This window comes from Leifsonia sp. Leaf336, from assembly GCF_001423695.1.
GTDB lineage: Bacteria > Actinomycetota > Actinomycetes > Actinomycetales > Microbacteriaceae > Leifsonia.
On the sequence record NZ_LMOZ01000002.1, the window covers coordinates 1,128,732 to 1,184,608 of the forward strand.

Annotated in this window: 55 protein-coding genes (2 of these 55 cut by a window edge); 29 read left to right on the forward strand and 26 right to left on the reverse strand. The window is 70.0% G+C overall.

Going from position 1 to position 55,877, the window contains the following annotated elements; genetic code table 11:
- Positions 1-491 carry the 3' portion of a hypothetical protein gene (locus ASF88_RS20695; protein WP_055919656.1) on the forward strand. It extends 661 nt beyond the left edge of the window, so 491 of the gene's 1,152 nt are visible here — the last part of the coding sequence; its start codon lies beyond the left edge, outside the window; the stop codon is at positions 489-491.
- Positions 389-1,012, forward strand: a complete 624-nt coding sequence (locus ASF88_RS20700; protein WP_055919659.1) for an FG-GAP repeat domain-containing protein — start codon at positions 389-391, stop codon at positions 1,010-1,012. Before ASF88_RS20695 ends, ASF88_RS20700 begins: the two co-directional genes overlap by 103 nt.
- Positions 1,013-1,171: 159 nt before the next feature.
- On the opposite strand, the gene ASF88_RS14235 is transcribed toward ASF88_RS20700, so the two are convergent.
- Both ASF88_RS14235 and ASF88_RS14240 read right to left on the reverse strand, forming a co-directional pair.
- Positions 1,172-1,432 (reverse strand): DUF308 domain-containing protein, encoded by a 261-nt coding sequence (locus ASF88_RS14235; RefSeq protein ID WP_055919661.1) that lies wholly within the window; start codon positions 1,430-1,432, stop codon positions 1,172-1,174.
- Between the two features lie 67 nt (positions 1,433-1,499).
- Positions 1,500-2,021 carry a VanZ family protein gene (locus ASF88_RS14240; protein WP_162242578.1) on the reverse strand — a complete coding sequence of 174 codons (522 nt, stop codon included), beginning with the start codon at positions 2,019-2,021 and terminating at the stop codon, positions 1,500-1,502.
- Between the two features lie 163 nt (positions 2,022-2,184).
- Between ASF88_RS14240 and ASF88_RS14245 the strand changes: the two genes are divergently transcribed.
- Complete coding sequence (locus ASF88_RS14245) at positions 2,185-2,601, forward strand: Rid family hydrolase (protein WP_055919668.1); 417 nt, start codon at positions 2,185-2,187, stop codon at positions 2,599-2,601.
- A gap of 111 nt (positions 2,602-2,712) precedes the next feature.
- On the opposite strand, the gene ASF88_RS14250 is transcribed toward ASF88_RS14245, so the two are convergent.
- Positions 2,713-3,162: a hypothetical protein gene (locus tag ASF88_RS14250; RefSeq protein ID WP_055919671.1), complete on the reverse strand. Its 450-nt coding sequence runs from the start codon at positions 3,160-3,162 to the stop codon at positions 2,713-2,715.
- Positions 3,163-3,205: 43 nt separating this feature from the next.
- Positions 3,206-3,550 carry a metalloregulator ArsR/SmtB family transcription factor gene (locus tag ASF88_RS14255; RefSeq protein WP_055919674.1) on the reverse strand — a complete coding sequence of 115 codons (345 nt, stop codon included), beginning with the start codon at positions 3,548-3,550 and terminating at the stop codon, positions 3,206-3,208.
- A gap of 67 nt (positions 3,551-3,617) precedes the next feature.
- Here ASF88_RS14255 and ASF88_RS14260 point away from each other — a divergent pair, with 67 nt between their 5' ends.
- Genes ASF88_RS14260 through ASF88_RS14270 form a run of 3 tightly spaced genes read left to right on the forward strand, consistent with a single transcriptional unit; the run spans position 3,618 to position 6,492 of the window.
- The gene (locus ASF88_RS14260) at positions 3,618-4,532 is read left to right on the forward strand and encodes an NAD(P)H-binding protein (protein ID WP_055919677.1); all 915 of its coding nucleotides are present in this window, start codon (positions 3,618-3,620) and stop codon (positions 4,530-4,532) included.
- Positions 4,533-4,583: 51 nt separating this feature from the next.
- Positions 4,584-5,192 carry a winged helix-turn-helix domain-containing protein gene (locus tag ASF88_RS14265; protein WP_055919680.1) on the forward strand — a complete coding sequence of 203 codons (609 nt, stop codon included), beginning with the start codon at positions 4,584-4,586 and terminating at the stop codon, positions 5,190-5,192.
- A complete protein-coding gene (locus ASF88_RS14270) occupies positions 5,122-6,492 on the forward strand; it encodes an MFS transporter (RefSeq protein WP_157498358.1) in 1,371 nt (456 codons plus the stop codon). The genes ASF88_RS14265 and ASF88_RS14270 overlap by 71 nt, the downstream gene beginning before the upstream one ends.
- A 42-nt stretch (positions 6,493-6,534) precedes the next feature.
- Here ASF88_RS14270 and ASF88_RS14275 read toward each other — a convergent pair whose 3' ends face one another.
- The gene (locus ASF88_RS14275; protein WP_055919686.1) at positions 6,535-7,296 is read right to left on the reverse strand and encodes an SDR family oxidoreductase; all 762 of its coding nucleotides are present in this window, start codon (positions 7,294-7,296) and stop codon (positions 6,535-6,537) included.
- Positions 7,297-7,500: 204 nt separating this feature from the next.
- Here ASF88_RS14275 and ASF88_RS14280 point away from each other — a divergent pair, with 204 nt between their 5' ends.
- A complete protein-coding gene (locus ASF88_RS14280; RefSeq protein WP_055919689.1) occupies positions 7,501-8,505 on the forward strand; it encodes a hypothetical protein in 1,005 nt (334 codons plus the stop codon).
- Positions 8,506-8,539: 34 nt separating this feature from the next.
- Here ASF88_RS14280 and ASF88_RS14285 read toward each other — a convergent pair whose 3' ends face one another.
- The gene (locus ASF88_RS14285; protein WP_055919692.1) at positions 8,540-9,649 is read right to left on the reverse strand and encodes an AI-2E family transporter; all 1,110 of its coding nucleotides are present in this window, start codon (positions 9,647-9,649) and stop codon (positions 8,540-8,542) included.
- A gap of 229 nt (positions 9,650-9,878) precedes the next feature.
- Here ASF88_RS14285 and ASF88_RS14290 point away from each other — a divergent pair, with 229 nt between their 5' ends.
- The 7 genes from ASF88_RS14290 (at position 9,879) to ASF88_RS14320 (ending at position 17,619) form a co-directional block, all read left to right on the forward strand.
- Positions 9,879-11,090: an ROK family transcriptional regulator gene (locus tag ASF88_RS14290; protein WP_055919695.1), complete on the forward strand. Its 1,212-nt coding sequence runs from the start codon at positions 9,879-9,881 to the stop codon at positions 11,088-11,090.
- On the forward strand, positions 11,087-12,301 hold the full coding sequence (locus ASF88_RS14295; RefSeq protein WP_082518972.1) for a Gfo/Idh/MocA family protein: 1,215 nt from the start codon (positions 11,087-11,089) through the stop codon (positions 12,299-12,301). Before ASF88_RS14290 ends, ASF88_RS14295 begins: the two co-directional genes overlap by 4 nt.
- 88 nt (positions 12,302-12,389) lie before the next feature.
- Positions 12,390-13,655 carry an ABC transporter substrate-binding protein gene (locus ASF88_RS14300; protein WP_055919698.1) on the forward strand — a complete coding sequence of 422 codons (1,266 nt, stop codon included), beginning with the start codon at positions 12,390-12,392 and terminating at the stop codon, positions 13,653-13,655.
- A gap of 2 nt (positions 13,656-13,657) precedes the next feature.
- Complete coding sequence (locus tag ASF88_RS14305; RefSeq protein WP_082518973.1) at positions 13,658-14,623, forward strand: carbohydrate ABC transporter permease; 966 nt, start codon at positions 13,658-13,660, stop codon at positions 14,621-14,623.
- On the forward strand, positions 14,616-15,485 hold the full coding sequence (locus ASF88_RS14310; protein ID WP_055919702.1) for a carbohydrate ABC transporter permease: 870 nt from the start codon (positions 14,616-14,618) through the stop codon (positions 15,483-15,485). Before ASF88_RS14305 ends, ASF88_RS14310 begins: the two co-directional genes overlap by 8 nt.
- The gene (locus ASF88_RS14315; protein WP_082518974.1) at positions 15,482-16,567 is read left to right on the forward strand and encodes a Gfo/Idh/MocA family protein; all 1,086 of its coding nucleotides are present in this window, start codon (positions 15,482-15,484) and stop codon (positions 16,565-16,567) included. The genes ASF88_RS14310 and ASF88_RS14315 overlap by 4 nt, the downstream gene beginning before the upstream one ends.
- Positions 16,568-16,593: 26 nt before the next feature.
- A complete protein-coding gene (locus ASF88_RS14320; protein WP_235493457.1) occupies positions 16,594-17,619 on the forward strand; it encodes a Gfo/Idh/MocA family protein in 1,026 nt (341 codons plus the stop codon).
- A 62-nt stretch (positions 17,620-17,681) separates the two neighbouring features.
- Here ASF88_RS14320 and ASF88_RS14325 read toward each other — a convergent pair whose 3' ends face one another.
- The 10 genes from ASF88_RS14325 to ASF88_RS14370 form a co-directional block, all read right to left on the reverse strand.
- On the reverse strand, positions 17,682-18,524 hold the full coding sequence (locus ASF88_RS14325; RefSeq protein ID WP_055919709.1) for an NAD(P)-dependent oxidoreductase: 843 nt from the start codon (positions 18,522-18,524) through the stop codon (positions 17,682-17,684).
- A gap of 67 nt (positions 18,525-18,591) precedes the next feature.
- Positions 18,592-19,833, reverse strand: a complete 1,242-nt coding sequence (locus ASF88_RS14330; RefSeq protein ID WP_055919712.1) for an RNA polymerase sigma factor — start codon at positions 19,831-19,833, stop codon at positions 18,592-18,594.
- On the reverse strand, positions 19,830-20,168 hold the full coding sequence (locus ASF88_RS14335; protein WP_055919715.1) for a YciI family protein: 339 nt from the start codon (positions 20,166-20,168) through the stop codon (positions 19,830-19,832). Before ASF88_RS14335 ends, ASF88_RS14330 begins: the two co-directional genes overlap by 4 nt.
- A 55-nt stretch (positions 20,169-20,223) precedes the next feature.
- Complete coding sequence (locus ASF88_RS14340; protein ID WP_055920527.1) at positions 20,224-21,252, reverse strand: glycoside hydrolase family 130 protein; 1,029 nt, start codon at positions 21,250-21,252, stop codon at positions 20,224-20,226.
- A gap of 56 nt (positions 21,253-21,308) precedes the next feature.
- Positions 21,309-22,325, reverse strand: a complete 1,017-nt coding sequence (locus ASF88_RS14345) for a hypothetical protein (protein ID WP_055919718.1) — start codon at positions 22,323-22,325, stop codon at positions 21,309-21,311.
- Positions 22,326-22,359: 34 nt separating this feature from the next.
- Complete coding sequence (locus tag ASF88_RS14350; protein WP_055919721.1) at positions 22,360-23,286, reverse strand: carbohydrate ABC transporter permease; 927 nt, start codon at positions 23,284-23,286, stop codon at positions 22,360-22,362.
- On the reverse strand, positions 23,286-24,242 hold the full coding sequence (locus ASF88_RS14355; RefSeq protein WP_055919723.1) for a carbohydrate ABC transporter permease: 957 nt from the start codon (positions 24,240-24,242) through the stop codon (positions 23,286-23,288). The genes ASF88_RS14350 and ASF88_RS14355 overlap by 1 nt, the downstream gene beginning before the upstream one ends.
- A 2-nt stretch (positions 24,243-24,244) precedes the next feature.
- The gene (locus ASF88_RS14360) at positions 24,245-25,552 is read right to left on the reverse strand and encodes an ABC transporter substrate-binding protein (protein ID WP_055919726.1); all 1,308 of its coding nucleotides are present in this window, start codon (positions 25,550-25,552) and stop codon (positions 24,245-24,247) included.
- Positions 25,553-25,577: 25 nt separating this feature from the next.
- On the reverse strand, positions 25,578-26,600 hold the full coding sequence (locus ASF88_RS14365) for a LacI family DNA-binding transcriptional regulator (protein WP_055919729.1): 1,023 nt from the start codon (positions 26,598-26,600) through the stop codon (positions 25,578-25,580).
- Between the two features lie 30 nt (positions 26,601-26,630).
- Entirely contained in the window at positions 26,631-28,718 is a 2,088-nt protein-coding gene (locus ASF88_RS14370) for a hypothetical protein (protein WP_055919732.1), read from the reverse strand.
- Between the two features lie 194 nt (positions 28,719-28,912).
- Between ASF88_RS14370 and ASF88_RS14375 the strand changes: the two genes are divergently transcribed.
- Positions 28,913-30,034, forward strand: a complete 1,122-nt coding sequence (locus tag ASF88_RS14375) for a baeRF8 domain-containing protein (protein WP_055919735.1) — start codon at positions 28,913-28,915, stop codon at positions 30,032-30,034.
- Between the two features lie 37 nt (positions 30,035-30,071).
- Here ASF88_RS14375 and ASF88_RS14380 read toward each other — a convergent pair whose 3' ends face one another.
- Genes ASF88_RS14380 through ASF88_RS14390 form a run of 3 tightly spaced genes read right to left on the reverse strand, consistent with a single transcriptional unit; the run spans position 30,072 to position 32,667 of the window.
- On the reverse strand, positions 30,072-30,593 hold the full coding sequence (locus ASF88_RS14380; RefSeq protein WP_055920530.1) for a DUF2017 family protein: 522 nt from the start codon (positions 30,591-30,593) through the stop codon (positions 30,072-30,074).
- Positions 30,590-30,892 carry an ATP-dependent Clp protease adapter ClpS gene (clpS, locus tag ASF88_RS14385; RefSeq protein ID WP_055919738.1) on the reverse strand — a complete coding sequence of 101 codons (303 nt, stop codon included), beginning with the start codon at positions 30,890-30,892 and terminating at the stop codon, positions 30,590-30,592. Before clpS ends, ASF88_RS14380 begins: the two co-directional genes overlap by 4 nt.
- Positions 30,889-32,667: a glycoside hydrolase family 15 protein gene (locus tag ASF88_RS14390; protein ID WP_055919741.1), complete on the reverse strand. Its 1,779-nt coding sequence runs from the start codon at positions 32,665-32,667 to the stop codon at positions 30,889-30,891. Before ASF88_RS14390 ends, clpS begins: the two co-directional genes overlap by 4 nt.
- Positions 32,668-32,696: 29 nt before the next feature.
- Here ASF88_RS14390 and ASF88_RS14395 point away from each other — a divergent pair, with 29 nt between their 5' ends.
- On the forward strand, positions 32,697-34,073 hold the full coding sequence (locus tag ASF88_RS14395) for a glucose-6-phosphate dehydrogenase (RefSeq protein WP_055920533.1): 1,377 nt from the start codon (positions 32,697-32,699) through the stop codon (positions 34,071-34,073).
- A gap of 42 nt (positions 34,074-34,115) precedes the next feature.
- Here ASF88_RS14395 and ASF88_RS14400 read toward each other — a convergent pair whose 3' ends face one another.
- Positions 34,116-34,517, reverse strand: a complete 402-nt coding sequence (locus ASF88_RS14400) for a hypothetical protein (RefSeq protein ID WP_235493458.1) — start codon at positions 34,515-34,517, stop codon at positions 34,116-34,118.
- 155 nt (positions 34,518-34,672) lie between these two features.
- Positions 34,673-34,870 (reverse strand): hypothetical protein, encoded by a 198-nt coding sequence (locus ASF88_RS14405; protein WP_055919747.1) that lies wholly within the window; start codon positions 34,868-34,870, stop codon positions 34,673-34,675.
- 62 nt (positions 34,871-34,932) lie between these two features.
- Between ASF88_RS14405 and ASF88_RS14410 the strand changes: the two genes are divergently transcribed.
- Positions 34,933-36,087 (forward strand): SLC13 family permease, encoded by a 1,155-nt coding sequence (locus ASF88_RS14410; protein ID WP_055919750.1) that lies wholly within the window; start codon positions 34,933-34,935, stop codon positions 36,085-36,087.
- Between the two features lie 6 nt (positions 36,088-36,093).
- Here ASF88_RS14410 and ASF88_RS14415 read toward each other — a convergent pair whose 3' ends face one another.
- Both ASF88_RS14415 and ASF88_RS14420 read right to left on the reverse strand, forming a co-directional pair.
- Positions 36,094-38,010: a YhgE/Pip family protein gene (locus ASF88_RS14415; RefSeq protein ID WP_235493459.1), complete on the reverse strand. Its 1,917-nt coding sequence runs from the start codon at positions 38,008-38,010 to the stop codon at positions 36,094-36,096.
- 50 nt (positions 38,011-38,060) lie between these two features.
- A complete protein-coding gene (locus ASF88_RS14420; protein ID WP_055919755.1) occupies positions 38,061-41,015 on the reverse strand; it encodes an MMPL family transporter in 2,955 nt (984 codons plus the stop codon).
- Between the two features lie 135 nt (positions 41,016-41,150).
- Between ASF88_RS14420 and ASF88_RS14425 the strand changes: the two genes are divergently transcribed.
- Both ASF88_RS14425 and ASF88_RS14430 read left to right on the forward strand, forming a co-directional pair.
- The gene (locus tag ASF88_RS14425) at positions 41,151-41,813 is read left to right on the forward strand and encodes a TetR/AcrR family transcriptional regulator (protein ID WP_235493460.1); all 663 of its coding nucleotides are present in this window, start codon (positions 41,151-41,153) and stop codon (positions 41,811-41,813) included.
- Positions 41,814-41,873: 60 nt separating this feature from the next.
- Complete coding sequence (locus ASF88_RS14430; RefSeq protein WP_055919758.1) at positions 41,874-42,746, forward strand: SGNH/GDSL hydrolase family protein; 873 nt, start codon at positions 41,874-41,876, stop codon at positions 42,744-42,746.
- Here ASF88_RS14430 and ASF88_RS14435 read toward each other — a convergent pair.
- Positions 42,658-43,566, reverse strand: coding sequence for a sugar phosphate isomerase/epimerase family protein (locus tag ASF88_RS14435; protein ID WP_327063246.1), 909 nt, complete (start codon positions 43,564-43,566; stop codon positions 42,658-42,660). The genes ASF88_RS14430 and ASF88_RS14435 overlap by 89 nt on opposite strands.
- A 183-nt stretch (positions 43,567-43,749) precedes the next feature.
- Here ASF88_RS14435 and otsA point away from each other — a divergent pair, with 183 nt between their 5' ends.
- From otsA to ilvC, 6 genes are all read left to right on the forward strand, one after another.
- Entirely contained in the window at positions 43,750-45,222 is a 1,473-nt protein-coding gene (otsA, locus tag ASF88_RS14440; protein ID WP_055920538.1) for an alpha,alpha-trehalose-phosphate synthase (UDP-forming), read from the forward strand.
- A 12-nt stretch (positions 45,223-45,234) separates the two neighbouring features.
- Positions 45,235-46,074, forward strand: a complete 840-nt coding sequence (gene otsB / locus ASF88_RS14445) for a trehalose-phosphatase (protein WP_055919760.1) — start codon at positions 45,235-45,237, stop codon at positions 46,072-46,074.
- Positions 46,075-46,160: 86 nt separating this feature from the next.
- Positions 46,161-47,855, forward strand: a complete 1,695-nt coding sequence (gene ilvD / locus ASF88_RS14450; protein ID WP_055919763.1) for a dihydroxy-acid dehydratase — start codon at positions 46,161-46,163, stop codon at positions 47,853-47,855.
- 55 nt (positions 47,856-47,910) lie between these two features.
- Entirely contained in the window at positions 47,911-49,716 is a 1,806-nt protein-coding gene (locus tag ASF88_RS14455) for an acetolactate synthase large subunit (RefSeq protein WP_055919766.1), read from the forward strand.
- A 2-nt stretch (positions 49,717-49,718) separates the two neighbouring features.
- Positions 49,719-50,228: an acetolactate synthase small subunit gene (gene ilvN, locus ASF88_RS14460; protein ID WP_055919769.1), complete on the forward strand. Its 510-nt coding sequence runs from the start codon at positions 49,719-49,721 to the stop codon at positions 50,226-50,228.
- Positions 50,229-50,276: 48 nt separating this feature from the next.
- Positions 50,277-51,305: a ketol-acid reductoisomerase gene (ilvC, locus tag ASF88_RS14465; protein ID WP_055919771.1), complete on the forward strand. Its 1,029-nt coding sequence runs from the start codon at positions 50,277-50,279 to the stop codon at positions 51,303-51,305.
- Positions 51,306-51,401: 96 nt separating this feature from the next.
- Here the strand turns inward: ilvC and ASF88_RS14470 are convergent, their stop codons facing one another.
- Positions 51,402-51,590, reverse strand: coding sequence for a DUF1918 domain-containing protein (locus ASF88_RS14470; protein ID WP_055919774.1), 189 nt, complete (start codon positions 51,588-51,590; stop codon positions 51,402-51,404).
- Between the two features lie 71 nt (positions 51,591-51,661).
- Here ASF88_RS14470 and ASF88_RS14475 point away from each other — a divergent pair, with 71 nt between their 5' ends.
- Positions 51,662-52,390 (forward strand): copper homeostasis protein CutC, encoded by a 729-nt coding sequence (locus ASF88_RS14475; RefSeq protein WP_055919778.1) that lies wholly within the window; start codon positions 51,662-51,664, stop codon positions 52,388-52,390.
- 16 nt (positions 52,391-52,406) lie between these two features.
- Here the strand turns inward: ASF88_RS14475 and ASF88_RS14480 are convergent, their stop codons facing one another.
- The gene (locus ASF88_RS14480; protein ID WP_055919781.1) at positions 52,407-52,796 is read right to left on the reverse strand and encodes a DoxX family protein; all 390 of its coding nucleotides are present in this window, start codon (positions 52,794-52,796) and stop codon (positions 52,407-52,409) included.
- A 141-nt stretch (positions 52,797-52,937) separates the two neighbouring features.
- Between ASF88_RS14480 and serA the strand changes: the two genes are divergently transcribed.
- The 3 genes from serA to ASF88_RS14495 all read left to right on the forward strand — a co-directional run.
- Positions 52,938-54,530: a phosphoglycerate dehydrogenase gene (gene serA, locus ASF88_RS14485; protein WP_055919784.1), complete on the forward strand. Its 1,593-nt coding sequence runs from the start codon at positions 52,938-52,940 to the stop codon at positions 54,528-54,530.
- A gap of 132 nt (positions 54,531-54,662) precedes the next feature.
- Positions 54,663-55,028, forward strand: a complete 366-nt coding sequence (locus tag ASF88_RS14490) for a YciI family protein (protein WP_055919786.1) — start codon at positions 54,663-54,665, stop codon at positions 55,026-55,028.
- Between the two features lie 34 nt (positions 55,029-55,062).
- Positions 55,063-55,877, forward strand: the 5' portion of a protein-coding gene (locus ASF88_RS14495) for an RNA polymerase sigma factor (protein WP_055919789.1). It continues 433 nt past the right edge of the window; the window shows 815 of its 1,248 coding nt (coding positions 1-815); its start codon is at positions 55,063-55,065; the stop codon falls past the right edge of the window.

The following is a 55,877-nucleotide window of genomic DNA, read 5'->3' on the forward strand; positions in this document are numbered from 1 at the left end:
CGACGACTGCTGCCGCCGACGGCTCCTTGCACTACCGGATGTCGGTCAAGCCGTCGTCACTCCTGACGTCGGGCACCTACACGTGGAAAGTGACGACCACGAGCCAGGCCGCAGTGCTGACCGGCGGCACCTCCCCGACAACCGACCCTTGCCCGCCGATCGTGAAAGCTCCGAAGCGTGCCGCGCTCTTGCACGACTCCGATGTCACCGGCGACGGCTACGGCGACCTGCTGGCGACGGACCTGAACGGCCGGCTCCTCCTCTACACCAATGGCATCCGCTCGAACCCGGGCGGCGTGCCGTTCAGCTCAGCCTGGGTCATCGGCACGGGCTGGGGCTTCGGCTGGGGGATGCGGCTCCTCGCGACAGGCACCTCACTGGGGACGGCGTGGCCGAGGTGGTCGCCCTCCGCTCCGACGGCACCCTGGTGGCCTATTACAACAACATCGGCAGTTCCGCGGCGAGACTGCCGTACAGTTCCGGCACGCTGATCGGCTCGGGATGGCAATCGTTCACCGCGTTCGCGCTCGGCGACGTCGACGGCGACGGCTACGCCGACATCGTTGCGGATCGATCCGATGGCACCCGTTGGCTCTACAAGAACCGGTTCGCCACCGACCCGCTGCATCGCCCGTTCAGCACGGGCGTGCGAATCGCGGGTGACGGCTTGACGACCGATCCGAGCGGGAACGGCATCGGGCTCGCAGATTTCAACGGCGACGGCTACGCCGACCTCACTCCCGCCGTGCAGGGTATCGACCTCGACCGCATCCCTGCAGGCAACTCGAACCCCTACCCGGCCCCCCTCACACTCGAGTCGCCGACGCTCATTACGGCACAGCTCGCCGAATGGTCGGTGGGCGACTACGAAGGCCGCGGCTCGTCGGGCATCGTGATCGCGAACACGCGCACCGACGGCCGCCTGATCTACATGAAGGATCCCCTGACGGCCAACTGGCAGACCACGGTCATTGGCTCCGGTTGGACCTGGGGGATGACGCTGATCCCGTGAGCCGGCCCTGGCCGCTGCGACTTCGACATCCTCCGCGGCGTCACACCGACACGATCGATGTGAGCGAACAGACCTACGACGAGGACCGCGTCGGCGACACATACGACCGATGACTACCAGCGCGCGGACACGCCGATGGTCATCGCTGACGATCGCGGGCTACTCGGGAGGTATCTCATTCGATGTCTCACCGTTGCCGTGATTTCGCGCTCGCTTACGGAACGAGAATGCGGCGACGATCGAGACGATTCCGATGACGACGAAGATGACACCGACAACGAGCTGAGCCCAAGTTCCGCGGCTTGAAGCCTTGGCGGCCAATGACACGGCATCGAGGGTCACTTGAGCGCATCCGAGGATCACAAAGAGGATGCCGAAGATGAGCTGCCATCTCCACCAGAAGATCAGGCGATCGGTCACGCAACCAAAGCTACTCTCCGTCCCGTTTGGAGGGCGCTGACTGAACGGTCGCGCAGTCTCCGCGCGATCACATCCGCAGTCTCACACCGAACACAAGAAGTCCCAGAACAGGCGCGAGCAGGAGGGACAGAACCGCTATCGCGATAGTCACGCGACTCCAACGCCGCAGGAGCCTGAGCAGGGCGGCGAAGAACAGGATGCCGATGAGGCCGCCGAGGGTGTTCAGGATGACATCGTCGATGTCCGACGCGCCCACCCCGACGATGCCTTGGACGATCTCAACTCCGACGCTCGCACAGAGGACGATGAGGAGATTGCTCCAGATGCCGGTGCTGCGACGTAGCAACGGCAAGAAGACGCCCAGCGGAATGAAGGCTGCGACATTGCCGACCAGGTTGCTGATCGCGATCCCCCGGGGCACCCCGGCGTCGCCGGAGAGATAGTTCCAGATCGTCCCGAACGGGATCAGGTTGAGCGAGTGATCCGAACCCGGCGCCCTCGAGAACAGCAGCAACTTCAGCAGAAAGAGCAGGTAAAGGGTGAAGACCGCCCAGATGATGACCGCCCCGACCTTCACGAGTGCGGTCATCGACCGCCACGTCAAGGGATCACTGAGGGCGCGGTCGGGCTTCGACTGCACAGGCACCCGGTCATCGTAGTGAGCAGAGCTATGGACCCCCTCCACACCACAGCTCTCTCGCCGCGCCGACGCCCCCTCCCTACGCTGTGGCCCGGGAGAAAGGTGGTTCCTCATGACGACACTCACTATCGGCCCGGACCGGCAGGCCATCGTGACCACGCTCTGGACGCCGTTCTACGAGAGTTCAGGAGTCCCGGCTGCGATCCGGGACGGCGACGTCCTCCGGGCGACGGGCCACACCGGCGAGGACGAGGACCTGACGTTCTCCGCCGATGCCGCTCACCAGATCAGGCGCACGTTCGTGAATCTCGGCGGCACCCTCCAGGAGGCAGGGTTCGCCTGGGCCGACGTGGTCGAGCTCCGGTCGTTCCACGTCGGTCTGCGCGACCAGGCGGAGGCCCTCCAGGCGATCGCCGACGAGTTCCTGGGGCGCCCGCTCCCGGCCTGGACGGCCGTCGGCGTCCCAGAACTCTGGGACGAGGGATCGGTCGTCGAAATGAGCTGCACGGCGGTGCGGCGAGGGCGGTGAGGGACGCGCCCTCCTCCGCGAGGAGATTCCGCCCCGACACGCGCGCAATCTCCTCTTTCACTACTCGATTGAGGAGATTCCCGCGCGTGTCTCCTCTGAGAGTGAAAGGGCTCACCCCTGACCCTGATCCCACAGTCGCCATCCGGCCTTGGTCTGCACGAAGCAGAACGACCATCCGCGGCTGCCTGCGTCCATCGAGCCGTCGGTGCTCGCTGTCGTCGTGATCTCGTACGCCATGCACTGACCGTCATCGCCGGTGCGGGCGACGAGCCGGTAGGAGGTCAGGTGTGGATCGTCGCACCAGGCGGTCGCGTTGGAGGTCGTGAGCACCCTCGTCATCCCGCAGTCCTCGTGCTTCGCGGCGTTCATGTAGACATCCGCCACTGTCGACATCGGCGCAGTCGCGCCGGGCACGCGGCCGCGCGGCGCCGGTGCGGCCGGGTTCAGCAGAACGTACGCGAGGCCGAGCGCCGCAGCGAAGCCCGCGGCGATCGCAACGGCGACGACGAACGGCTTCGCCCGTTGCCAGGTGGAGGCGACGGACTCGGGCGAGGATTCCACGACGCGACACTAGCGTGCGGGGGCGCCGGGGAGGTGAACGGCCTCACGCCTCCGCGGTTCGCCCGGTGCCGCTCGCGCGCCCGGTGCCGCGCTTGCGCACCTCGCGCAGCACGATCTGCTCAGGGCACACGGTCGAGAGGAAGTCGCCGACGGAGAGCGCGAGGCGGTCGCCCGCGAGCGAGTAGAGGATGCGGTTGGCGTCGCGACGCTCCGTGACCAGCCCGGCCTGGCGCAGCACGCTCAGGTGGCGGGAGATCGTCGGGCCGGTGGCGGTGAAGCGCGCCGCGATCTCGCCGGCGGCGAGTTCGCCGTCTTTGAGGTCTTGGAGGATCTGGCGCCGCGTCGGGTGGGCGAGCGCTGCGAAGATCTCGGAGGCGCTGTCTGTCATGGTTGCAATATAGCACCATTGCTAGATACTGTTTAGCTACAGTGCTAATTAGCGAAGGAGTTGCACCATGCGGATCGCCATCACCGGAGGCACGGGATTCGTCGGACGCCACCTGGCCGTGCGACTCGATCCGGATGAGACCGTCGTGGTCTCCCGCCGGACCGGCGTTCAGATCGACGATGTCGACGCACTCGCCGCGGCGTTCGCCGACTGCGACGCCGTCGCGCATTGCGCCGGTATCAACCGCGAGCTGGGGGAGCAGACGTTCGATCGCGTGCACATCGCAGGGACGCGCGCGGTCGTGGAGGCGGCCCGCCGGGCCGGTGTGAAGCGCATCGTCATGGTGAGCTTCCTGCGGGCGCGGCCCGACTGCGGCTCGCGTTATCACGAGACGAAATGGGAGGCCGAGGAGCTGATCCGCGCCTCCGGCATTCCGCACACGATCCTCAAGTTCGGGATGATCTACGGGCCGGGCGACCACATGATCGATCACGTCACGCGCGCTGTGCGCACCCTGCCGGCCTTCGCGACAGTCGGGTTCCGCGAGCGGAACGTCCGGCCGGTCCCCGTGGAGGACGCGGTCGACGTGCTCATCGCCGCGCTGGAGGGCCGCGTCCCCGACCCGACGGTCGCGGTGATGGGGGCCGACGAGCTCGCCCTCGGCGAGGCGGTGCGCCGGATCGCGCGGGTCGCCGGCCGACGGCCCGTGTTCTTCCCCGCCCCGGTCTGGACCATCCGAGCCCTGGCGCAGCTCACCGAGTGGACGATGGTCGTTCCGTTGGTCGCCAAGGCGCAGGCCCGGATGCTGAACGAGGGGGTCAGCGCGCCGGCGCCGTACGCGCCGGAACTCCCGGTCGACCTCCGGCCGTCGAGGGGTTTCGACGACGAGAGGATCCGTGCTGCGCTGCCGGCCGGGGGATTCGGGCTCGGCGACCTCCGATTCGTCGGTCGCAGGTCGCGGAGACTGGGCGCTGCCTCCTGAATTCCGCAGAAACTCTTTTGCAGAAAGAATTCTGCAATTACTCTTGTCGCTATGAGCGATGACGACGAGGGCTTTCTGGGGCTCGATCCGACGCGTGACGTCCTGCTGTCGCCGTCGGCGATGCGCGGCCTGGTGAACCCGCTGCGGCTCCGGCTGCTCGAGCTGCTCCAGGCCGACGGGCCGTCGACGGCCACAGAGCTGGGGCGGAGGGTCGGACAGTCCACCGGCGTGACCAGCTACCATCTGCGCGTGCTCGCGCAGCACGGGTTCATCGTGGAGGACGAGGAGCGCGGGGACGACCGGGACCGCTGGTGGCGGGCCGTGCACCGGTCGACGTCGTTCTCGTTCCGCGTGCCGGGCGATCCGGCCACGGAGGACACGGTCGATCAGGCGGCCCAATTCATCCGACTCAACGTGGAGGCCTCCCACCGGCGCGCCATCGACTGGGTGGACACCCTCCCGAGTCAGGTCGACGAGCTCGCCGCGATGCCGTGGACGGTCAGCGACTGGCCGCTCCTGCTCACGCACGACCAGGCGCGCATGGTCGTGACCGCGGTCCGCGAGCTCGTCGCACAGTTCCAGCGCGACCCTGAGGCGGCTACCGACGACCCCGGCGCGGTGCGCGCTCACGCGCAGTTCCAGCTCTTCCCGGAACAGTGATGCGGACGACGACGCGGGCGGCCACGAGATGACCAGCGCAGCTGTTCGCCGGCGCGGGCCGTTGCTCGCCTTCGTGTCGGCCTACTTCGTCAGCGCGACCGGTACTGCGCTGTCGGCGGTCGCGATCCCGTGGCTCGTGCTCGTCACGACGGGGAGCGCGGTCGCGACCGGCGTGGTCGGGTTCGTCGAGATGGCGCCGTACGTGCTGCTGCAGGCGACGGCCGGTCCGCTGGTCGACCGGCTGGGCTTGCGGCGCGCGTTCCTGCTCGGAAACCTGGCGGCCGCGGTCGCGGTGTTCCTGGTGTTCCTCCTCGGCGAGCTCCATGCGCTGCCGTTCGGCGCACTGCTGGCGCTCGTCGGGTTCGCCGGGGCTGTGCGGGGAGCCGCGGACTCCGCGACGAACCCGATGATCCCGCCGCTGGCACGCCTGGCGCACTGGAGCGACGAACGCGCCGTCGGGATCTACAGCGGCGCGAACCGCGCGGCACTGCTGATAGGTCTCCCTCTCGCCGGAGTGCTGGTCGCCCTCCTCGGGCCGGCCGGAACCGTCCTGCTGGACAGCATCAGCTTCCTCATCGCGGCGACCCTCACCGCGGCGTTCGTGCCGGTGATCGCGCCTGCGCCCGCCGAAGCGGGAGCGAAAGCGAACGCGACCGCGCGCGTCAGCGTGCGCGGCTACCTCGCCGAACTCCGGGAGGGCGCCCGGTTCCTCCGCGGAGATCGCCTGCTGCTCAGCCTGCTGGTGCTGATCGTCGTCACCAACCTGCTGGATCAGGCGATGAACGCCGTGTTCCTGCCGGTGTGGGCGCACGACCGCGTGCACGATGCGGTGGCGTTCGGGCTAGTCGGGGGAGCGTCGGGGCTCGGGATGCTGGTCGGCGTCCTGCTCACGGCCTGGGGAGGCCGGCGGCTGCCGCGCTGGATCACGTTCGCTCTGTGCACGCTGCTGGCCTCCGCCCCGCCGTTCTTCGCGGTGGCGGGCACCGACGCCGTGCTTCCCGTCGCGGTGGTGTTCTTCGTCTGCGGCGTGTTCGGCGGCGTGCCCAATCCGATCGTCGGCGCCGTGCAGTTCGAACGCGTGCCGGCGCGCCTGCAGACCCGTGTGCTCGGAGCGATGAAGGCGAGCGCCTACCTCGGCATCCCGTTCGGCTCGCTCTTCGGCGGCCTCCTCGCGCAGGCGGTCGGGCTCACGGCGGCGTGCGTGGCGGCCGGTGCGGTGATGCTGGTGGTCACGATCGCGCCGCTGGTGTTCCCGGTCTGGCGGGGACTGGACCGCGTGGAGCCCGGCCTGGCAACGTGAGCTGCGAGCGCGGCCCGTGCCTGCGCAAGGCGTGGCGCCGCCCTACCAAGGCAGCACGCCGTAACCGCCCTCGCGGTCGGACCGCCACAGGTGCCCCCAGAGCACGCCGGACGGACCGTCGGCCGGCAGCGTCGCGAGATACACGCTCGGCTCGGCGCCCTCCTCGACCGAGCGGATGCCGCGATGGTCGTTGAAGTCGGTGTCGGTGAATCCCGGGTTGGCGGCGTTCACCTTGATGGCGGTGTCCTTCAACTCTCTGGCGTACATCGCGGTCAGCATGTTCACCGCCGACTTCGACGACGGGTACTGCGCGGAGGCGGGCATCCCGAAGAGCGGGCTCGCCGGGTCGGTCTGCGAGCCGATCGATCCCACCTCGCTCGACACGTTCACGATGCGCGCGGCCTCCGCCCGGCGCAGCAGGGGAAGCATCGCGTTGGTCACGGCGACCAGGCCGAACACGTTCACCTCGTAGACCGCGCGCATGTCGTCGAGGGAGGTCGCGCTCGCGGTCGCGCGGCGGCGCGAGACGGTCGCGGTTCCGGCGTTGTTCACCAGCACGTCCAAGCGGCCGAACTCGCGCTCGATCGCGTCGGCGGCGCGAGCGATCGACTCCGCGTCGGTCACGTCGAGCGGGAGGAAGCGCGCATCGGCGCCGCCGTCGCGCAGCGCGGCCTCGGCCTCCCTGCCGCGTTCCTCGTCTCTGGCGCCGACGAGAACGGTCATGCCGAGCTCGCCGAGGCGGCGTGCGGTCTCGTAGCCGATCCCCTTGTTGGCCCCGGTGATCAGGGCGATCTTCTGCGTCACGGTTCCGACTGTACGCGCGGTGGTGCGCGGGCTCCGGGACCGGGCATACTTCGCTCAAGGATGCGCCGAGTGAGCGCAGTGGGAGTCGGGGTCGTGGATGTCAGGCAGTTCGTCCGGCGGCGTGGCGCCGGGGTGGTATCCGGAGCCGGGGACGGCGATGCCGGACCCGACGGCCGGCACGGCCCACACTCTGGTGAGTTCGGGATGTCTGCCGCTCGGTGCGCACTCGTCGCGGTGATCCTCACCGGCACGCTCGTGGCGGCGACGGGATGCGCGGTGGAGCGACCGCGCGCCGATCTGCACGCGACCCCGTCGCCGACGGGGATCACGCGGAGCTGGACGCTTCCGGACGGCCCGCGGCTGGTGTTCCGCGACACGCGGCAGGGTCCCACGTTCGGCGAGGTCGCGTCGGTGGCTCTCGCCGCTCCGGGCGGCGCCCCCACGATGACCGGGTTCGCGTGCGAACGCGTGTATGCCACGCGCACGACGCTGTCGTGCATGAGCCGGACCGGCATCGCACCCGTCGGCTATCGGGAGACCCTGTACGACGCCGCGGGACGGGAGATCCGGTACTGGCCGTTGCCCGGGCCTCCCAGCCGCACACGGCTCTCGCCCGACTCGACGCTCGCCGCCTGGACCGCGTTCGTCGATGGCGAGTCGTACGCCGGAGTGGCGTTCTCCACGGTCACCGACATCTCGGACGTGCACGGCGTCGACTACGGAGCGCTCGCGACCTTCACGTTCCTCCTCGACGGCGCCGCGTATTCGGCGACCGACCTCAACTTCTGGGGCGTGACGTTCGCCGCCGACGACAACCTCTTCTACGCGACGGCCGCCTCTGGAGGCCGCACCTGGCTGGTGCGGGGGAACCTCCGCGGGCGCACGCTGGTCGCCCTCCACGAGGGCGCCGAGTGCCCGTCGCTCTCGCCCGACGGGGCGAGGGTCGCCTACAAGAAGAACCTCGGGACCGTCGACGACCCCCGCTGGACGCTCGCGGTGTTCGACCTGGCGACCCGGACGGAGCGGGTCCTCCCGCTGACCGGCGTCGTGGACGACCAGGCCGAATGGCTGGACGACGCCACGCTCCTCTTCGGCAGGCCGGCAGCGGGAACGACGGGCGACGCCGACATCTTCTCGGTGCCGGCCGACGGATCGGCCCCGGAGTCGGTCTTCCTGCGGCACGCGTGGTCGCCGTCGGTCGTGCGCTGAGGGCGGATGGCACCTATGCCGAGCGATGCTGCGGCTACGACCGATCCTTCCGCGGCATCACGACCTCCTTGATGATGAGGATGATGCCGGCGGAGATCGGGATGGCGACCAGCGCGCCGGGGAGGCCGAAGAGCGTCGAGCCGGCGAGCGCCGAGATGAGCACGACCGAGCCAGGGACCTGCACCGCCTTGCCCATCACCTTCGGCGTCAGGATGTATGCCTCCACCTGCATGTAGATCAGCATGAAGACCAGCACCACGACGCCGCTGACGGGGGAGTGGATGAGCGCGAGCACTGTCATCACGGCGGTCGTCAGCACCGTGCCGATCAGCGGGATGAGCGTGATGAAGAACGCCGCGAGCGCGATCAGGAACGCGCCGGGCACCCCGGTGACCACCAGCAGGATGAGGCTGTAGGTCGCGTTGAAGAATGCGAGGATCACCATGCCGCTGAGGTACTTGCCGAAGTTCTGGAGGATGCGCTCCGTGTAGCCCTCGAAGCGGTCGCGGTGCGAGCGGCGCACCAGGTGGTAGAGCGACTGCTTGGTGGAGTCGTAGGAGGCGATGAAGTAGATCGTCAGGATCGCGATGAAGAAACCGGTGGTGAAGGCGTTCAGTACCGAGAGCCCGAAGCCGAGCAGGCCGTTGCCGACGTTCGCCCAGGTCTGCGGGTTCTTCACCTGGTCGGAGATCCAGGTGAGGGCCTGCCCGAGCACCCCGTTGCTGGCGTCGTTCGTGGCGTCGAACCAGCCCTCGGCCCGGAGCTTCTCGACTTCAGCGGGGATGGCGGTCGCGATGTTGGTGATCTGCGTGACGATGAGCGGCACGACCACCCAGACGATCGCGACGAGCACCCCGACGATGAGCAGGATCACGGTGACGATGGCCCAGGCCCGCTTCATCCCATGGCGCTGGAACCAGCGGATCAGCGGGTCGAGGCCGACGGTCGCGAATGCGGCGAGGAAGACCGAGAAGATGATCGACCGGAGGCCGTACAGCATGTAGCCGGTGGCGATCGCCCCCAGCGCGCCGAGCGTGACCACGAAACCGAACAGCAGTGGGCTCCGCTTGAGCAGCGGCGGGGCGCTGGAGGTCTCCGCCGGCCGGGTCGCCGCGCGACGCTCCGGCGACTGGATGAAACGCATGGTGGCCTCCTGCCCGCTCGTCGAGCGTCAGGGCGAGCGTATTGGGCGGCGCGCGCGACGGACAAGAGCGACGCGCGAGCGCTGCCCGACCGATGCCCGGGGCACGCCAATACGCAACGTGATTTGTTTGTAACAAAGATCTTCTTGACCTGTAATCCCGCGTCGTGCTCTACTAGCCGGAGCAATTACAAAAGCTACTTTCTTTGTAAACGGACGGAGAGGTCCTGCGATGCTTCCGGTGGAGAACGGCGTGCACGATGCGCGCCAGGCGAACGTGAGCGGCGCCCGTGTCGCGGTCGCCCTCCGCGACGGAGGCCGCGCGACCATCGCCCAGCTCGCCGAACGCACGGGCCTCTCGCGTCCGACGGTGGAGGCGGCCCTCCCGTCGCTGCGCGAGCGCGGCCTGGTCGACATGATCGAGGAGCACACGGCGGGTGGCCGCGGAGCCGGTCGGCCGGCGCGCATCTTCGAGTTCGTGGCCGATGCCGGCCTCCTGGTGGGCGTGGACGTCGGTATCCACCGGATGCGCGTCGTCGTCGCCGACCTGACCGGGCGCATCGTGGCGTGGTACCAGCGCGACCTCGAGCGGCGCTTCGTCGGCGCCGACCGGCTCGACAACGTCAAGGACGCCGTGTACACCTGCTTCGCGCGGGCCGGCGTCGACATCGGCCGCCTCGGGGCGCTCTCCGGCATGGCCGTCGCCGTGTCGGGGATGGTCGGTCGCGACGGCCGGCTGACCGTGTCGCACAACTTCCCCGACTGGGAGGGCGTGGACATCGCGGGCCGGCTGGAGGAGGAGTTCGGCTGCCCCGTCTCCATCGAGAACGACATGCGGCTGGCCGCGCTGGCGGAGCACCGCATGGGCGCAGCCCGGCTCGTCGACGACGTCGCCTATTTCTTCGCGGGCCACCGCATCTCGATGGGCCTCATCATCGGGGGCAAGCTGCGGCGTGGACGTCACGGCGCCGCGGGCGAGATCGGCGGGAGCGTCTTCTCGATGCACGTCGACGATTCGGGCCAGCTGCGCTGGGAGACCGGCGAGACCGCTGAGGACGTGTTCCGTGCCGCCGCCTCCGGAGACGCGGCCGCGCGGGACGAGATCGAAGAGTTCGTGGGCGGCGTGGCCACGGGAATCGCAACGGTCACCATGGCCGTCGACCCGGATGTGGTCGTCGTCGGCGGAGGTATGTCCCGCGCCGGCGAGGAGCTGCTCCGCCCGCTGCGCGCCGCGGTCATGGCCGAGATCGGCGTGCCTGTGCGGCCGTCGATCATCCAGTCGGAGCTCGGCGCCGAGTCCGTCGTGCTCGGCGCGCTCGCGCTGGCCTCCGGTCAGGCGATGGAACGGCTGTACCTGGCTTCGGATGTCCCGGAGCCCGACATCGACGTCGCCGGCGCACGCGCCAGGGCGGCACAGGAGATCGTGGAGGAAGTCACCGGATGAGCGAGCTGACAGTGCAGCAGGCGTCGCGCCAGGCTGCGGAGATCGCGGAGCCTCCGCGCCGGCCGTTGCGACTCGCCGTGATCGGCGCGGGCGCGCGTTCGGAGATCGCGGCCCACGCCCTGGAGTCGGGCGATGGGGTGATCGTCGCGGTCGCCGACCCGAGCGCGACCGCTCGGGAGCGTGCCGCCGCGGAGTTCGGCGCGGGTCAGCTGTTCGCCGGGCACCGGGAGCTGATCGCGAGCGCCTCCGACATCGACGCCGCCTTCGTCACGTCGCCCGACCACACCCACGCGGAGGTGGCGATCGACCTCCTGAAGGCGGGCATCGCGGTCTACCTCGAGAAGCCGCTCGCCATCGAGGTCGCGGACGCCGACGCCATCCTGGCCGCGGCGGCCGAGTCGGGCACGCGGCTCTACGTCGGCCACAACATGCGCCACATGGGCGTCGTGCAGACCATGCGCGACATCATCCAGCGCGGCGAGATCGGCGAGGTCAAGGCGATCTGGTGCCGGCACTTCGTCGGCAACGGCGGCGACTACTACTTCAAGGACTGGCACGCGGAGCGCGCCAAGTCGAACGGGCTGCTCCTGCAGAAGGGCGCCCACGACATCGACATCATCCACTGGCTCGCCGGAGGCTACTCCGAGCTCGTCACGGGCATGGGCGGTCTCTCGCTCTACGGGGCGATCGACGACCGGAGGGACAACTCCGACCGCTCGATGCCCGAATGGTTCTCGTACGACGCCTGGCCTCCACTGAGCCAGCGCGAACTGAACCCGGTGATCGACGTCGAGGACATCTCGATGGTGACCATGCACCTGGACAACGGCGTCTTCGCGTCGTACCAGCAGTGCCACTACACCCCGGACTACTGGCGCAACTACACCGTGATCGGCACGGAGGGGCGTCTGGAGAACTTCGGCGACTCGGACGGCGCGATCGTGCGCGTCTGGAACCGCCGGACCACGTACAACCCCGCAGGAGACGCCGAGTACACCGTGCTCGGCGACGAGGGCGGGCACGGAGACGCGGATCGGCTCACCGTTGCCGAGTTCGTGCGCTTCGTGCGGGAGGGCACTGCGACGACGACGTCCGCAGTCGCCGCCCGCAACGCGGTGGCCACCGCAGTCGCGGCCACCGAATCGCTCCGCGACGGATCCCGGCCCCGCGTCGTGCCCGCCGTGGACGCGGAGGTCGCCGCCCGGTTGTAGCGGCGACGCACCCAACGAAGACCCGGGCCGGCGAGTGGAGTCGCCGACCCGGTAAGGCACCGACTAACCCCTCATCGAAGGAGAACCAATGCGAAAAGCCCTGCTCGCGGCCGCGGCCGCAGTCGCCACCGCGGTCGTACTCGCCGGCTGCTCGTCCAACACTGGCAGCGGTTCCGATGCCCCTGCCGATCATAATCTGTCCGCCAGCATCTCCTACGCGTTCTGGGACGTGAACCAGAAGCCGGCGATGGACGCCCTGATCAAGGACTTCAACAAGGAGTATCCGAACATCAAGGTGACGACGCAGATCACCCCGTACGCGAACTACTTCACCAAGCTGCAGACCCAGGGATCCTCCAAGACCCTGCCGGACGTCTTCTGGATGAACGGGCCGAACTTCCAGCTCTACGCGTCCAACGGGCTGCTCGAGCCGATCGGCTCCGGTGTCAAGCCGTCGAACTACCCCAAGGCGCTCGACGACCTCTACAGCTTCGGCGGCAAGCAGTACGGCGTGCCCAAGGACTTCGACACGATCGGCGTCTTCTACAACAAGGCCATCTTCGACAAGGCGGGCGTCGCCTATCCGACCGCGAACTGGACGTGGGACGAGTTCCACCAGAAGGCCAAGGAGATCTCGGACAAGCTGAAGGGCGAGGGCGTGTACGGCTCCGCCAGTGGCCTGTCGGGCGGCCAAGAGATGTACTACAACACGATCCTGCAGGCCGGCGGCTCGATCATCTCGAGCGACGGCAAGAAGTCGGGCTACGACGACCCCAAGTCGATCAAGGGCCTCCAGTTCGTGCGCGACCTGATCGCCGACGGCTCGTCCCCGACGCTGTCCCAGCTGTCGGACACCCCGCAGGACCAGTGGTTCATCAACTCCAAGTCGGCCATGATCTGGTCGGGCACCTGGCTCAACTCCGAGCTGCTGGCCTCCCCGATCAAGAGCACCATCGCGCTGGCTCCGCTGCCCACGGGTGAGCGCCAGGCGACGGTCATCCACGGTCTCGCCAATGTGGTCGCCAAGGACTCCAAGAACAAGCCGGCCGCGATCGCCTTCCAGGACTACCTCGGCGGCAAGGAGGCCGCGGAGACCCAGGCCAAGATGGGCGCGGCCAACCCCGCCTACAACGGCACGCAGCAGGCGTTCGTCGACACCGCCCCCTGGGACCTGAACATCTTCGAGAAGGCCGCGGCAGACTACGCGTTCCCGTACCCGATCTCCAAGAACACGGCGGCGTGGAACAAGGCCGAGAACGACCTCCTGCCCGACGCCTTCAGCGGCAAGAAGCCGGTCGAGGAGGTCGCCAAGGAGCTCGCGAAGCAGATGAACGCCGACCTCGCCAAAGAGTGACCATGTCCACTCAGACGATCACGAAGGGAGCGGGCGCCGTGCTGACGGCGCCCGCCTCCCGGGGCGAGCGCGCTCCGCGCCCCCGCACGCATGGCCGGCTCCGCAAGGACGGCTGGTGGGCACTGCTGTTCGTGGGCCCGTTGCTGTTCGGCGTGGTGGTGTTCTACATCTGGCCGATCTTCCGCAACGCCTACTTCAGCTTCACCACCTGGGGCGCCTTCGGAGGCGCCACCTGGTCGGGGATCTCGAACTATCAGCAGATGCTGGCCGACCCCGACTTCTGGAGGTCGATCCTCAACACCCTGATCTACGTCGGGATCCTGCTGCTCGGCATCCCGCTCGCGGTGCTGTTCGCCGCGCTGATCAACCGGCCGGGGCTCAAGTTCGCCGCCGCGTACCGAACGGCGTTCTTCCTGCCGTACGTCGCGATGCCGGCCGCCATCTCGATGGTCTGGCGGATCATCTTCAACGGCGACTTCGGCGTGATCAACTACACGCTGTCGCTCATCGGCATCAAGGGGCCGAACTGGCTGAGCACCGAATGGTTCGCTCTGTTCGCGGTCGGCGTCGTCGGCGTGTGGATCTCGCTCGGGTTCAACCTCATCGTGCTGTCGGCAGGTATGCGCAGCATCCCGCCGGAGATGTACGAGGCGTCGTCGATCGACGGCGCGACGCGCACCCGTCAGTTCTTCTCGATTACCGTGCCGCTGCTGACCCCGTCGATCTTCTTCGTGTCGGTGATCACCGTGATCACCGGGTTCCAGCTGTTCGACCTGCTCTACGCGCTGATGGGCACGCAGAACCCGGCGATCAACCAGACGCAGTCGCTGGTGTACCTGTTCTTCGCGCACCAGCAGACCGGTGACAACGGCTACGCCGCAGCGGTCGGCGTCGCCATCCTGATCCTGGTGGGCGCGTTCACGATGCTCCAGTTCCGCATGCAGAAGAGGTGGGTCAACTATGTCTAGCTCGGTCGCCTCCCGGCCGGTCGCCGGCCGTGCGGTCGCAGGACGCGCGCGCAGCCGCAACGGGCTGACGCACGTGGTGCTGATCGTCGCATCCCTCCTGATGATCTTTCCGTTCGTCTGGCAGATCCTGATGTCGCTCGCGACGAACGCGCAGGTGACATCGGTGCCTCCGACGGTCTGGCCCGGCACCCTCCACTTCGAGAACTTCGCGCACGTCTTCGACCAGTTGCCGTTCCTCAATCAGCTCTGGGTGTCCGTGGCCGTGACGGTGATCCGCACGGTCGGACAGCTGCTGCTGTGCTCGATGGCCGGCTACGCGTTCGCGCGGATGGAGTTCCCGTTCCGCCGGACGATCTTCGCCCTCGTGCTCGCGATCCTGATGGTGCCCCCGCAGGTGTACCTGCTGCCGCAGTACCAGATCGTGCAGGGCCTCGGCTGGCTCAACACCATCGCGGGAATCGCGGCGCCCGGCATCTTCAGCGCTTTCGGCACCTTCATGATGCGGCAGTTCTTCCTGGGGTTGCCGGACGAACTGGCGGAGGCCGCACGCCTCGACGGCGCGAATCACTTCCAGGTGTTCTGGAAGGTCATGCTGCCGCTGGCGAAGCCCGGCCTCTCGGCGCTCGCGATCATCACGGTCCTGGCCTCCTGGAACGACCTGCTCTGGCCGCTCATCGTCGCCACCGACTCCACCCAGATGCCGCTCGCGCCGGGCATCGCCACGCTCACCAGTCAGCGGTCCATCCCGGACTTCCCGCTGCTGCTGGCAGCGAGCCTGCTCGCCATGGCGCCGGTGCTCATCCTGTTCCTCCTCATGCAGCGGCGCGTCATCGACGGCATCGCCTTCTCCGGCCTCAAGTGACCGGGCAGCACCACGACCTCAGAAAGGCACTTTCCGTGACCTCCCTTCGAGTCGGCCTCATCGGGGCCGGCGGTATCTCCCGCGTCCACGCGGACGGCTGGCGCGCCCTGGGCGCGGCGGTCACCGTGTACTCGCACGAGGGCGCCGACGCGCTCGCGGCCGAGTACGGCTTCGCGGTCGCGTCCTCCCTGGACGGCCTCCTCGCGGCGGCGGACATCGTCGACATCGTCACCCCGACCACGAGCCATTCGCCGCTCGCGCTGGCGGCGATCCGGGCGGGCAAACACGTCGTCTGCGAGAAGCCGCTCGCGGGCACCGTCGATGATGCGCGGGAGGTGATCGACGCCGCTCGCGAGGCCGGTGTCCGGCTGTTCCCCGCGCATGTCGTGCGGTACTTCCCCGACTACGCCGCGCTGCGCGACCAGGTGGAGGCCGGGCGGATCGGCGAGCCCGCCGTGCTGCGCTTCGTGCGCGGGGGAGAGGCACCGCGCACCGACACCTGGTTCCACGATGTCGGCCGCGGAGGCGGGATCGTGCGCGACCAGATGATCCACGATCTCGATCAGGCGCTCTGGATGGCGGGCGACGTCGTCCGCGTGTACGCGACGCAGAGCGCCTCCGCCGGGGACGCCGACGCACCGGACGCCGTCGTGGCGCACGTCGTGCTGACGCACGCGAACGGCGCGCTCAGCCACGTGCAGGGCACCTGGGGCGCACGCGGGCTGCCGTTCCGCACGTCGGCGGACATCGCGGGATCCGCCGGCATCCTCTCCCTCGACTCGGCGCCGACCGCGAGCCGGGTCGAGATCCCTTCCGCGCACGCCGGCGATGGCTACCTACCGCCGCCGACTCTCACCGAGAGCCCGTACACCGCGCAACTGCGCGACTACGTCGCCGCGATCGCCGACGAGCGCGACGCACGGGTCACGCCCGTGGACGGCCTCCGCGCCGTCGTCGTCGCCGAGGCCGCGATGCAGTCGCTGCACACCGGCCGGCCGGTCGACATCGACCTGTCGGCCTCCGACCTGTCGTCGGCCTCCGAGACGTCGTCCGCCGCCGTTCCTGCCGGGGTCGGCGCATGACCGGCACCATTCCCGAGGAGTCTTCGTTGAACACGTCCGTCGCGCGACCGCTCAAGGTGGCCGTGCTGTCCTTCGCCCACACGCATGCGATCGGCTACTGCCGCGCGCTCGCCGGGCGGCCCGACATCGACCTGGTTGTCGCCGACCCGGAGGGCGCTTCCGCTCCGGATGACGCGCCCCGCGGCGCCGCTCTCGCCGAGTCGCTCGGCGTGCGGTACCTGGAGACATACGAGGAGGCGCTCGCGTGGGGTCCGGACGCCGTGATCGTCACGGCCGAGAACGCGAGGCACCGCGCACTGGTGGAGGCCGCTGCCGCCGCCGGCGCGCACATCCTCTGCGAGAAGCCGCTCGCCACGACCGTCGACGACGCCGAAGCGATGCTCGCCGCCGTCGAGCGCGCGGGCGTCACCCTGATGACGGCGTACCCGGTGCGGTTCGCGCCGGCGTTCGCCGACCTCCTGCACCGGGTGCGCGCCGGCCAGCTCGGCACGCTGCTGGCGGTCAAGGGCACCAACAACGGCAAGCTGCCCGCCGAGCGCGCCTGGTTCACCGATCCCGCCCTCTCGGGAGGCGGCGCACTGGTCGACCACGTCGTGCACTGCGCCGACCTCCTCGACGAGCTCCTCGGCGAGCAGCCCGACTCCGTGCACGCGGTCGCGAACCGGATCCTGTACCCGGAGTCGGCCGTGGAGACCGGCGGCCTCGTGACCGCCGTGTACCCGAGTGGGGTGGTGGCGACCATCGACTGCTCCTGGAGCGTGCCGCAGAGCGCACCCACCTGGGGCGGTCTGACCCTGCAGGTGACGGGAACGCGCGGCTCGGTGACGATCGCGCCGTTCGCTCCACACCTCGGCGGCCAGACGACGGACGGCCCGGTGTGGGTGCCGCTCGGCGCCGACCTCGACGGCGCGATGCTCGACGAGTTCGTCGACGCGGTGCGCGGTGGTCGCCCGGCGACGCCCGACGGGCGGGTCGGCCTCCGCACGCTGCGCGTCGTCGACGCCGCGCGTCGCTCCGCCGCGACCGGCGAGGTGGTGGCGCCGGTCGGGTGAGGCGCGACATTCGTGACGAATCTCGACATTCTTGCCACGAATGTCGCGATTCGTCACGAAGGTCAGCGGTCGCGGGCGATGACGGAGAAGTCCTTGTCGCCCTGGCCGGCGTCGATGGCGCGCTGCAACTCCGCCGAGACCAGTGCGACGGCGGGGAGGGGCACGTCGGCGGTGGCGAGCATCAGCCGCGTGTCCTTAGCGAGCGCGTCGGCGGTGAACTGGGCGTCGTCGTAGTCGCCGGCCGTGACGAGCGCACCCTTTTGCGCGGCGAGAGGCGCGATGGCGGTCAGCGACAGCGTCGAGAGCACGTCGTCGTCGCTGAGCCCGGCGGCGCGGCCGAGGCGCAGGGCCTCCGACAGCGTCTCCATCGACACCGCGAGCGCCAGGTTCGCGACCAGCTTCGCTGCCGTCGCTTCCGCGGGCGAGTCGAAGGTGCGCAGCTTCTCCTGGTCCGCCCACAACGTCACGATGCGTTTCGCGTCGCGCACGGCATCGTGCTCGCCGCCCACCAGGACCGCGAGCGCGCCCGCGCGGGCGGGAGCGAGCGATCCTACGACCGGAGAGGCCACGTACCGGATCCCGGCATCGGCAGCACGCTCGGCGAACTCGGTCGCGTCGGCGGGGGAGACGGTGGTGACGTCGATCCACAGCGTGCCCGGCCGCCACGGCAGCCGGGCCTCCGTGATCGTCTCGCGCACGGCGTCCGGCCCGAACAGCACGCTCACGACGATATCGACCTCGGCGACCGCCTCTGCCGCCGACCCGGCGACCCGGGCGCCGCGCCGTCCGATGGTCTCGGCGGCCTCCGGCGACCGGTTCCAGACGGTGACCCGGTGCCCGGCGTCGATGAGATGCGGTACGAGCTCGCGGCCCATCCGGCCGAGCCCGAGGAATGCGATGTCCATGGGGCCACTCTCCACCTGACGGGAGGTCAGTGGAAGGGCAGACAGAGGACATATGCCGGAGTGCCCCTCACCCCTCCGGCAGCAACCCCCGCCGCTGCGCCAGGAACTCCCGCTCGCTCTCGTTGCCGCACAGCCGCAGCGCGGCGTCGTACTCCTCGCCGGCCTCCACCTCGCGTCCCGCCCGCACCAGCAGGCCGGCCCGGACCCCGTGCAACAGATAGAACTCCGCGAGCGAGCCCCGCAGCGGCTCGACGGCCGCCAACCCCGCAGACGGGCCCTCCGCCTCCGCCACCGCGACCGCACGGTTGAGCGCGATCACCGGCGACGGCTGCACCCGCAGGAGCTGGTCGTACAGCGTGACGATCTGCCGCCAGTCGGTGTCCGTCGCCAGCGCAGCGTCGTCGTGCACGGCCTGGATCGCCGCCTGCAGCTGGTACGGCCCCGGCCGCCCGAGCAGGAGGCAGCCGCGCACGATGGCGTGCCCCTCGGAGATGAGCGCGGTATCCCAGGCCGACCGATCCTGATCGGGGAGGGCCATCATCGCCCCCGACGCGTCTAGCCGCGCCGGGCGGCGCGCATCGATCAGGAGCAGTAGCGCCAGCAGCCCCGCCGCCTCCGGCTCCTCCGGCAGCAGCCCGACGACGAGACGCGACAGCCGGATCGCCTCCGCGCACAGCTCCTCGCGCACCAGCCGATCGCCGGCGCTCGCCGTATAGCCCTCGTTGAAGATCAGGTAGACGACCGCGAGCACGGAGGCCAGCCGCACGGGGAGGTCATCGGAGGACGGCACCCGGTACGGGATGCGCGCCTGGCGGATCTTCGCCTTGGCTCGCGAGATGCGCTGCGCCAACGTCGACTCCGGCACCAGGAAGGCCCGGGCGATCTCCGCCGTGCTCAGCCCTCCGAGCAGCCGGAGCGTCAGTGCAATGCGCGCCTCCGGGCCGAGGGCAGGGTGGCAGCAGGTGAAGATCAGCCGCAGGCGTTCATCCTCCACCGCGCCGGGTGCCGCCTCGACGGAGGCCGCCAACACCAGCAGCTCGGTCGCCTCGGCCTCCTTCGAATGCCCGACGGCCTCCCGCCGCAGCCGGTCGATCGCGCGCCGGCGGGCCGTCGTGATGATCCAGCCGGAGGGCGCGGCGGGCACGCCGTCGACTGGCCAGCGCGCCACGGCGACGGCGAACGCGTCCTGCACGGCGTCCTCCGCGCGATCGAGATCGCCGAGGTACCGGTAGAGCACCGAGACGGCGCGGCCATACTCCGCACGGAACACGGCCGCCACCGCCTCGGCGCCATCGGTGGGCAGGGTCATGCGAACGGGCGCACCTCGATCGGAAGCGTCGTCGCGACCGCCAGACGCGTGCCCCACGCCAGGGCGGCGTCCAGATCCGGGACGTCGACGATCGTGAAGCCGCCGAGGTGCTCCTTTCCTTCTGCGAACGGCCCGTCGGTGACGAGCACCTCGTCGCCGTCCGGCCGCAGCACGGTCGCCGACGCGGGCGGCAGCAGCCCGTTCGAGAAGACCCAGGCGCCCGCGGCGCGCATCTCGTCGTTGAGCCGGTCGAGGTCCTCGCCGATCGCGGCGAGGGCCTCCGGCTCCGGGATAGGCCCGTCGGGCTGGTAGACGCTGAGCAGGTACTGGGACATGGTGGGATTTCCTTCCTCTCACCGTCTACACGAACGGGAGGGCGTCATCTCGACATCATGTCCCGGATTCGCGGTTCCGCTCCAGCCGCGCGACCCCGATCTTCGAGTCGGCCATGCCGTAGAAGACCCACAGTGCTTCGTCGATCCGCTCGATCGCGGTCGGGAAGACCACATTGGGCACAATGCCGCTGCGCTCCTCCTCGGTCTCCGCGCTCAGCAGCGGCTCGGCGGTGCGCTGCACGACGCGCCACGGCTCGTCGGCGTCGAGGATCATCGCCCCGGCCGCGTAGTTGACGTTCTTCTGCTGATCGACACCCGGCTCGAGATACCCGGTGACCCCGTGGTGGAGGAGCAACCAGCCCTCCGGCACCCGGATCGGCGCGGGGCCCGCCCCGATCTTCAGCTCCTCGAACGGGAACTCCGGACCGGCCAGGAACCGGTTGTGCCGCCAGCGGGTGAGCTCGCCGAGATCGCCGCGCACAGCCTCCAGCGGTACGAACGCGATCCAGATGCTCGGCCGCTTCTCGTCGAGCACCGCGGGGGGATGCGCTCCCTCGCCCGCGCGCACCTCACCGAGATCCCACACCGGGCGGTGGAGCACCGCGAGGCTCTCCACGCCGTCCGGGCCGGTCACCGGCTCGGGGAAGAACACGGTGTCCTTGTTGTGGAAGAGCGCCAGGTCGACACCGAGCGCGTCGTCGTACTCGAAGCTCACCGGCCCGAGCCGCTGCCACTCCCGCAGATCGCGCGAGACCGCGACCGCGGTCCGCGGGCCGAGAGGCCCGTAAGCGACGTAGGTCATCAGATGGAGGCCGAGCGCCGGCACGAACGTGGTGCGCGGATCCTCCACCCCCGAGTTGCGCCGGCCGCGCTCGAAGTCGCGATCGGGCGCCAGCACGACACCCTCGCGCTCGACGCCGACGGGCACGCCGCCGTCGACGACGACACGTGCGAGCCCGACGCGGGAGACGTTGCCGGAGGCGACCAGCCGGGGGAGAAGATACAGCTCGCCCTCGGCGTCATGCCCGGACGCGGGGTTCAGCACGCCCTCGGCCTCGAACGGCTCACCGGCGTCCGGCGTCATCACCACGCCGGCACGCGTCAAGGTGTACGGAAACGGTGCAGCGGGAAACGGTTCAGTCACGCGGTGACCTCCTTGTAGAGATAGAGTTCGCGCTCGCCGCGGGGTGCGTCCCAGCCTTGAGCGAACGACCAGCGGCCGTCGAGTTTCTGCAGGCCGCCCCAGGCGAGCGAGCCGCCGCGGTGGAGGCCGAGCTGCGTGAATGGGGCCGCGACGGAGTAGAGCGCCTGGGCGGCGGCGAAGTCGCCCTGCTCGTCGGCGTAGAAGAAGTCGAGCACCAGGTCGTCGCCGCGCACGACGGCGCAGGCCACCTCGAACAGCGTTCCGGGCAGCGAGGACAGGTCGAGGTAGGGCTGCTCGGCGAACGTCCACGACACGAGGTCGTGCGAGCGACCGACCATCGGCCTTCCGCCGCAGCCTTCGGAGAGGTACATCAGGTACTCGCCGCCGATCCGCACCGCGCGGCCGCGCTCGTCGCGGGGGATGACGGCGCCCTTCGCCCAGCCCAGCGAGACGTCGAGCGGGACGACCAGGCCGATCTTCTGCCACGACTCCAGGTCGTCGGAGACGGCGCCCATGATGTCGACGGCCACGTCGCCTTCGTCGTCGTTGCCGTACCGGATCGCGTTGTAGAAGAGCACGTACCGTCCGTCGACCTCGTACACCTTCGGGTCCTCGCAGCCGAGCGTCTCGTTCTCGAGCGTCGGGTAGACGACCGGGTTGGCCGGATCGTCATGCCATACGCCGTCGCGGCGCACGGCGTGCCCGATGCGGCTCGCCGTCGACTCCATCCGCGGTGAGGCGCGGTAGAAGAGGTGCAGGTCGTCGCCCCGGGCGATGAGCGTCGGGTTGAAGATCGCGCTGCTCGTCCAGCCGACCCCGGTCGGGTCGTCCCACTGCCCCTCCAGCCGGAACGTCAGCGCGGGGTCGCGCACGAACGGTCCGATCGCCCACCCGGGAGGGTCGTCGTAGTGGGCCGAGAAGTGGTCGGTCGAGATGTGGTCGGTGAGCGCGTTGGTGTGACCCAGCGCCTCCTCGTAGCTGAGGCGGAGGGCGTCGATGAGGGCGGCGTCCACAGTTCTCCTTGCGGTGTGTCGGTGGTGCGGCGGCTCAGCCCTTGACGGACGAGCCGATGTCGGTGGAGGTGAAGTAGCGCTGGAAGACGATGAACAGCACCACGACCGGTGCGGCGAGCACCACGGCTCCGGCGAGGATGGCCCCGTACGGGTTCGCGGTGGAGGCCGCGACGGTGCTGATGTAGTTCGCCAGCGAGACGGCCAACGGCTGCAGGCTCGCCTCCTTCGTGATCAGGAACGGCCAGAGGAACTCGTTCCACGGTCCGATGAAGGTCAGCAGCAGCACGGTGACCAGGGCGGGACGCACCAGAGGGAGGGCGACTCGCCACAGCAGCGTGAACTCACCGGCCCCGTCCACGCGCGCCGCGTCGAACAGCTCGCGCGGCAACTGCAGGAAGTACTGCCGGAAGATCAGCACGGCCGCCGAGTTGATGGCGAACGGCAGGATCATCCCGAGGTAGCTGTCGGCCAGGCCGTAGTTGCGGGCGATGAGCACGTAGAGCGGAATCATCAGCAGCTGGAACGGGATGGTCTGAACCAGCAGTGCGAGGGCGAACGTCACGCCGCGCCCGCGCCACTGCAGGATCGAGAGCGCATACCCGGCGAGCACGCCGAACAGGACCGTGCACAGCAGCACCCCTCCGGTGAAGATCCCGGAGTTGACGAGCCCGGTCCACAGGTTGATGCGGGAGTCGATCGCGGCGTAGTTGTGCAGCGTCAGGTTCGCCGGGTTCGGGAACGCCCCCGCGACGGTGGTGTCGGGCGCCGTCTGCAGCGAGCCCACCAGCATGTAGTAAAAGGGGAACAGGAAGGCGATGGCGCCGAGCGTCAGCACGATGCCCTGGAGGATCGCCTGCGGGCGGCTGAGGCGGGTGGCCGCCCCCAGGTCGCGTCGGCGCTTCCGCGGAGCCCGAGGGCTCTCCGGCGCGTGGGCCGCCCCCGTGGTCTTGAGTGTCGTCATCAGTCGCGTCCTCCCGCGAATCGGTTCTGCAGCCAGCCGATGATCAGCACCAGGATCACGAGCACGACACCGATGGCGGAGGCGTAGCCCGGGTGACCCTGCTGGATGCCCTGCTGGTAGATGAGCAGGACCGGCGAGGTCGAGTGGCCGTCCGGGCCGCCGCCTCCGGTGAGGAGGTAGGGCTCGGTGAACAGGTTGGCGCCGGTGATGGTGGCGAGCAGCAGAACCAGCACGGTGGCCGGCCGCACACCGGGAACCGTCACGGAGAAGAACTGCCGCACGCGTCCGGCGCCGTCGGTCGCCGCCGACTCGTAGAGTTCGCGCGGCACGTTCTGCAGCGCGGCCAGATAGAGCAGGATGTAGAGCCCGAGCTGCTTCCAGGTCACGTAGACGGCGATGGTCGGCATGGCCAGCGCCGGGTTGACGAACCACGACGGGTTCGGTGCGAGCGGTCCGAGTATCTGGTTGACCAGCCCGGTGCTGTTGAACATGAACAGCCAGACGCCGATGATCGCGACGCTCGCCGTGACGTAGGGCACGTAGTAGCTCACCCGCAGGAAGGTGCGGAACCGGGTGATGCTGTTGAGCGCGCTCGCCAGCACGAGCGACAGCACCACGGTGAGCGGCACGTTGATGATCAGGAAGATCCCGACGTTGAGGAACGACTGCAGAACGGCCGGGTCGGTGAAGACCTGCACGTAGTTCTGGAGGCCCACGAAAGGTTGGCTGACCTGCGCGCCGGGGGCTGCGAAGAAGTAGTCGAAGAAGGAGATGTAGACCGCGTACACGAGCGGGTAGGCGAAGATCACCAGGACGAAGACCAGGTACGGCGCGGCGAACAGCCAGCCGAGCGGGTTGCGCCCGAGGATGCGCCGCAGGAGCGGCGGCCGCCGGCGCGGGGCCGGCCCGGCGGCGGGCGCGGTGCCCGCCGCCGGGGGAGCGGAGAGGGTGCTCATGGCTACTTCTGCGCCTGGAGCTGGTCGATCTTCTGGGAGGCCGACTTGAAGGCGTCCTCCACCAAGCCCGTGCCGTTGATCACGGCCTTGGAGTAGGCGTCACGCAGGGCCTGCAGCTGGGCGATGGTGTTGACGCCGGTCGGGTCGTCCGCCGTGCGCTCGCTCTGGGCGCCGAACTCCTTGTAGGTGGGGTGCGAGTCGAAGTAGCTCGAGTACACGCTCGCCACGTTGGAGCGGATCGGCATCTGGCCTGTGACGTTCAGCAGCTTGCCGTCCTGGTCCTTGGAGGTGGCGAACTTGATGACGTCCCATGCCGTGCCCTGGTTCTTGCACGAGGTGTACATGCCGATGTTCTTCGCATCGGGGAAGGTGTAGGTCTGGTCCGCGGACTTGCCGTCCTTGGTCGGCACCGGCACCGAGCCCCACTGCACCTTGTCGTAGACCGCGATCGCCCACGGTCCGACGATGGCCATCGCAGACTTGCCGTCGGCGAAGGCGTCGCCCTGGTACTGGTCCTTGCCGGCGAGGCCGTCGGCGTAGATCGTCTTCCAGAAGTTCGCAACGTCGAGCGAGTCCTGGCTGGTGATGATCGACTTGCCGTTCTCGATGAACGTCTTGCCGCCGGTCTGCGCGGCCAACAACGGGAGGTAGTCGAAGTTCGGCTGGAAGAACTCGCTGGTCGGGGTCGGGTAGATCGCGTACGGTGCCGCCCCGGACGACTTGATCTTCTGCGCGGCCGCGAGGAACTTGTCGTAGGTCGACAGGTCGGGGTTGTTCGGGTCGATGCCCGCCTTCTGGAAGATCGCCTTGTTGTAGAAGATCATCACCGGGTTCTGCTTCCACGGCATCTGGTAATAGTCGCCGTCGGCCGACTTGTACTGGTCGGCCGTCTTGCCGCTGCGGGCCTCGATGTAGGAGGCGCCGTCAGAGAACTTCGACAGGTCGACCAGACCGCCCTGCTTCTGCCACTGACCGGTCGCGGCCGGGAGGTTGTTGAAGACGAGGCAGGGAGTCGTGCCTGCGGTGATGGCCGCGCCGATGACCTCCTCGGTCGACTTGCCGGCGGGCACCTCCTGCGCCTTGATCTGCTCCTTCGGGTGCGCGGAGTTCCAGGACGCCACCATGGCCTTGCCCCACTGCACCTCCTGCTGGTTGTTGGAGTACCAGATGGTGATCGGGCCGTGCGCCTTCATGGCGTCGGTCTGACCGCCTCCGTTGCTCGAGCCGCACGCGGCCAGGGTCCCGGCGACGACGCCGGCGCTGATGACGGCGACCGCGAGTCTGCGGAAGCCTGTGATGCGTTTGCGCATGATGGTTCGCTCTTCTTTCGTGATTTCAGTGACGCGGCGGCCGGGCCGTGGAGGCGCGGACCACCAATCGGGCAGGGGGCAGGGCGACATCGGCAGGCTCGCCGTCCTCCACCAGCCGCAGCAGTGCGGTGGCGGCGGCGATGCCCCAGCCGGCCGGGTCGTTGTCCAGGGTCGTGAGGGTCGGGTAGACGTACGTCCCGATCTGGGAGCCGTCGAGCCCGGTGATGGACAGGTCGTGGGGGAGGCGGAGGCCGCGCTCGTGCGCGACCCCCATGCCCGCGATCGCCATCGGGTCGTTGCCGTAGACGATGGCGGTGGGCGGTTCGGCGGAGTCGAGAAGCGACTTCGTCGCCTCTGCGCCCTGTTCGGGCGAGAAGTCGGTGGGGACGATGATCGGGTCGAGTCCTGCGGCGCGCACGGCGCGCTCGAAGCGCTCTCGTCGAAGCAGGCCGTGGAGCATCCGCTCGTCTCCGGATACGTGCGCGATGCGGCGGTGGCCGAGGTCGAGCAGGTGCGTGACGAGCGCGTCGATGCCGGAGTCGTAGTCGCGCGAGATCACCGGGAACGGGCTGCCGCCGACCGGCTCACCGAGCGACACGGCCGCCGACCCGAAGCTCTGCACCAGCCCGATCCGATGGTCGTCGGCGAGGAGGTCGGTCAGCAGGAACCCGTCGACGCGCTTGTCGACGGCGAGCCGCGCGTAGGCGCGGGCCTCCGCCTCGTGGTCGGGGACGACGGTCAGCACGAGCACCTGGCCGCGTTCCGAGAGCACCGTCTCGACGCCGGCGATGAAGGCCGCGAAGAACGGGTCGACCTCGATGGTGCGGGCGGCGCGGCGCAGCACCAGGCCGAGGGCGTAGGCACGGCGGGTGGTGAGGCCGCGCGCGCTCGGATTCGGCGTGAAGCCGAGCTTGTCGGCAGCGGCGAGGATGCGGTCGCGGGTCTCCAGGGCCACGCCGGGCTTGCCGTTCAGCGCGAGCGAGACGAGGCCCTTGCTGACGCCCGCCGCCCGGGCGACGTCGTTGATCGTGACATCCACCGGCGTCATCGGCCTATCCCTCTCATCGGCCCATCCCTCTCATCGGCCCATTACCGTCGTGAAGCCGCCGGGCACGACGGTGACCGTGCCGTTGCCGTTCAGCGGGATCGGGGCGCCGACCTGTCGGCCCGCGCCGTCGTAGCGGGTGGCGACGACAGGCCCGGTCGCGTTCAGGTGCTGCGGCACCGTGGCGGACGTGCCGTTGACGTAGACGTCGAGGCGCCCGGTGCCCGTCAGGCCGAGGTGGGAGACCACCGGCTGCACGAGCACGGCGTCGAGCCGGGCGGTGCCGTGCACGGTCGCGGTGACGGTCGTCGCCGTGGCGGGGGCGGTCGCCGGCAGCGTCTGCGGCAGGAGGAACACCGTGGTGGGCGCGATGCCCTGGGCTCCCGGGCGGACGTTCTGCGTGCTGCCGAGCGGCACGGTCCGGTGGCCGGCACGCGCGGTCCAGGAGGTGGTGCCCGAGCCGCTGGTCGCCGTCCCGTCCGGGCCGAGGTCGGCGATCGGCAGGATGCGCACGTCCGGATGACCGGCGGGCAGCGTCATCGTCACGGTCGCGCCGTTGGCGGCGGCGACGTAGGCGCCGCCCGACCAGTTGGCCGAGCCCGTCCACGCGGAGGGCGGGGTGACGACGCTCGCGGAGCCGGTGAGCGCTCCCTTCTCGGCCTCCACGACCTGCAGGCCGTCGGTGGCCGAGGTGTGCGTCAGCGACAGCGCGAGCCGTTTGATCGCCGGGTGGGCGTCCAGTGCGAGCATGCTCAGCTCGGTGTGGATGGTCGATTCGGCGCCGCAGTTGCGGTTGACGCTGCGATCGCTGTTGATGCCGTCGACGCAGACGCCGGTGGCCGGGTCGTAGACCGCCGTCCCGGCGGGGTTCGCGCCGAAGTACCAGGCGGCCTGGGCGCCTGCGAGCGTCGCGAGGCCGGCGGCGTGCGTGGCGTCGCTCGCCGCGACCAGGCCCTCCACCCGGGAATCGACGCCGTACGCGATCTGCGTCTGGTCGGCGGGGGTCGGCGTCCAGCCGTTGTCCGGGCCTCCGGTGGCGAGCAGTTGCGCGGTGAACTGGGCGAGGTCGGTGCTGGCGGCCTTCTGGAGGCCAGCGTCGTGGAGCTGCGTCGCCGCGGCGGTCAGCGCGGCGGGCTGCATGGCTCCCCACGCGTGCCAGAAGGTGGGGGAGTTCGCCTCGGGGAGCAGCGCCCCGAACGGCCACTGGCCGACGCCTCCGGAGGAGAGCCCGGCGATGCCCTGCGCATAGCGCTGCAGATCGGTGCGCGCCTGCGCGTCACGGGGAGCGGCCGCCGAGTAGGCGCTGAGTCCGAGCACGGCCTCCGCCGTCGGGCTGGCGCTGTTCACGATGAGCCAGCCGGGCACGGTGACGCCGTTCGCCTGGTCCGTCGTGCCGTACTTCGCGAGCGACTGCCGCTCGAGCGACCGCAGCGCGAGCGACATCCGCTGCTGCAAGAAGGAGGCGAACGCCGGGTCGGCGTCGCGGAAGCCCGCGTACCCCTCGCCGAGCGCCCACACCGTGCGCGCCAGCCAGAACGACTCGGCCGAGTCGCTGGGGTCGGGCTGCTCGGCCGGGATCGCTGACGGGTTGAGCGTGCCGTCGTGCTGCTGCCACAGCACGACGTTGCCGGCGTTGGGGCCCGAGTCGACCTGGAGGTAGGCGAGCTCGCGCAGCAGCTCGTAGGCGGAGGCACGGCTGGAGGCCGTGCCGTTCTGCTTCCAGTCGCGCAGGTACACGACGGCGGCGCGCGAGATGTCGTCGGCATCGAACGACCCCTGCGCATACCAGCCCTTCGCGGCATCCGTGATCGGGCCTCCGCCGACGCGCGTGAAGCTGCCGTCGGCGTTGCGGTTGGCGTAGACCCACGGCGCGCGAGCGGTCGGTTCACCGCTCTGGTTGTACGTCGAATGGCCAACGACTCCGCCGAGCAGGGGGACGTCGTCGAGCAGGAAGTCCAGGTGGGCGAGGTTCGTCAGCGTGGGGGCGGCCGGAGTCGCGGAGGTCGGGGCTGCGGGAGCCGGCGCGGCGCTCGCCGGGAGGGCGGCGCCGACGGCGGGCACGAAGGCGGCGGAGGCGAGCAGTGCGCCCGTCGCCGCGGCGAGGAGTCGGTTGCGCTTCATTGCGGTGTTCCTTCGTGAGTGACCCCCGAACGGGTGTCGTCTAAACCGGTTTAAAGGACGGTAGGCGCGGTTCGCGGCTCTGTCAACCCGAAGGTTCGGAGGACGCCCGCCGGGGGCTTGTGCCGCTCTGGGGCCACGACGAGACTGGGCGGACCGGCCGCCGACGTCCGGCCGGGGACGACCGAGGAGGAAACGTGGAGTACAAGGACATTCCGACCAAGGCCGACATCGAGAGGATCGCGTCGCTGCGCGAGCCGGGCTGCGTCAGCATCTACCTGCCGACCGGCACGACGCCGCCGGAAGCCGACCGGGCACGGATCGAGCTCAAGAACCACCTGGGTCTGGCCGTGAAATCGCTGGAGGCGATGGGCATCGGCCGGGCGACCATCGGCCGCATCCAGGCCGAGGGCGAAGTCATCCTCGAGGACCGCGACTTCTGGCGGTACCAGTCGCGTTCGCTGGCAGTGTTCCTCGACGGGGAGGTCGCCGAGACCTTCCGGCTGCCGAACCGGCTGACCTCAGCATGCGAGGTGGCCGACCGGTTCTACATCAAGCCGCTCCTGCGCGCGGTGACCTTCCCGCAGTCCGCTCTCATCCTCGCGCTCGCGCAGAACTCCGTGCGGTTGATCCGCATCGACCCGGAAGCGCCGCCCGCGCTGGTGGAGGTCGAGGGCATGCCGAAGGACGTCGCGTCGGCGGTCGGTCTGCCGTCGGTCAGCGGGCGCACGGCGTCCGGCCGCGTTCAGGGCTCCGAAGGCCAGAAGGTGCGGATGCTGGAGTACGTGCAGGCGATCGAGCGGGCGCTGCACCCGCTGCTGGCGACCTCCACGGAGCCGTTGATCCTGGCCGCCGCCGAGCCGCTGGCGGGGATCTTCCGCGGAGCGACGGATTATCCGCGCCTGCTGAACGATGTGATCGCGGGCAACCCGGAGGAGAAGACCGAGGACGAGCTGGCGGCCGCAGCGCGCGGCGTGCTCGACCGGTTGTACGCGGGCAAGGTCGCCGCGCTCAAAGAGGACTTCTCGACGCGTATCGCCGGAGGGACGGCGCTCGTGGATCTCAGCGACATCGCCCGTGCGGCGACGTACGGTGCCGTCGAGACGCTCGTGTTCGACATCGACCGTCGCGTGCCGGGGTCGCTCGACGACGAGACGGGGAAGATCGCGTACGGCGACGACGACGCTCCCGGCAACTACGGTGTGGTCGACGAGATCATCCGCCGCTCGCTGGCCTCCAAGGCGAAGGTCTACGCGCTGCGTGCGGAGGACGTGCCAGGCGGAGGCGCGGTCGCGGCGGCGGTCCGCTTCCCGGTCTGAGCGACCGGAGGGCGTCCTTCGACAGCCAGAGTCCGCGTCAGCGACGGGAGGCGCGGCTGACGGCGAGCACGAGGAACTCCTGCACCGCGGCGAGCCAGTCGTAGACCGCCCGCCGGGTCGCCGACTCGAGGTCGTGGACGTCGCCCTCGTCGCCGTCGTGCTCGATGCCCAGGCCGGAGGCCAGGGCCAGCCGGATGTCGGTGAGGGTGCGCAGCCAGGCCTGCGCCTGCGCGTCGTCGAGCCGCACCTCCACCGACTCGCCCCGGGTTGTGCCCAGCGCGTCGAGTACCGCGCGGGCGTTACCGGCCTTGCGCTCGGCGATCCGCTCGGCGGTGAACCTCCGGAACTCGGCAGACGCCTCCGGATCGTCGGGGTACGCGTCGGGCAGCAGCCGTGCGAGCGCCGGGTCGGCGTCGGCCGCGCTCGACCCGGCCCCGTCGGCCGCCCGCTCCGCGCGGTCGGCTGCGTCGGCGGCGAACCGGCGCAGCACGTCGACCTCGGCGGCCTCGAAGCGCGCGTGGACCCCGCCGCCGTGCCGGTCGGCGCGGAACGGCCTCACGCGTCCGCCTTCTGCAGCGTCGCCCACAGCCCGTACTCGTGCATGGCCTCCACGTGCCGCTCCATCTCCTCGCGCGTGCCGGTCGCGACGACCGCACGGCCCTCATTGTGCACGAGCAGCATCAGTCGCTGCGCCTCCGCCTTGGAGAAGCCGAAGTAGCTCTGGAAGACGTAGGTCACGTACGACATCAGGTTCACGGGGTCGTTCCACACGATCGTCACCCAGGGGGAGCCGAGCTCGAGCCGTTCGCCGAGGTCGACCTCCTCGTCGGTGGCGGGCTGCGCCAGCGCGGGGGTCACTGCGCTGTCGCCTCCGCGATGGCGTCGGCGGCACGCACCAATGCGAGGTGCGTCAGCGCCTGCGGGGTGTTGCCGGCCTGCGACCGCCCCTCCACGTCGTATTCCTCCGAGAGCATGCCCACGTCGTTCGCGAGCGAGACGAGGCGATCCATCAGTCGCCGCGCGTCGTCGAGCCGATTCGAGCGCGCGTACTGCTCGACCAGCCAGAACGAGCAGGCCAAGAAGGGGTGCTCGCCGGCGGGGAGGCCGTCGACGCCTTTCTCCGTGCGGTAACGCAGGGCGAGCCCGTCGCGCAGGAGGTCCTCCTCGATCGCCTTCACCGTGCCGAGCATGCGCGGATCGTCGTAGTCGCAGTAGCCCACCTGGGCCAGCAGGAGGAGGGAGGCGTCGACCTCTGTGCCGCCGAAGTACTGCACGTACGTGCCGCGGTGCTCGTCGTACCCGTTGGCCTCCACATCGGCGCGGATCTGGTCGCGCAGCTGCCGCCAGCGCTGCACCGGCCCGTCGAGCCCGTAGTCCTCCACCCCGCGGATCGCGCAGTCGAAGGCCGCCCAGACCAGCCCGCGCGAGTGAGTGAACATGCGCGGCTCTCCGCGGATCTCCCAGATGCCGTGGTCGGCGTTGCGCCAGTTGTCCTCCAGGAACCCCATCAGCGCGCGCTGCAGTGCCCACGAGAACCGGGTCTCCGTCACGCCCGCGGCCCGGCCGCGGTCGAGGCCGAGCATGACCTCGCCGATGACGTCCGCCTGGAACTGCCTCGAGGCGTCGTTGCCGACCCGCACAGGATGCGCCCCCTGGTAGCCCGGCAGGCTGTCGAGCTCGCGTTCGTCCAGGTTGCGCTCGCCGCCCAGGCCGTACATGATCTGCACGTCGCCGGGATCGCCGGCGACCGCGCGCAGCAGCCAGTCGCGCCAGTGGTCGACGTACTCGTCGTAGCCGTGGGCGAGCAGCACTCCGATGGTCAGCGACGCGTCGCGCAGCCAGACGTACCGGTAGTCCCAGTTGCGCTCACCGCCGAAGTTCTCGGGCAGGGAGGTCGTGGCCGCGGCCACGATGCCGCCGGTCTCCAGGTGCGTCAGGGCGCGCAGGATCAGGAGCGAGCGCACGACCTCGTCACGGTAGGGCCCGTCGTGGGCGCAGCCGGCCGCCCACCCTGTCCACCATTCGCGCGTGCGCTGGAGGGCCTTCTCCACGTCGAGCGCTTCGGGAGCCGCACGATGGGAGGGGAACCACGTCATCGAGAGGTCGACCGTCTGCCCCGCGTGCACGGTGAACCTCCCCTCGTGCGCATGATCGCTCGCGCGAAGGGACGAGCCGCGGAACACCAGGCCGTCGGGGCCGGCCACGGCCACGAGCGCAGACGGCTTCTGGTCCGACATCCTGCGCACCCACGGGATGGCGGTCGCATAGCCGAACCGGATGCGCAGGTCTTCGCGGAGCTCGACATGACCACTCACACCGCGCACCCGGCGCACCACGTCGGCCCTGTGGTCGCCCATCGGCATCGCGTCGATGACCTCCACTTCGCCCGTGGAGGTGCGCCACCGCGTGACCAGGATCATCGTGTCGCGCTCGTACGCGCGGGTGCTGCTCGCGGCGGGATCGGTGGGGGCCAGCAGCCAGCGGCCGTGGTCCTCCGTGCCCAGGATCGCACCGAACGTCGACTGCGAGTCGTACCGCGGCAGGCACAGCCAGTCGATGCTGCCGTCCCGTCCGACGAGGGCCCCCGTGAAGCAATCACTGATCAGGGCGTAATCCTCGATGGGGAGCGACATATCCCCAGTATGGCCGTACTGTGAACGGCATGACGCAGACCGTGGGCACTCTGGTGATTCTCGGAGCGAGTGGCGATCTGTCGTCCAGACTCCTGCTCCCTGCCGTGGGGCAGCTGCTCACGAACCACCCAGAACGAAGCTTCCAGCTGGTCGGCTCCGGAGCGGAGGAGTGGACGGACGCGAAGTGGCGGTCCACCGTGCGCGCGTCGTTCAAGACGGTCAAGGCGAGCGGCCCAGCGGTCGAAGCGCTGCTGAAGAGCACCCGGTACCTGTCGGCAGATGTCACCAAGCCCGACGACCTCCAGCGCATCTTCGACGCGTGCGAAGGTGCGCCCGCCCTCTATTTCGCCCTGCCGCCCGCCGTCACCGCGAAGGCGTGCGACGCGCTGTCGAAGCTGACCCTCCCCGACGGGCTGTCGCTCGCGCTGGAGAAGCCGTTCGGCACCGACAAGCGCACCGCGATCGCGCTGAACAAGCGCCTGGCGACCCTGGTGCCGGAGGAGCGCATCCAGCGGGTGGACCACTTCCTCGGCCGTTCCACGGTGCTCAACCTGATCGGCCTGCGCTTCGCGAACAGCATCCTCGAGCCGGTCTGGAACGGCGACCACATCCAGAGCGTCGACATCGTCTACGACGAGACCCTCGGCCTGGAGGGCCGCGCCCGCTACTACGACAACGCCGGCGCGCTCATGGACATGATCCAGAGCCACCTGCTCCAGGTTCTCGCGGTCTTCGCGATGGAGCCGCCGTCGGCGCTCGACGCCACCGACCTCCGCGACGCCAAGGCGACCGTGCTGCGTGCGACGCGGGTGTGGCGCGACGACCCCGCCGCGGCGAGCAGGCGCGCGCGGTACACCGCGGGGACCATCGACGGCAGCAAGCTCCCCGCGTACACGAACGAGCCGGGTGTCGACCCCGCACGCAACACCGAGACGCTCGCCGAGCTGACCGTGGAGATCGACAACTGGCGCTGGGCCGGCGTGCCGATCACCCTCCGCTCGGGCAAGGCGCTCGGCTCGAAGCGCCGCGAGATCCTGGTCACCTTCAAACCGGCCAAGCACATCCCGCGCGGACTGCGAGGCCACACCGAGCCGACGATGCTGCGGATCATGCTCGCCCCTGACGCCATGTCGCTGGAGCTCAACATCAACGGCCCGGGCGACCCGCACGAGATCGAGCGGGTGGCGCTGAGTGCGGAGTTCGGTCCGGGCCTGCTGCTGGCCTACGGCGAGGTGCTGGAGGGCATCCTCGATGGAGACCCGTCGCTGTCCGTGCGCGGTGACACCGCGGTGGAGATGTGGCGCATCGTTGCACCGGTCATCGCCGCGTGGAAGAAGGACGAGGTGCCGCTGCAGACCTATCGGGCAGGCTCCGACGGCCCGTCCTCCTGGAAGCACATCGGCTGAGCCGTCGTCGAGACGGCCGATGGTGCGCGCTCGCGCGGAGCTTTACGCGGCGGGGCGCTGTGCGATCGCGGGGATCTCGCCGGTGACCGGGCGACGGAGGTCGGTCCAGACGGTGATGGGCGCGGGCTCCCAGCCGAACGCGGCGGGCTCCTCGTGCTGCTCTTCATCGTGCTGCGCGGGGGTCTCGACCGCGACGACGGGCGCCGCCTCCGCCCGGTGCTGCGGCTCGGCGGCCACGACGATCTCGGCTTCTCCGGCCTCCAGCCGTCGACGTGCCTCCACGAGGGCGGCGGTGATGCCGACGGAGACGGACTGGGAGAGCACGGAGTGGAAGATGGAGTCGGTGTCGTCGGACGACCGACGGGACACCGTCCACTCGCCGCGCTCACCGATCAGCTCGGCGACCTTGGCGTGAACGACTTCGAGGATTTGAGCATCCGACAACTGGGGGACTGGCGCCGCCTGCACTTCAGCGGCGGCGTGCCGCCTACGACCAAACATCGCGCAACCCCTTCCAGGTTCTCCGTCGAGAACAATTTTCAGGGCGTTACCTGCTCAGAACGCGCGGACACGCCGTGCGGACAACGGAAATCGCGTGGTCAGTGGCCGATTTCGCGCTCGTCGGCCTCCCGGGACTCCTGCAGCACCGTGCCGATGGCGATCACGACGCTGAGCGCCGCACTGATCCACATCAGCGGCACACGCCAATCCCGGGGGCCTTGCTTGGTCGACTGGATCGTCGTCCACAGCCCGATGACTGCGCTGATGATCGCGCCGTTGAAGATGAACTTGCGCATCGGCGTCCTTTCGCTCGTGGCGATAGCGTACGCTTCCTGAGGCGTCGAACGAGAGGAGCGGCATGCGGACGGCCGTCGTCGGCGCCGTGCTCCTGGTCCTCGGCGCGGTGGCGGTGCTCACCGGGCTCCTCCCCGCCGCGGACGCGCTGGCCCTCTGGGATCGCGTCTGGCCGATCCTGCTCTTCGTCGTCGCGGTGACCGTGGTGACCGAGCTGGCGGCGGAGGCGGGCGTCTTCACCGTCGTCGCGCAGCAGACGGCGCGCTGGGGGCGCGGGAGGGCGTGGCTGCTCTGGCTGCTCGTCGTGGTCGTCGCCGCGCTCAGCACGATCTTCCTGTCCCTCGACACCACGGCGGTCCTGCTCACGCCGGTGGTGATCGTGCTCGCCCGGCACGCCGGGCTCGACCCGCTGCCGTTCGCCCTGACGACCGTGTGGCTGGCGAACACCGGCTCGCTGCTGCTGCCGGTCTCCAACCTGACGAACCTGCTGGCCCAGCACGCGATGGGCGATCCGACGCCGTTCGCGTTCGCCGCGCTGATGTGGGCGCCAGCCGTCGTGGCGATCGTGCTGCCGATGATCGTGCTGTTCGTGCTGTCGCGCAGGCAACTGCTGGTGCGGTACGTGACGGGCGCGGAGGACGGCATCGAGGATCCCGTGCTGTTCTGGATCGCCGCGGCGGTGCTGGTCGCGCTCGTGCCGCTGCTCGTGTCGGGCATTCCGGTGTGGATGCCGGCCTCGGCGGCCGCGGTCGTCCTGATCGTGGTCTTCGCCGTCCGCCGTCGCGACGTGCTGCGGTTCGGCCTTCTGCCGTGGCAGCTCGTGCTCCTGGCGTCGGGACTGTTCCTGTTCATCGAGGCGTTGCACGCCAACGGCCTCGGGACGCTGCTGGCGCAGGTCTCCGGGTCGGGGGAGTCACCGCTCGCGCTGCTGCGCTTGTCTCTCACCGGAATGGTCGGGGCCAACGCGATCGACAACCTCCCTGCGTACCTGGCGCTGGAGCCGGCGGCGGGCAGCCCGGTGCGGCTCGCCGCGCTGCTCATCGGCGTGAACGCCGGCCCCTTGATCACGCCCTGGGCGTCGCTCGCGACCCTGCTCTGGCACCAGCGGCTCACGTCGTTCGACGTGCGCATCCGCTGGAGCCGCTACGTGCTCCTCGGCCTCCTCGTCGCACCCGCCACCGTCGTCCTCGCGACGCTCGCCCTCGCCGCGACCGCCTGAACCGGTCTACTCGGCGGGGAGGAGCTGGGAGGCCGTGACGATGCGCCGCCTGGCCACGGCCGCGAGGGCGAGCCCGAAGCCGAGGGCCGCCCAGAGCAGGAGGCCGCCCAGGCCGCGCCACACACCGGTCGAGCCGTCGACGACGCCCTGCAGCGCGGTGATCGCCGGCGACGTCGGCAGCCAGGCCATCACGCTGTCGAAGAATCCGGGCGATGTCGAGACGATCCCGGAGGCGAGCGTCACCACCACCACGAGCATGCCGAGGAAGCGTCCGATGCCTCCCAGCAGCGCGACGAGCCCGTGGTTGACGGCGGCGAAGCAGACGGCCGCCGCGACCGAGACGGCCGCGAAGCCGAACCACGCGCCCACGCTCAGCTGCATCGCCGGCTGCATGATCCCGGCGACGAGCAGCCCTTGGACGACGCCGATCGCGGCGGCCGGCGCGAGACCATCGACCGCGATCAGGCCGGCGGCGCGGGAGGTCAGCAGCGCGCGACGCGACAGCGCCTGGAGCACCAGGAACGTGGCGAGCGCGCCGAGCCAGAGCGCGACGGACGCGAACAGCGGCACGCTGGAGGCGCCGAACGCCGTCGTGCCCGACTGCTTCTGGCCGACCGGCTGCGAGGCGACCGACGCCAGGTTGGTGCGCTGACCCGCGTCGTAGTTGGGCAGCTGCGCGACCGCGGTGTCGAGGCCCGAGGCGAGGGAGGCCGCGCCTGCGGCGGACTGGTCGGCACCCGTCGCGAGCGCCGGGACCCCGGCCGCGAACTGCTGCACCCCTGCCGCGTACTGGGAGGCACCGTCGGCCGACTGCTGCACGCCGGAGGCGAGCTGCTGGGCGCCGGAGGCCGACTGCGCGGTGCCGCCCGCAAGCTGCTGGGCGGCGGAGGCCGACTGCGCGAGCTGGCCGGGCAACGGGGCGAGCTTGTCCGAGAATTGCTGAGCTCCCGCTGCCACCTGGGTCGCGGCCGCCTGAAGCCCGACCCTCGGGTCGGGGTTCTTCAGGCTGGAGAACGTCGCCTCGATGCCCTGGCACGTAGGGTCGGTCGCCGTGTGCGCTGTCACGCAGCTGTCGTAGAGCGTGCCGAGGCCCGCGACGGTTGCGGCGACGCCGTCGCGTACTCCGGCCGTACCGCTGGCGAGCTGGGCGGCCCCCGCCGGGAGGGCCTGAGCTGACGCCGCTCCCTGCGAGGCGCCGTTCGCGTAGGCCGTCATGTTGGTCGAGAGCGTGCCGAGGCCGCTCGACAGCCCCGACGCGCCGTCCGACAGCCGGCCGAGCCCGCTCGACAGCGCCGTCGCGCCCGAGGAAAGCTGGCCAGCCCCGTCCGCGAGCTGATGCGTGCCCGACGCCAGCTGCGTCAGTCCACTGGAGAGCGAGTGCGCCCCGGTCGCCGCCTTCGCCAGCTGGTCGTGCAGCGTGTTGAAGCCGACGTAGACGTTCTCGAGGTACGTCGTCGTGAGCTGCTTGTTGAGCACTCCGGTCGCGGTGGTGGTCACGGCCTGGCTGATGGCGGGGTCGACGAGCTTGGACTTCTGGCTGGTGCGGACGTCGATGGTGGCCTGTTTCGCCGCACCGTCGGTGCCCGCGGTGGAGGTCGCCGCCTTCGAGAAGTTCTTCGGGATGGTGACGACGGCCACGTAGCTGCCGTCGGCGATCCCGGCGTCGGCGTCCTTCTGGTCGGTGAGCACCCAGGTGAAGTTGTCGTTCTTCGCGCCGAGCAGGCCCGCGGCCATCTGGCGGCCGAGCGGCACCACCTGGCCGTTGACGGTCACCGGCTGATCGAGATTCACGACGGCCGCCTTCACGTCGCCGAGGCGCTCGGTGGGGTTCCACAGCGCCCAGACCAGGAGGCCGCCGATGACGAGTGGGACGAGCACGAGGCCGACGATGGTCAGCCAGGTCACCCGCTTGTCGGAGCGCATTCGCTCCAGGGAAAACAGGGAGCGCGGACGGCGCAGGGGAGCGGGGCTGGTCATCGGGCGTTCGCCTTCTCGAGGTGGGTGGCGGTGTGGTCCGCGTGGTCGGTCGGCTCGGCCGTGCCCGCGTGTCCTGCGGGATCGGCCGATGTGTCCGGAGCGGGGATGGGATGCGCGGCGCCGTCGGCGCCGGGCGCCAGCCGAACCCCCGTCGGCTCAGCGCTCTCGGGAAGCAGGTCGTCCAGCCCGGACGGGTCCACGCACGTCACGACGAGTCCGAACGGACGCCCGGCCGCCCGGGCGTCGGCGAAGGCGCGGGCGAGCTCGACGCGTACGCGGCGCCGTTCGACGGGATCGGTGAGGCTGTCCGCGGCATCGAGGCCGAGGATGGCCGGCGAGCTGGCGAGCGCCCTGCGCAGGTCCTGCACCGGCGTCTCCGAATGGTCGAGGCGCACGACGGAGGTCCGCGCCCGCACGGCCGCGCCTCGCGTCGGGAGGACGAAGCCGGCGACCTTGACGGTGCCGCCGGCGACCTTGGTGCGGCCGGTCACGGCCAGCAGCAGGGCGAGGGCGGCGGTTCGGTCGGGACCGTGCACCACGAGAGCCTCGCCGTCGCCGAGGCGGAAGGACACATCCCGGAGGATCGGCGTGCGGCGAACGCTCACCGCGAGGCCGTCCGCCGCCGCCACGAACCGTGCGCCGGGTGTCGGCCAGTCGGCCAGCTCGAGCTCCTTCTGCAGGCCGTCGCCCTCCACGTCGAAGGAGGGCAGGATGCGGTCGAGCCAGCGCGGCATCCACCAGGCCTTGTCGCCGAGCAGCTGCAGCACGGCGGGCACCAGCGTCATCCGCACGATGAACGCGTCGACGAAGACTCCGACGGCGAGCCCGAGCGCGATCGGCTTGATGGAGGTGTCGCCCTCCGGCACGAAGGCGGCGAAGACCGAGATCATGATGACGGCCGCGGCGGTGACGACCTTGGCGGAGCCGACGAAGCCGCTCTGCACCGCTCGCCGGGCGTCGCCGCCGTGCACGTAGTCCTCGCGGATCCGGCTCACCAGGAAGACCTCGTAGTCCATCGCGAGCCCGAACAGCACGCCCATCAGGATGATCGGCATGAAGCTGATGACCGGGCCGGTCTTGTCGAGGTTGACCGCCCCGGAGAACCAGCCCCACTCGAACACGGCGGTGACGGCGCCGAAGGCGACGCCGACCGAGAGCAGATAGCCGAGCGCGGCCTTGATGGGCACGGCGATGGACCGGAACACCATGGTCAGCAGCACGAGCGAGAGCCCGACGACGAGGATGCCGAACGGCAGCAGCGCCCCGGCGAGCCGTGAGGAGACGTCGATCTGAGCGGCCGTGGTGCCGGTGACCTTGAGATCGACGCCGTACTCGTCGAGGAAGTGCTGGTGCTTGGCGCGCAGCTCGGAGACGAGCGCGGCGGTCTGCGGATCGTCCGGAGCCGTCGTCGGGATGACCTGGACGATCCCGGTGTCGGCGTTCTGGTTCGGGGTCGAGAGCGGCACGGCCGCGACGCCGGGCAGGTCGGCGATCTCGGCGCCCAGCTTCTTCATCAGGCCCACCGGGTCGGTGCTGGAGATGATCGAGCCGGTGACGATCAGTGGACCGTTGTAGCCCGGCCCGAAATGCTCCGAGACGAGGTCGTAGGCGATGCGGGCCGGGTCCGACTTCGGGTGGGAGCCGGCGTCGGGGAGCGCGAGCCGCAGTTGGAGGGCAGGGAGGGCGGCGATGCCCAGGGCGACGACGACCGCCACGACCGTGACGATCGGGAACCGCGTGACGGCGCGCACCCAGGTGCGGAACGGTCCCTTCGGGATCTCGGCCTTCGCCGCGTGCGCGAGCGACGGGTTGGCGCGGCCGGCCGGTTCCGGTTCCGCGGGATCGGAGGTTGCGGCCTCCTGAGCTGCGCCGCCCTGCTGCGCCGACGTGGCCTTCGCCTTGCGCACGGCGCGCTTGGCGGCGCGATGCCCGGGTGCGATGCGGGCGCCGGCGAAGCCGAGGAACGCCGGCGTGAGCGTGAGCGCGACGAGCACCGCGATGGCCACCGCGACCGAGGCGGCCAGTCCCATGGTGGTCAGGAACGGGATCCCTGCCACGGCCAGTCCGGCCAGCGCGATGATCACCGTGATGCCTGCGAACAGCACCGCCGACCCTGCGGTCGCGACCGCCCGTGCGGTGGACTCCTCCGGATCGACGCCCGCTTTCAGCTGGCTCTGGTGGCGGGAGATGATGAAGAGCGAGTAATCGATTCCGACGGCGAGGCCGAGCATGAGGGCCAGCAGCGGCGTGGTCGATGAGATCGGCCCGAACAACGTGGCGATGAAGATGAGCGACATCGAGAGGCCGACGCCGAGCAGGGCCGTCGCCAGCGGCATCCCGGCCGCGAGGATGGACCCGAAGGTGATGATCAGCACGACGATCGCGATGACGAGGCCGATGCCCTCGGTCGGCGAGATCGTCGGCAGGCTCTGCGAGAAGAGCTGACCGCCGACGGCGACCTGCGATCCGGAGGGCAGCTCTGTGCGGAGGCTCGCGCCGGCGTCGGAGATCGCCTTCTTGGTGGCGGCGGGCACGGTCGTCTGCTGGCCGTGCAGCTGCACGGTGATGATGGCGGCCGTGCGGTCGTCGGAGATCAGGTTCTTGACCGTCGAGCTGTACGGGGAGGTCGTGCCGGCGACGCCGTCGGTCTTCGCGAGGTCGGCGACGGTCTGCTCGACGGGCTTCTGGATCGCCGACTGATCGACCGTCTCGCCGTCGGGCGCGACGACCACGATCTGGGCGCTCGTGCCGCTGACCTGCGGGAAGGTCCTGCTCAGTGTGTCGAGCGCCTCCTGCGACTCGGTGCCCGGGATGCTGAACGTGTTGTCCGTCCCCTGGTTGAAGGCGATGGCGCCGCCGGCGAGGAGGACGAGCAGCAGCAGCCACAGCGACAGCACGAGCTTGCGGGCACGGAAGGCCCAACGGCCGATCGAATACAGGAGCGAGGACACGCGTTCTCCAGTAGTAGGGGCTGACGGGGCCGGGCTCCAGCACCGCCGAAAGGATTCGATACACCTTTGTATCCGACCGCCCGACTGTATCGGATACACTCGTGTATCGGGAACTCGATCCAGGAAGGTTTCAGCTTGGAAAGCACAGCTCTCAGAGACGACGCCCCCGTCGAGTCCGCTCGGCGCCGGCGCACCCGCGCGCGCCTCCTCGACGCCGCCTTCGACGTATTCGCCGAGCAGGGCGTCCGCGCCGCGAGCGTCGAGACGATCGCGGAGGCCGCGGGCTTCACACGCGGCGCGTTCTACTCCAACTTCTCCAGCAAAGAGGAGCTCTTCTTCGCCCTGATGGAGCGCGAGAAGGTCATGCGCCTCGAACAGCTCGACGCCGGCGTCGAGCAGTTCCTCCGGCCACTCGTCGGCGCGGGCGGCGTGGAGCTCGACGACGCCGATGTCATCCGAACCATCACCCGGATCCTCGAGCTGCAGTCCGATGACCGGCGATGGTGGCTCGTGCAGTCCGAGTTCCTGCTGCTGGCGTTGCGCGACCCGGCGATCTCCGCCGACTTCCTGAGGTACCAGGACGGCTTCTTCCAAGAGCTCACCGAGACGGTCGTCGCTGCTCTCGCGAGCGCGCGCCGCCGCTTCACGATCGACCCGGAGGAGGGGGTGCGGATCATCGCGGAGCTGTGCGCGAACGGCGAGGCGCGCGCGCTGCTCGCGGGCGACGAGCGTCCCTTCGCTGAACGGCTCTCGCAGACCGTCCCCGCCATCCTCCTCGCGCTCACCGAGCGGATCTGATCAGCTCCTTTCCGGCGGCCTCCGATCGAACCGCGAGGAGCACCGGGTAACGTGTGCTCGATGCGACGCAGAGTGCTCACCTCCGCTCTCACGGCCGCGCTCGGAGCGGCCGTGCTCTTCGCCGTGGCCGCGTGCGCAGCGCCCGGCGCTCCCCGCGCCACGCAGGACGCGACGCCGCAGCCGGCGCCCACCGCCACGTCGACGCCGGATCCCTTCCCCAGGGAGCCGCTGACCGAGCGCACCCGCTACGTCGCTCTCGGCGACTCGTTCGCCGCGGGCATGGGCGGAGGCAACGAGTCGGGCAAGTGCCGGCTCAGCCCCAGCAGCTACCCGAACGACTTCACTCGCGCCTCCGGGGTCGACCTGGTCGTGAACGCGGCGTGCGCGGGCGCGACGACCTCCGACCTCCTCAAGCACCAGCTGATCGCCCTCGACGACCGCACCGACCTCGTGACGGTGAGCGTGGGAGGCAACGATCTCGGAGTCGCCGCCATCGCCGCCGAGTGCTCGGCCGGCAAAGCGGTCGCGTGCCGCGACGGGGTGTCGTCGGCGCTCTCGCTGCTCAACGTCCTCCCTGAGCGGCTGGCCGCGGTGTACGGAGCGATCCACGATGCCGCCCCGAACGCGCGCATCGTCGTCACCGGGTACGCCCTGATGTTCGACAACTCGAACACCAAGTCGCCCGATTTCGGCACCGCGACGGCGATCAACGCGGCGACGCTGGGGCTGAACCAGACGATTCAGGACGTAGTGTCCACCCAGCGGTCCTCCGGCGTGCCGATCACCTACGTCGGAGTGGATTTCGCCGGCCACGGTATCGGCTCGAAATCGCCGTGGCTCAATGTCAGCGGGATCGACGCCTTCCACCCGACCGCAGCGGGCTACGGGCAATACTCGAGCGCGCTGGTGCGACTGCTGGGTCGGGCGCAATAGCAGGAGCGGCCTGCGGCTCCTCCGCGACCCCGTCGCCGCGGGTGTGCGCGCGGGCGAAGTCGAGGGTCTCCTGGAGCATCGCGCGTCGTTCGCCCGCGTCGCGCGCCTTGCGGGTGTTGACCTCGGCCACGATCGACCCGCTCCACCCGGAGGCCGCCAGGGACCGCAGCACCGCGGCCACCGGTTGGCTGCCGCGACCAGGCACCAGGTGCTCGTCGAAGACCCGCGAGTCGTCGAGCGCGCCGGAGCCGTCGCAGAGATGAACGTGCCGCAGTCGCTCGCCGAGCGCGCCGGCCAGCTGCAGGCCGTCGACGCCGCTGAGCGCTGCGTGCGAGAAGTCCAGCGTGACGGCGTCGCAGTCCATGCCGAGCGGGTTCCAGTGCGGCACGTAGCCGGCCATCGAGCGGCCGGCCACCTTCCACGGGAACATGTTCTCGACCGCGACGGTCACGCCGGTCGACCGGGCCGTGTCCCGGACGATGTCCAGGAAGTCCTCCGCGTAGCCCGACTGCCAGCGGAAGGGCGGGTGGACGACGACGGTGTCCGCGCCGAGCTCCGCGGCGAGCTCGGCCGACCTCTCCAGCTTGACCTTCGGGTCGCGGCCCCACACGAAGTGCGTCAGGAGCAGCACGGGCGCGTGGATGCTCAGCACGCGGGTGCCGTACCGTTCGGCCAGTTCCCGCAGCGACCGCGCGGACTGCGTCTTCTCGTCGCGTGCCACCATGATCTCGACGCCGTCGAAGCCGAGCTCGGCGGCGGTGCGGAACGCCGTCTCGACCCCGAGCGGGTAGACGCAGGTCGTGCCCATCCCGATGCGCATCACGACGCCACTCTAATCAGGGAGGCTGAACGAGCAGTGTCGGGGCGGTGACGCAACCCCCCTGGCGTCGCCGGGCGCGCTGGTACTGTGACGAGTACGAGCATCCGATCGCACCGGGGGAGTTGACCGACCATCAGCACGACGTCCGAGACAGCAGTGACCGAAACGTACGAACTGGTGATCGTGTCCAACCGGCTCCCGGTCGACCGCGTGCTGGACGACAACGGCCAGGCGAGCTGGCGGCCGTCGCCGGGCGGTCTCGTCGCGGCGCTCCAGCCCGTGATGCGCGCCGAAGACGGCGTCTGGGTCGGCTGGGCCGGCGTCGCCGGCGAGGAGGTCGAGCCCTTCGAGGCCGACGGCATCAACATCCTCCCGGTCGCGCTGAGCGAGCAGGAGCTGCAGGAGTACTACGAGGGCTTCTCGAACGACACGCTCTGGCCGCTCTATCACGACGTCATCGCCCAGCCGAGCTACCACCGCGAGTGGTGGGAGAGCTACGTGCGCGTCAACCGGCGGTTCGCGGAAGCGGCCGCGGGGGCGGCGGCGGAGGGCGCCGTGGTGTGGGTGCACGACTACCAGCTGCAGCTGGTGCCCGCGATGCTGCGGGAGGTCCGCCCCGACCTGGTCATCGGATTCTTCAACCACATCCCGTTCCCGCCCTACGGCATCTACTCCCAGCTCCCGTGGCGGCGTCAGATCATCGACGGCCTCCTGGGCGCCGACGTCATCGGCTTCCAGCGCGTGGCCGACTCGGGCAACTTCTCGCGCGCGGTGCGCAGGCTCAAGGGCTACGAGACGCGCGGGCCGATCATCGAGGTGCCGATCGACAGCGACGATCCCGAGGCCGGGTCGCACCGCCACGTGACCACCAACCGGCACGGCGGCCTGGTGCGCACGGTGCTGGCGCGCGCCTTCCCGATCTCCATCGACGCCGACCAGTACCAGTCGCTCGCCCGGCGTCCCGACATCCAGGCGCGCGCCAAGGAGATCCGGGAGGAGCTCGGCAACCCCGAGACGATCATGCTCGGCGTCGACCGACTCGATTACACCAAGGGGATCGGTCACCGGCTGAAGGCCTTCGGCGAGCTGTTGCGCGACGAACGCATCGACGTCGAGAAGGTCACGCTCGTGCAGGTCGCCAGCCCCAGCCGCGAGCGCGTCGAGACCTACCGGCAGCTGCGCGACGAGATCGAGCTCACGGTCGGCCGCATCAACGGCGACTACGCGACGCTCGGCCACACGGCCGTCGCCTACCTCCACCACGGCTATCCGCGGGAGGAGATGGTCGCGCTCTACCTGGCGGCCGACGTGATGCTGGTGACCGCGTTGCGCGACGGCATGAATCTCGTCGCCAAGGAATACGTCGCGACCCGCGTCGACGAGGACGGCGTGCTCGTGCTCAGCGAGTTCGCGGGCGCCTCCGACGAACTGCGGCAGGCCCTCCTGATCAACCCGCACGACATCGAAGGGCTCAAGGACACGATCCTCCAGGCGATCGCGATGCCGAAGCGCGACAGGGTGCGGCGGATGCGCGCACTGCGCAAGAAGGTGCTGACCAACGACGTCGCCCGCTGGTCCGCCTCGTTCCTCGACGCGCTCACGCGCAGCGCGCACGGGGACCACCCCCTGCAGGACCCGCCGGTCAACCGGCGCTGACCCGGGAGCCGCATGACCGACAGCACCTCCTCGCACTCCGCCTCTGCCGCCCCGCGGCCCGGGCAGCCCCAGCCCGCGGCCGTCGCTCTCGCCACTGCGGTGGCGAAGCTCGCCGGGGCGAAGCGGCTCCTGGTCGCCCTCGATTTCGACGGGACGCTCGCCCCCTTCGTCGACGCCCCGAGGTCGGCGCGTGCGCTGCCGCAGGCGAAGGCGGCGCTCGACCGGCTCGAAGCGCTTCCCGACACCTGGGTCGCGTACGTGTCCGGCCGCCCCCTCTCCAGCCTGGAGGCCGTTACGGAGGCCGATGAGGACGCGCTGCTCATCGGATCGCACGGGGTCGAGATCCGGTTCGGCCGCGACGGGGTCTCGCTCGATCTGACCGACGACGAGCGCGCGACGCTCGCGGAGCTCGGGCGGGTGCTCGGGGCACTCGTCGACAGCGCCCCCGGCACGCGACTCGAGGTGAAGCCGGTCGGCTTCGGCGTGCACTACCGACAGCTGGAGGGCGACGCGGGCGCCGAGATCGTCGCGCGCGCGTACGAGGCCGCGGCCGGGGTGAGCGACGCGCTCACGATCCGCGACGGCAAGGACATCATCGAGTTCTCGGTGCGCGGAGCGAACAAGGGCGACGGCATCGAGCGGCTGCGCGAGTACACCCACGCGACCGCGGTGCTGTTCGCGGGCGACGACGTCACGGACGAGGACGCCTTCGCCGTGCTGCGACCCGACGCGGGGGACCTCGGGGTGAAGGTGGGTGAGGGCGACACCGCCGCACAGTTCCGTGTCGCCGACGAGCGCGCGATCGCGACCCTGCTGACCCTGCTCGCCGACGCTCGCGGCGCGACGCGGTAGTCCTCCACGGTCCGACGCCCGCGCCGGTTCTCCACGGGTCGGGACGCATGGACGAACGGGCATCCAAACGGTCCTAGAGTTGTCACATGCCAGAGATCGATTGGAAGCCGCGTTCGCGCGTCGTCACGGATGGGATCGAAGCCACCACCAGCCGCGGGATGCTGCGGGCCGTGGGCATGGGAGACGCCGACTGGGAGAAGCCCCAGATCGGCATCGCGAGCTCGTGGAACGAGATCACTCCCTGCAACCTCTCGCTCGACCGGCTCGCGCAGGGCGCGAAAGAGGGTGTGCACTCCGGTGGCGGCTACCCGCTCCAGTTCGGCACCATCTCGGTCTCCGACGGCATCTCGATGGGCCACGAGGGCATGCACTTCTCGCTGGTGTCCCGCGAGGTCATCGCCGACTCCGTCGAGACGGTCATGATGGCCGAGCGTCTCGACGGCACGGTGCTGCTCGCCGGCTGCGACAAGTCGCTGCCCGGCATGCTGATGGCAGCGGCCCGGCTCGATCTGGCGGCCGTGTTCCTCTACGCGGGCTCGATCGCCCCCGGCTGGGTCAAGCTCAGCGACGGCACCGAGAAAGACGTCACCATCATCGACTCGTTCGAGGCCGTAGGTGCGTGCAAGGCGGGCAAGATGAGCGAGGAGGACCTCAAGCGCATCGAGTGCGCCATCGCCCCGGGCGAGGGCGCGTGCGGCGGCATGTACACCGCCAACACCATGGCCAGCGTCGCGGAGGCTCTCGGCATGAGCCTCCCCGGCTCCGCTGCGCCGCCCTCGGCCGACCGCCGTCGCGACTACTTCGCGCACCGCTCGGGCGAGGCCGTCGTCAACCTGCTCAAGCAGGGGATCACCGCCCGCGACATCCTCACCAAGAAGGCGTTCGAGAACGCGATCGCCGTCGCGATGGCGTTCGGAGGCTCCACCAACGTGGTGCTGCACCTGCTCGCGATCGCGCACGAGGCCGACGTCGACCTCACGATCGACGACTTCAACCGCATCGGCTCGAAGGTCCCGCACATCGGCGACCTCAAGCCGTTCGGCAAGTACGTCATGAACGACGTCGACCGTCACGGCGGCGTCCCCGTGGTCATGAAGGCGCTCCTCGACGCCGGGCTGCTGCACGGCGACTGCCTCACGGTCACCGGCAAGACGGTCGCCGAGAACCTCGCCGAGATCAACCCGCCCGCGCCCGACGGCAACGTCATGCGCTCGCTCGACAACCCCATCCACCCCACGGGCGGCCTCACGATCCTCAAGGGCTCGCTCGCCCCCGAAGGCGCCGTCGTCAAGACGGCCGGCTTCGACGCCGACGTCTTCGAAGGCCCCGCGCGCGTCTTCGAGCGCGAGCGCGCGGCGATGGACGCCCTGACCGAGGGCCGAATCAACGCGGGCGATGTCGTCATCATCCGCTACGAGGGCCCCAAGGGCGGCCCCGGCATGCGCGAGATGCTCGCGATCACCGCCGCCATCAAGGGCGCGGGGCTCGGCAAGGATGTACTACTATTGACGGACGGACGATTCTCAGGCGGCACAACCGGCCTGTGCATCGGCCACATAGCACCCGAAGCGGTGGACGCAGGTCCCATCGCATTCGTGCGCGATGGTGATCTGATACGGGTCGATATCGCGGCTCGCTCCCTCGACCTACTGGTCGACGAGTCAGAGCTGACCGCCCGCCGTGAAGGCTGGGCGCCTCTTCCTCCGCGCTATACCCGTGGCGTTCTCGCGAAGTACTCCAAGCTCGTGCGCTCCGCTGCGGAGGGCGCGGTCACGGGGTAGCCCTTCGCCTCGACACAGCTCCATCCACCATTCGCACGTAAGGGATCGATAAGGCATGACGCCGGATGCAACCCCCAGCACAGTGTTGCCCTCCGCGACGCCAGGAAAGGCGTCGCCCGAAACCCTGACCGGCTCCCAGTCGGTCGTCCGCACCCTCGAGCTCCTCGGCGTCACCGACGTCTTCGGGCTGCCGGGCGGTGCGATCCTGCCCATCTACGACGCGATCATGGACTCGTCCGTGATCCGCCACATCCTCGTCCGCCACGAGCAGGGCGGCGGCCACGCGGCCGAAGGCTACGCGTCGGCCTCCAACAAGGTCGGCGTCGCCATGGCCACCTCCGGCCCCGGCGCGACGAATCTCGTCACCGCGATCATGGACGCGCACATGGACTCCGTGCCGGTCGTGTTCATCACCGGCCAGGTGTTCTCCACCCTGATGGGCACGGACGCGTTCCAGGAGGCCGACATCGTCGGCATCACGATGCCGATCACCAAGCACTCGTTCCTGGTCAAGAAGGCCGAGGACATCCCGGCGACCATCGCCGCGGCGTACCACATCGCCGGCACGGGCCGCCCGGGCCCCGTGCTCGTCGACATCACCAAAGATGCACAGCAGAACGCGGTGCCGTTCGTGTGGCCGCCCAAGATCGACCTCCCGGGCTACCGGCCGATCACCAAGGCGCACGGCAAGCAGATCCTCGCGGCGGCCCAGCTCCTGACCGAAGCCAAGAAGCCGGTGCTCTACGTCGGCGGCGGCGTGATCCGGTCCCAGGCCTCGCAGGAGCTCCTGGAGCTCGCCGAGACCACCGGTGCTCCGGTGGTGACGACGCTGATGGCGCGTGGGGCGTTCCCCGACACGCACCAGCAGCACCTCGGCATGCCCGGCATGCACGGAACGGTGCCCGCGGTGCTCGCGTTGCAGGAGTCCGACCTCATCGTGTCGCTCGGAGCACGTTTCGACGACCGGGTCACCGGCAACACCTCCCTTTTCGCGCCCGACGCGAAGATCGTGCACGTCGACGTCGACCCCGCCGAGATCTCCAAGATCCGCGTCGCCGACGTCCCCATCGTCGGCGATGCCAAGGACGTCATCGTCGATCTGACCGCGGCCTTCCAGGAGGCCACCCGCGGCACAGAGGTCGATCTGGTCGAGTGGTGGACCTACCTGAACGGGCTCCGCGAGGAGTTCCCGCTCGGGTACACCCCGACGAGCGACGGCCTCCTCGCGCCGCAGCACGTCATCCAGCGCATCGGCGAGCTGACCGGACCGGAGGGCATCTACACCGCCGGCGTCGGGCAGCACCAGATGTGGGCCGCCCAGTTCATCAAGTACGAACGGCCCAACTCCTGGCTCAACTCCGGCGGTGCGGGCACGATGGGTTACTCGGTGCCCGCGGCGATGGGCGCCAAGGTGGCACAGCCCGACCGGGTGGTGTGGGCGATCGACGGCGACGGCTGCTTCCAGATGACGAATCAGGAGCTCGCCACCTGCACGATCAACAACATCCCGATCAAGGTGGCGATCATCAACAACTCGTCGCTCGGGATGGTGCGGCAGTGGCAGACGCTGTTCTACGACGGCCGCTACTCCAACACCGACCTCAACACCGGTCACGACACCATGCGGGTGCCCGACTTCGTGAAGCTCGCCGAGGCGTACGGCGCCCTCGGCATCCGCGTCACGAAAGAAGAAGAGGTCGACGCCGCCATCAAGCTGGCGCTGGAGACCAACGACCGTCCGGTCGTGATCGACTTCGTCGTCAGCGCCGACGCCATGGTGTGGCCGATGGTCCCACAGGGTGTCAGCAACAGCTACGTGCAGTACGCACGCGACCACAGCCCCGCCTTCGGAGAGGAGTAACCATGAGCAGTCACGTTCTGAGCCTCCTCGTCGAGGACAAGCCCGGTCTGCTGACCCGTGTCGCCGGCCTGTTCGCGCGCCGCGGCTTCAACATCCACTCGCTCGCGGTGGGAACCAGCGAGGTCGACGGGCTCTCGCGCATCACCGTGGTCGTCGACGTGGAGGAGCTGCCGCTGGAGCAGGTCACCAAGCAGCTCAACAAGCTGATCAACGTCATCAAGATCGTCGAGCTCGACCCGGCGCAGTCGGTTCAGCGCGAGCACCTCCTCATCAAGGTCCGCGTCGACAACTCGACGCGCTCCCAGGTGCTCGAGGCGGTCAACCTCTTCCGCGCCCGCGTCGTCGACGTGGCCACCGACGCCCTCGTCATCGAGGTCACCGGCGACAGCGGCAAGACCCAAGCGCTCCTGAAGGTGCTGGAGCCGTACGGGATCAAAGAGATGGCCCAGTCGGGCCTGCTCGCGATCGGCCGCGGCGGCAAGTCCATCACCGAGCGCGTCTTCAAGAACTAAGCCCACCTCCCGGGCGTCAGAACCACATCAAGAAGGAGAACCCACAAAGTGGCTGAGATCTACTACGACAACGACGCGGACCTCTCGATCATCCAGGGCAAGAAGGTCGCGGTCATCGGCTACGGCTCGCAGGGCCACGCGCACGCTCAGAACCTCCGCGACTCGGGCGTCGAGGTCGTCATCGGCCTCAAGGAAGGCTCGAAGTCCAAGCCCAAGGCCGAGGAGGCGGGCTTCCGCGTCCTCTCCGCCGCCGACGCGGCCAAGTGGGCCGATGTCGTCGTCATCCTCGCGCCCGACCAGGTGCAGCGCACCCTCTACGCGGACGACATCCAGGCCAACCTCGAGGAGGGCAACGCTCTCGTCTTCGGCCACGGCTTCAACATCCGCTTCGAGTACATCAAGGCTCCCGAGGGCGTCGACGTCATCATGGTCGCCCCTAAGGGCCCTGGCCACACCGTGCGCCGCGAGTACGAGGCCGGCCGCGGCGTGCCCGTGATCGTCGCCGTCGAGAAGGACGCGACCGGCAACGCCTGGCCGCTCGTCCTGAGCTACGCCAAGGGCATCGGCGGCCTGCGCGCCGGCGGCATCAAGACCACCTTCACCGAGGAGACCGAGACCGACCTCTTCGGCGAGCAGGCGGTGCTCTGCGGCGGCGTCTCGCAGCTCGTCCAGTACGGCTTCGAGACCCTGACCGAGGCCGGCTACCAGCCGCAGGTCGCCTACTTCGAGGTGCTGCACGAGCTCAAGCTCATCGTCGACCTCATGTGGGAGGGCGGCATCGCCAAGCAGCGCTGGAGCGTCTCCGACACGGCCGAGTACGGCGACTACGTGTCGGGCCCGCGTGTGATCGACCCGCACGTGAAGGAGAACATGAAGGCCGTTCTCTCCGACATCCAGGACGGCACTTTCGCCAAGCGCTTCATCGCCGACCAGGACGCCGGCGCGCCCGAGTTCCTGGCGCTCCGCGCCAAGGGCGAGCAGCACCCCATCGAGGCCACCGGCCGCGAGCTGCGCAAGCTCTTCGCCTGGAACGCGTCGAACGACGACGACTACGTGGACGGCGAGGTCGCGCGCTGATTCTTCAGCAGCGCATCACGGCATCCTGAGAGGGGTCGCATCCGAGCGGATGCGGCCCCTCCGCCTTTCGCCGCGACGGTTCAGTCCCTCGACGGTTCAGGCCGCGCTGTGCTCGATGACCGCGTCGGTGCCCGGATAGACGAGCATCTCGTGGCCATCGTCGAACCGGACGAGGTACGGCGGGGCGCCGTCCACTCCGCGCACCTCCAGCACCTCGCCGTGACGGTCTGCCGATTCCACCGTCGCCCCGCGGATGCAGATCCGGTCTCCGATCCTCGCCTGCATGACGGTCTCCTTCCCTCGGGGCCGACGCTACGCCCGCGGCCGGCGCCAGAGAATGCCGCTATCGTGGCCGCATGCCCCTCCGCACCGCTGTCGAGATCGCCGTCCAGGATGTCGTCGGTGTGCGCATCGCTCTCGCGGAAGGCGCCGACCGGGTGGAGCTGTGCGTGGCCCTCGGTCTCGGCGGCCTCACGCCATCGGCGGGCCTGATCGCGTCCGCCGTCGAGGAGGCGGCGGAAGCGGGGCGCGCCGGGTTCGTCCACGTGCTCGTCCGCCCGCGCGGCGGCGGCTTCGTGTACGACTCGGACGAACTCGAGACGACCATCGCCGACATCCGCTTCGCCCACCAGGCCGGCGCCGGAGGTGTGGTGATCGGCGCACTCGACGAGGTCGGCCGCGTCGACCGGGACGCGGTCGCGCGCTTCGCGGAGGCGGCAGGCGACCTCGACGTCACCTTCCACCGCGCGTTCGACACGCTCGCCGATCCGCCCGCCGCGGCCGAGACGCTGATCGAGCTGGGCGTCGCGCGTGTGCTGACCTCCGGAGGCGCCGAGCGCAGTATCGACGGCATCGGCGGTCTGCGCTCGCTGGCCCAGCGGGTGGGAGGCAGCCTCCAAGTGATGGCGGGCGGGGGAGTCCGGGTGCAGGACATCCCCGCACTCATCGCCGCGGGAGTCGACGCGGTGCACCTCTCGGCCCGCCGGACGGTGTCCGGCGCGTCCAGCGGACCGGGCGGCGGCGACACCCACTACGACATCACCGACCCGGTCATGGTGCGGGAGGCGTGCGCCGCCACGCGGTGACCGCACCTCCCACAGCTCAGAGCGCGCAGAACACGCAGAGCCCGATGAGGACGACCTGCAGCAGGGCGCGGGGCACCAGAGGTGTCGCAATGGCGCCGAACCGCTCGGGGTGCGCCGCGGCGTAGGCGTTGGCGGGGAACACCGCGACCAGGAACACCGCGAGGCAGATCGCGGCGAGGGAGGTCGTCGCCGGGACGAGCAGCCCCACCCCTCCGGCGAGCTCGCAGACGCCGGTCGCGGCCACCAGCAGCCGCGGCGAGGCGAAACGCAGTGCAGGCGGGATCATCGCGGCCATCCCGCGCGCCGGTCCCGGCACGAAGTGCAGGGAGCCCATCACGACGAACACGATCGCGAGGCCGACGCGCGTGCAGAGCTGGGCGATCTCGAACGGGGTCACAGCCTCCATTGTCGTGCAGGGAGCGCTCGCCCGGTCGACACGTAACGCGGCGAAAAGCGCCTGTGCCCTCCCGCTAGAGTTAAGCAACCCGCGCACCGTCGACTGCTGCGCGCCTTCTCCCAAGCCAGCCTCCCTGTAAGGAACTGCCACGTGACAAAGCCGGTCGTCCTGATCGCCGAAGAACTCTCGCCCGCCACCGTCGACGCCCTCGGGCCGGACTTCGACATCCGCGACGTCGACGGGACCGACCGGCCGGCGCTGCTCTCCGCCGTCGCCGAGGCGGACGCCATCCTCGTGCGTTCCGCGACCAAGGTCGACGCCGAGGTGATCGCGGCCGCTCCCAAGCTCCGCGTGATCGCGCGTGCCGGCGTCGGGCTCGACAACGTGGACATCAAGACCGCCACGAACGCCGGCGTCATGGTCGTCAACGCGCCGACCTCCAACATCATCTCGGCCGCCGAACTCACGGTCGGCCACATCCTGAGCCTCGCCCGTCACATCCCCGCCGCGCACAGCGCGCTCGCGCAGGGGCAGTGGAAGCGCTCGAAGTACACCGGCGTCGAGCTCTACGAGAAGACCGTCGGCATCATCGGTCTCGGCCGCATCGGCGCGCTCATCACGGCGCGCCTGCAGGCGTTCGGCACCAAGGTGATCGCCTTCGACCCCTACGTCACGAGCGCCCGCGCGCAGCAGCTCGGCGTGCAGCTCGTGAGCCTCGACGAGCTGCTCACCGACGCCGACTTCATCACCATCCACATGCCGAAGACCCCCGAGACGACCGGGATGATCTCCGACGACCAGCTCGCCCAGATGAAGCCGACCGCGTTCATCGTGAACGTCGCGCGCGGCGGCCTGATCGACGAGGACGCCCTCTACCGCGCGCTCAGCACCCACAGCATCGCCGGGGCGGGCCTCGACGTGTTCGTCAGCGAGCCTCCGACCGACTCCCCGCTTCTCGGGCTCGAGAACGTCGTCGTCACGCCGCACCTGGGCGCGTCCACCGACGAAGCCCAGGAGAAGGCCGGCGTCTCCGTCGCCAAGTCGGTGCGCCTGGCGCTCTCGGGCGAGCTCGTTCCCGACGCCGTCAACGTCGCGGGCGGCGTCATCGACCCGTACGTCCGGCCCGGCATCCCGCTCGTCGAGAAGCTCGGCCAGGTCTTCTCCGGCCTGGCGCACAGCCCGCTCACCAGCATCGACGTGGAGGTGCGCGGCGAACTCGTCGACTACGACGTCAGCGTGCTGAAGCTCGCGGCCCTGAAGGGCATCTTCACGAACATCGTGAGCGAGACCGTCTCGTACGTGAACGCGCCGCTCCTCGCCGAGCAGCGCGGCATCGAGGTGCGCCTCATCACCGACTCGGTGAGCGAGGAGTACCGCAACCTGATCACCCTCCGCGGCGCGCTGAGCGACGGCTCGCAGGTGTCGGTGTCCGGCACGCTCACCGGCACGAAGCAGATCGAGAAGGTCGTCGAGATCAACGGCTACGACGTGGAGGTGCCGATCGCCGAGCACCTGATCGTCATGGTGTACGACGACCGCCCCGGCATCGTCGCGGTCTACGGCCAGGAGTTCGGCGAGGCGCAGATCAACATCGCCGGTATGCAGATCGCCCGTACCTCCGCCGGGGGCAAGGCGCTCAGCGTCCTGACGGTCGACTCGCGCGTGCCCGAGGGCCTGCTCGAGAAGGTGCGCGTGGCGATCGACGCCGACCTCCTGCAGGAGATCGACATCACCGAGGCCTGAGCCCGGCCTCCCGCTCTCGAATCCCGCTCTCCAATCCCGCTGTCGCGCGCTGTCGATTTCGGCGGTTGACTTGCGTCGTAGGGGTGTCGATGTCCTCCCGGACCGACGTCCCATCGAAGTGAGGAGACCAGCATGTCCGACGAATACGTCCTGCTCATCCACGAGCCGGACTGGGATCCGGACTCCATGACGCCCGACGAGTGGCGGGCGGCCATGATCGGCCACCAGGCGTTCCAGGACGCCGTCACCGCCGCCGGCGAGCGGATCGTCGCCACGAGCGCTCTCCAGCCCATCGCGAAGGCGACGAAGATCACCCCGCAGCCCGACGGCGAACCGTTGATCACCGACGGCCCGTTCACCGAGACGCGCGAGGTCGTCACCGGCTTCTACAGCTTCACCGCCTCGAGCCCGGAGCAGGCCAGGCAGCTGGCCGCGCTGGTGCCGACCGGAGGCTGGGTCGAGCTCTACCCGGTGCTGGTGCTCGACCTCGCCCGGTGACGGGCCGGGTCGCTCCGATGGCGGCCGGTGCCGGATGACGGCGGCCGAGCGGATCGAGCGCGCGTATCGCGACGACGCCGCGCTGATCCTCGGCGCGGTGGCACGCACGACGGGCGACCTCCTGCTCGCGGAGGACGCGGTGCAGGAGGCGTTCGTCCGTGCGCTCGCGGAGGCGGCACGTGGGCGCGAGCCGGCCAACCCTGCCGCCTGGATCACGACCGTCGCCCGGCGGGCCGCCGTCGACGCGCGGCGGCGCGAGCGCACGTCGTCGCGGATGGCCCCGATGCTCGCCGCGCAGCTCGCCATCGCCGAGCGGGCCGCCGTCGACGACGAGGTGGAGGGAGGGGCGTCGGTGTTCACCGGAGACGAGCGCCTCGAGCTCATCCTGCTGCTCGCGCACCCCGACCTGGCGCCGGAGGCGCGGGTCGAGCTCGCGCTGAGGCACGTCTGCGGCGTGCCGACGGCACGGATCGCGGAGGCCTTCCTCGTCTCCGAGCCGACGATGGCCGCGCGCCTCACGCGCGCCAAGAAGCGCATCCACGACTCGGGCATCCGCTTCTCGCTGGAGGACCCCGCGTTGGTCGCGGCGCGGATGCCGGGCGCGCTGACGACCATCTACCTGCTCTACACGGCGGGCCACGCGGCAGCCGACGACCGGTTGCGCGGCGACGCCATCGCGCTCGCCCGCGACGCGCACCGGTCGATCCGCGATCCGGAGAGCGCGGGACTGCTGGCGCTGCTGCTGCTCACGGAGGCCCGGGAGCCGACCCGGCTGACGCCCGACGACGAGTTCGCGACCCTCCGGGAGGCCGACCGCTCCCTCTGGGACGCGGCGCTCATCGAGGAGGG

Excerpts from the sequence above, each read along its gene's own strand:
- ASF88_RS14295 (WP_082518972.1), top strand. The coding sequence starts at position 11,087 with ATGAGCGAGCTGACAGTGCAGCAGGCGTCGCGCCAGGCTGCGGAGATC.
- ASF88_RS14475 (WP_055919778.1), top strand. The coding sequence starts at position 51,662 with ATGCCCCTCCGCACCGCTGTCGAGATCGCCGTCCAGGATGTCGTCGGT.
- ASF88_RS14415 (WP_235493459.1), bottom strand. The coding sequence starts at position 38,010 with ATGCGCTCCGACAAGCGGGTGACCTGGCTGACCATCGTCGGCCTCGTG.
- ASF88_RS14265 (WP_055919680.1), top strand. The coding sequence starts at position 4,584 with ATGAGCGATGACGACGAGGGCTTTCTGGGGCTCGATCCGACGCGTGAC.
- ASF88_RS14350 (WP_055919721.1), bottom strand. The coding sequence starts at position 23,286 with ATGACGACACTCAAGACCACGGGGGCGGCCCACGCGCCGGAGAGCCCT.
- ASF88_RS14240 (WP_162242578.1), bottom strand. The coding sequence starts at position 2,021 with ATGACCGCACTCGTGAAGGTCGGGGCGGTCATCATCTGGGCGGTCTTC.
- ASF88_RS14430 (WP_055919758.1), top strand. The coding sequence starts at position 41,874 with ATGCGACGCAGAGTGCTCACCTCCGCTCTCACGGCCGCGCTCGGAGCG.
- ASF88_RS14390 (WP_055919741.1), bottom strand. The coding sequence starts at position 32,667 with ATGTCGCTCCCCATCGAGGATTACGCCCTGATCAGTGATTGCTTCACG.
- ASF88_RS14355 (WP_055919723.1), bottom strand. The coding sequence starts at position 24,242 with ATGAGCACCCTCTCCGCTCCCCCGGCGGCGGGCACCGCGCCCGCCGCC.
- ASF88_RS14285 (WP_055919692.1), bottom strand. The coding sequence starts at position 9,649 with ATGCGTTTCATCCAGTCGCCGGAGCGTCGCGCGGCGACCCGGCCGGCG.
- ASF88_RS14395 (WP_055920533.1), top strand. The coding sequence starts at position 32,697 with ATGACGCAGACCGTGGGCACTCTGGTGATTCTCGGAGCGAGTGGCGAT.
- ASF88_RS14310 (WP_055919702.1), top strand. The coding sequence starts at position 14,616 with ATGTCTAGCTCGGTCGCCTCCCGGCCGGTCGCCGGCCGTGCGGTCGCA.
- ASF88_RS14300 (WP_055919698.1), top strand. The coding sequence starts at position 12,390 with ATGCGAAAAGCCCTGCTCGCGGCCGCGGCCGCAGTCGCCACCGCGGTC.
- ASF88_RS14405 (WP_055919747.1), bottom strand. The coding sequence starts at position 34,870 with ATGCGCAAGTTCATCTTCAACGGCGCGATCATCAGCGCAGTCATCGGG.
- ASF88_RS14480 (WP_055919781.1), bottom strand. The coding sequence starts at position 52,796 with ATGGAGGCTGTGACCCCGTTCGAGATCGCCCAGCTCTGCACGCGCGTC.
- ASF88_RS14470 (WP_055919774.1), bottom strand. The coding sequence starts at position 51,590 with ATGCAGGCGAGGATCGGAGACCGGATCTGCATCCGCGGGGCGACGGTG.
- ASF88_RS14245 (WP_055919668.1), top strand. The coding sequence starts at position 2,185 with ATGACGACACTCACTATCGGCCCGGACCGGCAGGCCATCGTGACCACG.
- ASF88_RS14490 (WP_055919786.1), top strand. The coding sequence starts at position 54,663 with ATGTCCGACGAATACGTCCTGCTCATCCACGAGCCGGACTGGGATCCG.
- ASF88_RS14360 (WP_055919726.1), bottom strand. The coding sequence starts at position 25,552 with ATGCGCAAACGCATCACAGGCTTCCGCAGACTCGCGGTCGCCGTCATC.
- ASF88_RS14435 (WP_327063246.1), bottom strand. The coding sequence starts at position 43,566 with ATGCGCATCGGGATGGGCACGACCTGCGTCTACCCGCTCGGGGTCGAG.
- ASF88_RS14305 (WP_082518973.1), top strand. The coding sequence starts at position 13,658 with ATGTCCACTCAGACGATCACGAAGGGAGCGGGCGCCGTGCTGACGGCG.
- ASF88_RS14290 (WP_055919695.1), top strand. The coding sequence starts at position 9,879 with ATGCTTCCGGTGGAGAACGGCGTGCACGATGCGCGCCAGGCGAACGTG.
- ASF88_RS14340 (WP_055920527.1), bottom strand. The coding sequence starts at position 21,252 with ATGACGCCGGACGCCGGTGAGCCGTTCGAGGCCGAGGGCGTGCTGAAC.
- ASF88_RS14370 (WP_055919732.1), bottom strand. The coding sequence starts at position 28,718 with ATGAAGCGCAACCGACTCCTCGCCGCGGCGACGGGCGCACTGCTCGCC.
- ilvN (WP_055919769.1), top strand. The coding sequence starts at position 49,719 with ATGAGCAGTCACGTTCTGAGCCTCCTCGTCGAGGACAAGCCCGGTCTG.
- ASF88_RS14260 (WP_055919677.1), top strand. The coding sequence starts at position 3,618 with ATGCGGATCGCCATCACCGGAGGCACGGGATTCGTCGGACGCCACCTG.
- ASF88_RS14335 (WP_055919715.1), bottom strand. The coding sequence starts at position 20,168 with ATGTCCCAGTACCTGCTCAGCGTCTACCAGCCCGACGGGCCTATCCCG.
- ASF88_RS14325 (WP_055919709.1), bottom strand. The coding sequence starts at position 18,524 with ATGGACATCGCATTCCTCGGGCTCGGCCGGATGGGCCGCGAGCTCGTA.
- ilvD (WP_055919763.1), top strand. The coding sequence starts at position 46,161 with ATGCCAGAGATCGATTGGAAGCCGCGTTCGCGCGTCGTCACGGATGGG.
- otsB (WP_055919760.1), top strand. The coding sequence starts at position 45,235 with ATGACCGACAGCACCTCCTCGCACTCCGCCTCTGCCGCCCCGCGGCCC.
- ASF88_RS14280 (WP_055919689.1), top strand. The coding sequence starts at position 7,501 with ATGTCTGCCGCTCGGTGCGCACTCGTCGCGGTGATCCTCACCGGCACG.
- ASF88_RS14365 (WP_055919729.1), bottom strand. The coding sequence starts at position 26,600 with ATGACGCCGGTGGATGTCACGATCAACGACGTCGCCCGGGCGGCGGGC.
- ASF88_RS14455 (WP_055919766.1), top strand. The coding sequence starts at position 47,911 with ATGACGCCGGATGCAACCCCCAGCACAGTGTTGCCCTCCGCGACGCCA.
- ASF88_RS14330 (WP_055919712.1), bottom strand. The coding sequence starts at position 19,833 with ATGACCCTGCCCACCGATGGCGCCGAGGCGGTGGCGGCCGTGTTCCGT.
- ASF88_RS14255 (WP_055919674.1), bottom strand. The coding sequence starts at position 3,550 with ATGACAGACAGCGCCTCCGAGATCTTCGCAGCGCTCGCCCACCCGACG.
- ASF88_RS14410 (WP_055919750.1), top strand. The coding sequence starts at position 34,933 with ATGCGGACGGCCGTCGTCGGCGCCGTGCTCCTGGTCCTCGGCGCGGTG.